General features: G+C 71.9%; 46 protein-coding genes and 4 pseudogenes (2 of these 50 cut by a window edge). 26 read left to right on the top strand and 24 right to left on the bottom strand.

Going from position 1 to position 57,671, the window contains the following annotated elements; all coding sequences use genetic code 11:
• Nucleotides 1–865, top strand: the 3' portion of a protein-coding gene (locus tag HW130_RS22910; protein ID WP_177151537.1) for a Gfo/Idh/MocA family protein. Its footprint begins 323 nt before the window's first position; only the last 865 of its 1,188 coding nucleotides appear in the window; its start codon lies off the left edge, out of view; its stop codon occupies nt 863–865.
• Nucleotides 866–892: 27 nt separating this feature from the next.
• Here HW130_RS22910 and HW130_RS22905 read toward each other — a convergent pair whose 3' ends face one another.
• Nucleotides 893–1,060 carry a hypothetical protein gene (locus HW130_RS22905; protein WP_218183866.1) on the bottom strand — a complete coding sequence of 56 codons (168 nt, stop codon included), beginning with the start codon at nt 1,058–1,060 and terminating at the stop codon, nt 893–895.
• Between the two features lie 43 nt (nt 1,061–1,103).
• Between HW130_RS22905 and HW130_RS36105 the strand changes: the two are divergent.
• Nucleotides 1,104–1,330 (top strand): annotated as a pseudogene (locus HW130_RS36105) (AraC family transcriptional regulator); the annotation flags it as partial.
• Nucleotides 1,331–1,545: 215 nt separating this feature from the next.
• Complete coding sequence (locus HW130_RS22900) at nt 1,546–3,291, top strand: S8 family serine peptidase (protein WP_177151536.1); 1,746 nt, start codon at nt 1,546–1,548, stop codon at nt 3,289–3,291.
• 58 nt (nt 3,292–3,349) lie between these two features.
• Here HW130_RS22900 and HW130_RS22895 read toward each other — a convergent pair whose 3' ends face one another.
• Complete coding sequence (locus tag HW130_RS22895) at nt 3,350–4,225, bottom strand: S1 family peptidase (RefSeq protein WP_177151535.1); 876 nt, start codon at nt 4,223–4,225, stop codon at nt 3,350–3,352.
• Between the two features lie 225 nt (nt 4,226–4,450).
• Between HW130_RS22895 and HW130_RS22890 the strand changes: the two genes are divergently transcribed.
• Nucleotides 4,451–5,374, top strand: a complete 924-nt coding sequence (locus HW130_RS22890; RefSeq protein WP_177151534.1) for an NADP-dependent oxidoreductase — start codon at nt 4,451–4,453, stop codon at nt 5,372–5,374.
• A gap of 89 nt (nt 5,375–5,463) precedes the next feature.
• Here the strand turns inward: HW130_RS22890 and HW130_RS22885 are convergent, their stop codons facing one another.
• The 3 genes from HW130_RS22885 to HW130_RS22875 all read right to left on the bottom strand — a co-directional run bounded on the left by HW130_RS22885 (nt 5,464) and on the right by HW130_RS22875 (nt 7,354).
• Nucleotides 5,464–5,667, bottom strand: coding sequence for a cold-shock protein (locus HW130_RS22885; RefSeq protein ID WP_177151533.1), 204 nt, complete (start codon nt 5,665–5,667; stop codon nt 5,464–5,466).
• A gap of 203 nt (nt 5,668–5,870) precedes the next feature.
• A complete protein-coding gene (locus HW130_RS22880) occupies nt 5,871–7,037 on the bottom strand; it encodes an NAD(P)/FAD-dependent oxidoreductase (RefSeq protein WP_177151532.1) in 1,167 nt (388 codons plus the stop codon).
• Entirely contained in the window at nt 7,034–7,354 is a 321-nt protein-coding gene (locus HW130_RS22875) for a bifunctional 3-phenylpropionate/cinnamic acid dioxygenase ferredoxin subunit (RefSeq protein ID WP_177151531.1), read from the bottom strand. Before HW130_RS22875 ends, HW130_RS22880 begins: the two co-directional genes overlap by 4 nt.
• 230 nt (nt 7,355–7,584) lie before the next feature.
• On the opposite strand from HW130_RS22875, the gene HW130_RS22870 reads away from it, so the two are divergent.
• The 9 genes from HW130_RS22870 (at nt 7,585) to HW130_RS22830 (ending at nt 19,688) form a co-directional block, all read left to right on the top strand.
• A complete protein-coding gene (locus HW130_RS22870) occupies nt 7,585–8,328 on the top strand; it encodes an IclR family transcriptional regulator (protein ID WP_309140538.1) in 744 nt (247 codons plus the stop codon).
• A gap of 205 nt (nt 8,329–8,533) precedes the next feature.
• Nucleotides 8,534–9,619, top strand: a complete 1,086-nt coding sequence (locus HW130_RS22865) for an S-(hydroxymethyl)mycothiol dehydrogenase (RefSeq protein ID WP_177151529.1) — start codon at nt 8,534–8,536, stop codon at nt 9,617–9,619.
• Nucleotides 9,616–10,242, top strand: a complete 627-nt coding sequence (locus HW130_RS22860; protein WP_177151528.1) for an MBL fold metallo-hydrolase — start codon at nt 9,616–9,618, stop codon at nt 10,240–10,242. The genes HW130_RS22865 and HW130_RS22860 overlap by 4 nt, the downstream gene beginning before the upstream one ends.
• Nucleotides 10,243–10,317: 75 nt before the next feature.
• Nucleotides 10,318–12,762, top strand: coding sequence for an FAD-dependent oxidoreductase (locus HW130_RS22855; RefSeq protein ID WP_177151527.1), 2,445 nt, complete (start codon nt 10,318–10,320; stop codon nt 12,760–12,762).
• Between the two features lie 13 nt (nt 12,763–12,775).
• Nucleotides 12,776–13,930 (top strand): N-methyl-L-tryptophan oxidase, encoded by a 1,155-nt coding sequence (solA, locus tag HW130_RS22850; protein WP_177151526.1) that lies wholly within the window; start codon nt 12,776–12,778, stop codon nt 13,928–13,930.
• Nucleotides 13,931–13,940: 10 nt separating this feature from the next.
• On the top strand, nt 13,941–15,089 hold the full coding sequence (locus HW130_RS22845; protein ID WP_177151525.1) for an aromatic ring-hydroxylating dioxygenase subunit alpha: 1,149 nt from the start codon (nt 13,941–13,943) through the stop codon (nt 15,087–15,089).
• The gene (locus HW130_RS22840) at nt 15,082–16,554 is read left to right on the top strand and encodes an aldehyde dehydrogenase family protein (RefSeq protein ID WP_177151524.1); all 1,473 of its coding nucleotides are present in this window, start codon (nt 15,082–15,084) and stop codon (nt 16,552–16,554) included. The genes HW130_RS22845 and HW130_RS22840 overlap by 8 nt, the downstream gene beginning before the upstream one ends.
• Before the next feature lie 30 nt (nt 16,555–16,584).
• Nucleotides 16,585–18,144, top strand: a complete 1,560-nt coding sequence (locus HW130_RS22835; protein WP_177151523.1) for an APC family permease — start codon at nt 16,585–16,587, stop codon at nt 18,142–18,144.
• Complete coding sequence (locus HW130_RS22830) at nt 18,141–19,688, top strand: GMC family oxidoreductase (protein WP_177151522.1); 1,548 nt, start codon at nt 18,141–18,143, stop codon at nt 19,686–19,688. The genes HW130_RS22835 and HW130_RS22830 overlap by 4 nt, the downstream gene beginning before the upstream one ends.
• 71 nt (nt 19,689–19,759) lie before the next feature.
• Here the strand turns inward: HW130_RS22830 and HW130_RS22825 are convergent, their stop codons facing one another.
• From HW130_RS22825 to HW130_RS36100, 6 genes and pseudogenes are all read right to left on the bottom strand, one after another.
• Nucleotides 19,760–20,668 (bottom strand): aldo/keto reductase family oxidoreductase, encoded by a 909-nt coding sequence (locus tag HW130_RS22825; protein WP_177151597.1) that lies wholly within the window; start codon nt 20,666–20,668, stop codon nt 19,760–19,762.
• Nucleotides 20,669–20,914: 246 nt separating this feature from the next.
• Nucleotides 20,915–22,597 (bottom strand): NAD(P)/FAD-dependent oxidoreductase, encoded by a 1,683-nt coding sequence (locus HW130_RS22820; protein ID WP_177151521.1) that lies wholly within the window; start codon nt 22,595–22,597, stop codon nt 20,915–20,917.
• A gap of 26 nt (nt 22,598–22,623) precedes the next feature.
• Nucleotides 22,624–24,147 (bottom strand): APC family permease, encoded by a 1,524-nt coding sequence (locus HW130_RS22815; RefSeq protein WP_177151520.1) that lies wholly within the window; start codon nt 24,145–24,147, stop codon nt 22,624–22,626.
• Between the two features lie 194 nt (nt 24,148–24,341).
• A complete protein-coding gene (locus HW130_RS22810) occupies nt 24,342–24,854 on the bottom strand; it encodes a GNAT family N-acetyltransferase (protein WP_309140528.1) in 513 nt (170 codons plus the stop codon).
• Nucleotides 24,855–25,073: 219 nt separating this feature from the next.
• Nucleotides 25,074–26,085 (bottom strand): annotated as a pseudogene (locus HW130_RS22805) (amidohydrolase family protein).
• Nucleotides 26,086–26,098: 13 nt separating this feature from the next.
• Nucleotides 26,099–26,254: pseudogene (locus tag HW130_RS36100) on the bottom strand (amino acid transporter); the annotation flags it as partial.
• A gap of 2 nt (nt 26,255–26,256) precedes the next feature.
• On the opposite strand from HW130_RS36100, the pseudogene HW130_RS22795 reads away from it, so the two are divergent.
• Nucleotides 26,257–26,556, top strand: a pseudogene (locus HW130_RS22795) (TetR/AcrR family transcriptional regulator C-terminal domain-containing protein); the annotation flags it as partial.
• Nucleotides 26,557–26,651: 95 nt separating this feature from the next.
• Nucleotides 26,652–26,807, top strand: coding sequence for a DUF6131 family protein (locus HW130_RS22790; RefSeq protein WP_177151518.1), 156 nt, complete (start codon nt 26,652–26,654; stop codon nt 26,805–26,807).
• Between the two features lie 120 nt (nt 26,808–26,927).
• On the opposite strand, the gene HW130_RS22785 is transcribed toward HW130_RS22790, so the two are convergent.
• Nucleotides 26,928–27,578 carry a TetR/AcrR family transcriptional regulator gene (locus HW130_RS22785; protein ID WP_177151517.1) on the bottom strand — a complete coding sequence of 217 codons (651 nt, stop codon included), beginning with the start codon at nt 27,576–27,578 and terminating at the stop codon, nt 26,928–26,930.
• Nucleotides 27,579–27,709: 131 nt separating this feature from the next.
• Here HW130_RS22785 and HW130_RS22780 point away from each other — a divergent pair, with 131 nt between their 5' ends.
• The 4 genes from HW130_RS22780 to HW130_RS22765 all read left to right on the top strand — a co-directional run bounded on the left by HW130_RS22780 (nt 27,710) and on the right by HW130_RS22765 (nt 32,511).
• Complete coding sequence (locus tag HW130_RS22780) at nt 27,710–28,588, top strand: metal-dependent hydrolase (RefSeq protein WP_177151516.1); 879 nt, start codon at nt 27,710–27,712, stop codon at nt 28,586–28,588.
• Between the two features lie 129 nt (nt 28,589–28,717).
• Nucleotides 28,718–29,812 carry a PDR/VanB family oxidoreductase gene (locus HW130_RS22775; protein ID WP_177151515.1) on the top strand — a complete coding sequence of 365 codons (1,095 nt, stop codon included), beginning with the start codon at nt 28,718–28,720 and terminating at the stop codon, nt 29,810–29,812.
• 99 nt (nt 29,813–29,911) lie between these two features.
• The gene (locus HW130_RS22770) at nt 29,912–30,739 is read left to right on the top strand and encodes a M24 family metallopeptidase (protein ID WP_256356260.1); all 828 of its coding nucleotides are present in this window, start codon (nt 29,912–29,914) and stop codon (nt 30,737–30,739) included.
• Nucleotides 30,739–32,511 (top strand): SDR family oxidoreductase, encoded by a 1,773-nt coding sequence (locus HW130_RS22765; protein WP_177151513.1) that lies wholly within the window; start codon nt 30,739–30,741, stop codon nt 32,509–32,511. The genes HW130_RS22770 and HW130_RS22765 overlap by 1 nt, the downstream gene beginning before the upstream one ends.
• Before the next feature lie 14 nt (nt 32,512–32,525).
• Here the strand turns inward: HW130_RS22765 and HW130_RS22760 are convergent, their stop codons facing one another.
• The 6 genes from HW130_RS22760 to HW130_RS22735 form a co-directional block, all read right to left on the bottom strand.
• Nucleotides 32,526–34,505 (bottom strand): glycoside hydrolase family 5 protein, encoded by a 1,980-nt coding sequence (locus tag HW130_RS22760; protein WP_375256572.1) that lies wholly within the window; start codon nt 34,503–34,505, stop codon nt 32,526–32,528.
• A 730-nt stretch (nt 34,506–35,235) separates the two neighbouring features.
• Nucleotides 35,236–36,249, bottom strand: coding sequence for an MASE1 domain-containing protein (locus HW130_RS22755; protein ID WP_177151594.1), 1,014 nt, complete (start codon nt 36,247–36,249; stop codon nt 35,236–35,238).
• 82 nt (nt 36,250–36,331) lie between these two features.
• Nucleotides 36,332–37,177, bottom strand: a complete 846-nt coding sequence (locus HW130_RS22750; RefSeq protein WP_177151512.1) for a PP2C family protein-serine/threonine phosphatase — start codon at nt 37,175–37,177, stop codon at nt 36,332–36,334.
• A 365-nt stretch (nt 37,178–37,542) separates the two neighbouring features.
• The gene (locus HW130_RS22745) at nt 37,543–38,061 is read right to left on the bottom strand and encodes a GNAT family N-acetyltransferase (protein ID WP_177151511.1); all 519 of its coding nucleotides are present in this window, start codon (nt 38,059–38,061) and stop codon (nt 37,543–37,545) included.
• Between the two features lie 104 nt (nt 38,062–38,165).
• A complete protein-coding gene (locus tag HW130_RS22740) occupies nt 38,166–38,813 on the bottom strand; it encodes an FMN-binding negative transcriptional regulator (RefSeq protein WP_177151510.1) in 648 nt (215 codons plus the stop codon).
• Nucleotides 38,814–38,851: 38 nt separating this feature from the next.
• Nucleotides 38,852–39,688 (bottom strand): EamA family transporter, encoded by an 837-nt coding sequence (locus HW130_RS22735; protein ID WP_177151509.1) that lies wholly within the window; start codon nt 39,686–39,688, stop codon nt 38,852–38,854.
• 122 nt (nt 39,689–39,810) lie between these two features.
• Between HW130_RS22735 and HW130_RS22730 the strand changes: the two genes are divergently transcribed.
• The 4 genes from HW130_RS22730 to HW130_RS22715 all read left to right on the top strand — a co-directional run bounded on the left by HW130_RS22730 (nt 39,811) and on the right by HW130_RS22715 (nt 44,313).
• Complete coding sequence (locus tag HW130_RS22730; RefSeq protein WP_177151508.1) at nt 39,811–40,395, top strand: helix-turn-helix domain-containing protein; 585 nt, start codon at nt 39,811–39,813, stop codon at nt 40,393–40,395.
• A gap of 630 nt (nt 40,396–41,025) precedes the next feature.
• The gene (locus HW130_RS22725; protein WP_177151507.1) at nt 41,026–42,456 is read left to right on the top strand and encodes an NAD(P)/FAD-dependent oxidoreductase; all 1,431 of its coding nucleotides are present in this window, start codon (nt 41,026–41,028) and stop codon (nt 42,454–42,456) included.
• 227 nt (nt 42,457–42,683) lie between these two features.
• Complete coding sequence (locus HW130_RS22720; protein ID WP_177151506.1) at nt 42,684–43,529, top strand: class I SAM-dependent methyltransferase; 846 nt, start codon at nt 42,684–42,686, stop codon at nt 43,527–43,529.
• Nucleotides 43,530–43,683: 154 nt separating this feature from the next.
• Nucleotides 43,684–44,313 carry a DNA polymerase ligase N-terminal domain-containing protein gene (locus tag HW130_RS22715; RefSeq protein ID WP_177151505.1) on the top strand — a complete coding sequence of 210 codons (630 nt, stop codon included), beginning with the start codon at nt 43,684–43,686 and terminating at the stop codon, nt 44,311–44,313.
• 82 nt (nt 44,314–44,395) lie between these two features.
• Here the strand turns inward: HW130_RS22715 and HW130_RS22710 are convergent, their stop codons facing one another.
• The gene (locus tag HW130_RS22710) at nt 44,396–44,572 is read right to left on the bottom strand and encodes a hypothetical protein (RefSeq protein WP_256356259.1); all 177 of its coding nucleotides are present in this window, start codon (nt 44,570–44,572) and stop codon (nt 44,396–44,398) included.
• A gap of 219 nt (nt 44,573–44,791) precedes the next feature.
• Nucleotides 44,792–46,153: an FAD-dependent oxidoreductase gene (locus HW130_RS22705; protein ID WP_177151503.1), complete on the bottom strand. Its 1,362-nt coding sequence runs from the start codon at nt 46,151–46,153 to the stop codon at nt 44,792–44,794.
• A 260-nt stretch (nt 46,154–46,413) separates the two neighbouring features.
• On the opposite strand from HW130_RS22705, the gene HW130_RS22700 reads away from it, so the two are divergent.
• Together HW130_RS22700 and HW130_RS22695 are read left to right on the top strand one after the other, a co-directional pair.
• Entirely contained in the window at nt 46,414–47,676 is a 1,263-nt protein-coding gene (locus tag HW130_RS22700; RefSeq protein ID WP_177151502.1) for a sodium:proton antiporter, read from the top strand.
• A 71-nt stretch (nt 47,677–47,747) separates the two neighbouring features.
• Nucleotides 47,748–48,896 carry a glutamate--cysteine ligase gene (locus HW130_RS22695; RefSeq protein ID WP_177151501.1) on the top strand — a complete coding sequence of 383 codons (1,149 nt, stop codon included), beginning with the start codon at nt 47,748–47,750 and terminating at the stop codon, nt 48,894–48,896.
• Here HW130_RS22695 and HW130_RS22690 read toward each other — a convergent pair.
• Nucleotides 48,883–49,662 carry a 2OG-Fe dioxygenase family protein gene (locus tag HW130_RS22690; protein WP_177151500.1) on the bottom strand — a complete coding sequence of 260 codons (780 nt, stop codon included), beginning with the start codon at nt 49,660–49,662 and terminating at the stop codon, nt 48,883–48,885. The genes HW130_RS22695 and HW130_RS22690 overlap by 14 nt on opposite strands.
• A 197-nt stretch (nt 49,663–49,859) precedes the next feature.
• Here HW130_RS22690 and HW130_RS22685 point away from each other — a divergent pair, with 197 nt between their 5' ends.
• The gene (locus tag HW130_RS22685; protein ID WP_177151499.1) at nt 49,860–51,134 is read left to right on the top strand and encodes an MFS transporter; all 1,275 of its coding nucleotides are present in this window, start codon (nt 49,860–49,862) and stop codon (nt 51,132–51,134) included.
• A gap of 179 nt (nt 51,135–51,313) precedes the next feature.
• On the opposite strand, the gene HW130_RS22680 is transcribed toward HW130_RS22685, so the two are convergent.
• The 3 genes from HW130_RS22680 to HW130_RS22670 all read right to left on the bottom strand — a co-directional run.
• Complete coding sequence (locus HW130_RS22680; RefSeq protein ID WP_256356258.1) at nt 51,314–52,579, bottom strand: PP2C family protein-serine/threonine phosphatase; 1,266 nt, start codon at nt 52,577–52,579, stop codon at nt 51,314–51,316.
• Between the two features lie 194 nt (nt 52,580–52,773).
• Nucleotides 52,774–53,022: a hypothetical protein gene (locus HW130_RS22675; protein WP_177151497.1), complete on the bottom strand. Its 249-nt coding sequence runs from the start codon at nt 53,020–53,022 to the stop codon at nt 52,774–52,776.
• Between the two features lie 18 nt (nt 53,023–53,040).
• On the bottom strand, nt 53,041–57,671 hold the 3' portion of the coding sequence (locus HW130_RS22670; protein ID WP_177151496.1) for a DNRLRE domain-containing protein. The gene runs 4,444 nt beyond the window's last position; 4,631 of the gene's 9,075 nt are visible here — the last part of the coding sequence; the start codon falls outside the window, past its right edge; it ends in the stop codon at nt 53,041–53,043.

Here is a 57,671-nt window from a genome sequence, read left to right as displayed (position 1 = left end):
CCTGCGCACCGCGTACGCGACGGGCACCCGCCTCTACGTCGGCCACAACATGCGCCACATGCCCGTGGTCCGGCTGATGCGGGACCTCATCTGCCGGGGCGCGATCGGTCGCGTGAAGACCGTCTGGATCCGCCACTTCGTGGGTTACGGCGGTGACTGGTACTTCAAGGACTGGCACGCTCAACGCCGTTTCACGACCGGCCTGCTGCTGCAGAAGGCAGCGCACGACATCGACGTGCTGCACTGGCTCGCCGGAGGCTGGGCGAGGGACGTCCAGGCCCTCGGCGACCTGATGGTCTACGGGGACAACCCCCACCGCCGCGCCCCGGGGGAACCCAAGGCGGACGACTGGTACACGAAGGACGGCCACTGGCCGCCGCACACCCAGCGCGCCCTCAACCCGGTCATCGACGTCGAGGACGTCTCGCTGCTCAACATGCGCCTGGACAACGGTGTGCTCGCCGCGTACCAGCAGTGCCACTTCACCCCCGACTACTGGCGCAACTACACCGTCATCGGGGACGCCGGCCGGCTGGAGAACTTCGGCGACGGCCCGGGCGGCTGCGTCAAGGTGTGGAACACGCGCCGCTCCGGCCACCGCCCCGAGGCGGACGAGACCCATGCCATCCCCGCCGCCGAGGACGACGCCGGGCACGGTGGCGCCGACCCGCTGCTCGTCGACGAGTTCGTCCGCTTCGTGCGCGAGGGCGGCCGGACCGACACCTCACCGGTCGCCGCCCGGATGGCCGTCGCCGCCGGCGTCCAGGCGACGGCCTCGCTCCGGGACGGCGGAACGCCGCGCCGGGTCGACGCCGTGGATCCTGAGCTGGCCGCCTACTTCGAGCGGGGCCAGACCCCGCGCTGAGCCCCGGGGCCTCTCGACGGATCCGCGTCAGACCCGGATCACGATCCTGCCCGTGTGCCGGTTCGCCTCCATGAGGCGGTGGCCGCGCCGCCGGTCGCCGGCGCGTCGCCGGGGGCGCGGAAAGCCGGGGCCGCCGACCGCGTCGAAGGCCGGCCGGGAGCCCCGTCCGCCGGTGATCCGGCGGACCTCCCCCACGGTCGTCCTCGTCCGTGGCGACGACGTGCGCCGCTCCCAGTTCGAGCCTGGCGCCCGCGCGGAGTTGTCCCGTGCCGCGTTCGCCCGCCGCTTCACCGCGCCGGTCGTTCGGCCGCCGCCGGCTCACCTGACGTGGTGGCGCATGACGACGGCGGGAGCGCTGCTGCGCGCGGACGACTCGCTTTGCGTACGGTCGCCCAACACACGTGACAGGGCTCGGAGTTCGCGTTCGCCAAAGCGTTCAAACTCGAGTACGGAATGGCTCCGGGGGCAGTACCGCACCCGAGCGTCGAGGCCGGTCACAGGTCAACAACGCGTAAACGCACACCTGTTCATCGAACGGAAGTCTTCCCTCCACAACAAGAGTCTGAGATCTTGCGTCCACCCCACACAACACTCGGCCCGGGGCAGGCGCCACCAGCGCCTCCGGGCCTTCGGAGGACGCATTGTTTTCCCACATATCCACCCGGCTGAGACTCTCGGCCATGGCCGCCGCTGGCACCGTCGCAACGGCCGTGGCGCTCGCGGGACCCCTCCAGCCGGCCCATGCCGCACCGGCGGCGCCCGAGGCGGCCCCGGCCCAGGCGGCCGCCTGGGCCGCGGGCACCCGCGCCTACCTGGTGATCACAGCGCCCGGTGACACCACGGCCGCGCGCAACGCGGTGACGGCCAACGGCGGCACGGTCTTCGCGTCCTACGACGCGATCGGCGTGATCGTGGCGCACTCGGCATCCGCCTCCTTCGCCCCGGCGATGCGCGCCGTGAGCGGCGTCGAGCAGGTCGGCGCGACGCGCACGTCGGACGTGCCGGCCGACGCGTACAACCCCAAGCTGCCCGCGAATCCGGCGCAGTCGCCGACGACGCTGACGGAGTCCAACCGCTGGGACATGACACAGATCAAGGCCGATCAGGCGTGGGCGGTGACCACCGGCTCGGCCTCGGTCAAGGTCGGTGTCCTCGACACCGGCGTGGACGACCAGCACCAGGACATCGCGCCCAACTTCAACGCGGCCGACTCGGTCTCCTGCGCCTACGGCAAGGCGGACACCCGGGCGGGTGCGTGGCGGGACATCGACACCCACGGCACGCACGTCGCGGGAACGATCGCGGCGGCCAGGAACGGCAAGGGCGTCATCGGCGTCGCGCCCGGCGTGAAGATCTCGTCGGTCCGCATCGCGGAGCAGCCGAGCGGCCTGTTCTTCGCGGAGAACACCATCTGCGGCTTCGTCTGGGCCGGTGACCACGGCTTCAAGGTCACCAACAACAGCTTCTACACCGACCCGTGGCAGTTCAACTGCCCGGACGACGCCGACCAGGCCGCCATCATCGAAGGTGTGCGGCGCGCGCAGGCGTACGCCGAGAGCAAGGGCTCCCTCCAGGTCGCCGCCGCGGGCAACTCGAACTACGACCTGGCGAACAAGACGACCGACAGCGAGAGCCCCAACGACTCGACTCCGGTCACCCGCACGATCACGAACGACTGCGTCGACATCCCGACCGAACTGCCGGGCGTCGTCACCGTCGCGGCCATGGGCAGGGGCAACGTCAAGGCGTCGTACTCCAACTTCGGCAACGGCGTCATCGACGTCGCCGCCCCCGGCGGCGACGGAGCCTACGGGGTCTACTCGACGCTGCCGGGCGGCAAGTACGGCAACAAGAACGGCACGTCGATGGCCTCCCCGCACGTCGCGGGCGTCGCCGCGCTGCTCGCGAGCGTCAACCCCGCCTACACGCCCGCGGACATCAGGGCCCGGCTGGACTCGCAGGCCACCGACACCGCCTGTCCGTCCGACAGCCGGTGCACGGGCACGACGGCCGACAACGGGTTCTTCGGCGAGGGTCAGGTCGACGCGCTGAAGGCCGTCGGCGGCAGCACGCCGCCGACCGGGACGTTCTTCGAGAACACGGCCGATGTCGCGATCGCCGACAACGCCACGGCCGAGAGTCCGATCACCGTCTCCGGTGTCACCGGCAACGCGCCCGCCACGCTCAAGGTCGGTGTGGACATCCAGCACACCTACCGCGGCGACCTCGTCGTCTCGCTCGTCGCACCGGACGGCACGGTGTACCTGCTGGAGGACTTCGCCAACAACGACGGCACGGACGACGTGGGCAAGACGTACAGCGTCAACGCCTCGAGCGAGGTCGCGAACGGTACGTGGAAGCTGCGGGTGCGTGACACCGCCGCACAGGACACGGGCAGGATCAACGCCTGGAACCTGACCTTCTAGGCAGTCCACGCGCACGGCGGCCGGGCCGGGTCGGCATCCCGGCCCGGCCGCCTGTCGTTCAGTAGACGCTCACGTTGTACTTGGCGAGCGCTTCGGGGACCGGCTGGTAGAAGGTGGTGCCACCGGTGCGGCAGTTGCCGCTGCCGCCCGAGGTGATGCCGAGTGCCTTGCCGCCGTCGTAGAGCGGGCCGCCGGAGTCGCCCGGCTCGGCGCAGACGTTGGTCTGGATCATGCCCCTGACCGTGCCGCCGCCGCTGTAGTGGACGGTGACGTCGAGCGCGGTGACGGTGCCGCTGTGCGTGCCGGTGGTGGATCCGGTGCGCTTGACGGGCTCGCCGACGTACGCGTCGGCCGCGGAGAAGCCGCCGGGGTGGCTGAGCGAGGCGTTGTCGTAGCGGACCAGGGCGTAGTCGTTGCCCGGGAAGCTGGATCCGACCGTCGGGCCGATGAGCGTGGTCTGCGAGGAGTTGGTGTACCAGTTCCTGGCCACGTCGCCGCAGTGCCCCGCCGTCAGGAAGTAGTAGGTGTTGCCGCTGACGACGTTGAATCCGAGCGAGCAGCGGTAGCCGCTGCCGTAGATGGCGTCGCCGGCCGAGCCGAGCGGTGTGAAGACGCCGCTGTCGCGCTCGATCCTGAGGGCACCCGCGTCGGCGCCCGCCGCCTTCTTCAGCTTGGCGATCCCGGCACGGGAGACGGTGCTGTCCGCGGTCACGACGACCCGGCCGGACGCCTCGTCGACGTGCCACGCGGTGCCGCCGACGCCGGCCTCCAGCACGGCGTCGCTCACCCGGGACAACTGGGTGGCGCTGTAGACCTCCGGGGACGCCGCGCCCGCGGTGGGCAGGCCGGCCGAGGTGACGGCCACGATGCCTGCGGCGACGGCGAGCAGGCGGACGCGTCTCGAAGTACCGGGGTTGGTGCGCTTGTTCCTCACTCGATCTCCTCCTGTGGAGTTCAGGGGCCCGATGGGTGGCGGACCCGTGAGGTGCAGCCAGGCGGGACACCGGCGGGGATTCCCCTGCCTGATGTGCCCCTGTCAATCACCGGTGTGAGTATGGGACAGCATCACCAGCGCGACAAGGGAACCCGCAGCAGGTCAGTCCTTGCGGGCACGTGTTATTGCGCTCGAGCGTATTTGCGCACAGCTAGATTGCAGGTCATGAAAGCTGTGACGATGAGCCGGTACGGCCAGGCCGACGACCTGGAACTCTCGGACCACCCCGATCCCAAGGTGGCCCCTGGCGAAGTGCTCGTACGGGTGAAGGCCGCCGGCGTGAACCCGGTCGACTGGAAGCTCGCGCAGGGCGGGCTCGACGCCCTCATGGAGGTGCGCTTCCCGCTGATCCCCGGCTGGGACGTGGCCGGAGTCGTCGAGCGCGTCGGCCTCGACGCGGACGAGTTCCAGGTCGGCGACGAGGTGTACGGATACGTCCGCAAGGACACCGCCCAGCTCGGCTCCTACGCCGAGTTCGTCTCCGCCCATGTGCGGATGCTCGCCCGCAAGCCCGCCTCCATGAGCTGGGAGGAGGCGGCGGGAACGCCACTGGCCGGGCTGACGGCCCATCAGGCGATCGAGCGCGTCGGCGTCCGCGCGGGCGACACGGTCCTCGTCCACGCCGCCGCCGGCGGCGTGGGGTCGATCGGCACGCAGATCGCCGTGGCGCTCGGCGCCCGGGTGATCGGCACGGCGAGCGAGCACAACCACGCCTTCCTCCGTGAGCTGGGCGCCGAACCCGTCGCCTACGGGCCGGGGCTCGAGGACCGGATCAGGGCACTGGCCCCGCAAGGCGTCGACGCGGCCCTGGACTTCGTGGGCGGCGACGCGGTCGACGTCTCGCTCGCGCTCGTCGACCGGCCGGACCGGGTGGCGTCCGTCGCCGACCCGCAGGCGCCCGCGAAGGGCGCCCGGTACGTATGGGTCCGGCCCGACACCGCGGGACTGACCTCGCTCGCCGCTCTGGCCGACGCGGGCAGACTCACGGTGCACGTCGACCGGGTGCTCCCGCTCGCCGAGGCGGCCGAGGCATGGCGCATCAGCCAGAGCGGCCACACCCGCGGAAAGCTCGTCCTGCGGGTGGACTGACGCTGCCGGCACCGCCGCGTCCCGCCCCGAACGCGCGCCGGACCGCCACCGAGAAGGCGGCGGTCCGGCACACATGCCGTCGAGGCGGATCAGTTGCGGACGATGTTCTCCGCCTGCGGGCCCTTCTGCCCCTGCGTGACGTCGAAGGTCACGGCTTCGCCCTCATGGAGTTCCCGGTAGCCGGTTCCCGAGATGTTCGAGTAGTGGGCGAAGACATCGGGGCCTCCGCCGTCCTGTGAGATGAAGCCGAAGCCCTTTTCCGCGTTGAACCACTTCACCGTACCGCTGGCCATACCCGTCCTTCTGTCCATCTGAGGAACAGCCCGCATAACGAGCGGCTCCGGGCGCCGTGCCTCAGCGCCCGGCACCGTTCTACCCCGTCACCCCCGCGGGTATCCGCAGGCGCGCGTGTGGTGTCTCGCGGACGGGTGTCTGCGTGCCCTTTCGGGTCGTAGGCGGTCGGCGCCTCGAAGGAGGTCGGGCGGCTCGAAGGCGGTCAGGCGGCCGGTGCGGGCTGGGCCGCGCGGGCGAGGTCCCGGCGGGCGCGCAGGAAGGGCCGGGACCGGTCGACGGCGAGCACCGACGTCGTACGGCCGTCGCGCTCGTACAGGGCCAGGAAGCTCCCCTCGTCAATGGAGCCGTCGACGACACGGACCGCGTCCCCGTCACGCCGCCGTCCCGCGAACTGGATGCGTGCCCCGTACTGGTCCGACCAGAAGTAAGGCAGCGGGCGCACGTGCTCCACGGTGCGTCCGGCCAGCAGGTTGCGCACGGCGACGGCGGGCTGCTCCGTCGCGCTGGTCCAGTGCTCCGTGCGCACCGCGCCCACCCGGGCGACGTCTCCCACGGCCACGACCTGAGGCAGCGCCGTCGCGCAGCCGTCGTCGCAGAGCACGCCGTCGCTCACCAGCAGGGCGGAACCCGCGAGCCAGCGCGTATTGGGGACGGCCCCGATGCCGACGACGACCACGTCCGCCGGGAGCACGCGGCCGTCGGCCAGTTCGACAGCGCTGACGGCGTTGCCGCCGTGCAGGCGGGCCACCCCCGACCCCGTGATCAGTTCAGTGCCGCCGCGCCGGTGCAGGGTTGCGCACACGCCGGCCATGTCGGGCCCGAGCTGGGGCACGAGCGGGAGCGGAGCGGCCTCCACCACGGTCACCTCGTGTCCCAGCGAGGCGCACGAGGAGGCGGTCTCGGCGCCGATGAAACCGCCGCCGATCACGACGACGCGCCGTGACGTGCCGCTCAGCGCCTCCCTCAGGGCGTACGCGTCGTCGAGGGTGCGCAGGGTGTGCACGCCGGCGAGGCCGTCGGCGCCGGGCAGCGGGCGGGCTGAGGCACCGGTGGCGATCACGACGCCGTCGGTGGCGACGGTGCGCCCGTCCTCCAGTAGTAGGGTGCGGCCACGTGCGTCGAGCCCACGGGCGCGCGTGGCGAGCAGCCACTCGGCGGCGAGCTCCGTCTCCTCCTCGGCGTCGGCGAGGGCGAGGCGGCCCTCGTCCGCCGAGCCGGTGAGGAAGTCCTTGGACAGCGGCGGGCGGTCGTACGGGCGGTGGCGTTCTTCGCCCACGATCACCAGCCGCCCGTCGAACCCCTGGGCGCGCAGCTCGCGGGCTGCGTACAGCCCGGCGAGCGAGGCGCCGACGACGGTGACGGTTCTCATGCTGCGGTGTCCTCCTGTACGGCCGGACGGACGTGGACGAAACCGTCGGTCACGACCACCTGGTGGGTGCGGACGGGACGGCGTGCCGGCAGACAGGTCGGCTGCCCGGTACGGAGATCGAATGAGGCGGCGTGGAGCGGGCATTCGACCAGACAGCCTTCGAGCCATCCCTCGGACAGGGACGCGTCCTGGTGGCTGCATGTGTCGTCGATGGCGTACAGCTCGCCATCGGCGTTGAACACCGCGATGGGCGGCGTGGTGTCGATGCGGACGGATTCGCCCGCAGGGAGGTCTTCAAGGCGGCAGACGGGAATCACGGGCCCCCCTCGGTCCAGGACTCTTCGGTAACATAGGTTTCGCATGGCGCATGAGGGAGCGCTATGCGCAACAGAATCCGGTCGGGATGCCCGCCGCGTCAAGGGCTTCCGGAAGATGCGCGCCCAATGGACCGCAAGATGGTGAGAGTTGAGCTATGACCCGCGACCAGACAGTGGCTGACCACATCGACGAAACACAGGAGCGGACACCCAAGGGCGGAGCCGGAGCGATCCAGTCGGTCGACCGCGCCGTGAGCGTGCTGGAGATCCTGGCGCGGCACGGCGAGGCCGGCGTCACCGACATCGCCGACGAGCTGGACGTGCACAAGTCGACGGCGTTCCGGCTGCTCGGCGTGCTGGAGAACCGCGGCCTCGTCTCACAGGCCCAGGACCGCGGCAAGTACTACCTGGGAGCCGGCGTACTGCGTCTCGCGGGGGCCGCCGCAGTGCGTCTGGACATCTCGCAGGAGGGCGCGCCGGTCTGCCGGGAACTCGCCGACGAGCTGGGCGAGACGGCCAACATCGCGGTACTGGACGACGACGCCGCGGTCAACATCATGCAGGCGCGCGGCCCGTCCTCCGTCACCGCGCAGAACTGGCTCGGCAGGCGCACCCCCCTGCACGCCACGTCCAGCGGCAAGGTGCTCCTGGCACACCTTCCGGTCACCTTGCGGGAGGGCTTGCTGGCCCGGTCGCTGCCGCGGTTCACCGAGCACACGGTGACCAGTACGGGCATGCTGCGCAGCGAGCTGGAGGCGGTCGTCTCGCAGGGGTTCGCGCTGGCCGCCGAGGAGCTCGAGCTCGGCCTGCACGCCGCCGCCGCGCCGGTACGGGCGCACGACGGCAAGGTCATCGGCGCGATCAGCGTGTCGGGTCCGTCCTACCGGCTGGAGCGGGAGCGGCTGCCGGAGGTCGCGGCGCGCACGGTCGAGGCGGCGAACGAGCTGTCCCGGCGCATGGGTTACGGCTTCTGACACGGGGCCGGAACGCCACTCACCGTTCGACGCGGGGCCAGGGGAACCTGGCCCCGCGTCGTCGTGTGTCCGGAGCGTTTCCGTTGCCTCGCCGGGTTTTGCCTCTCGTTAACTCACGACTCTTGACGGCGACTTCCCCGCCTCCCCACGATGTTCCTCATAGTGCAACCCATCGTGTATTGCGCAACAGCAGAGGAGTCTCGTCGTGCCACATGAGGTCCGTGCCGTCGTCGCCGCCAAGAAGGGCGCACCCGTCGAGGTGCAGACGATCGTCGTGCCCGATCCCGGCCCTGGTGAGGTACTTGTCTCCGTACAGGCGTGCGGGGTGTGCCACACGGATCTGCACTACCGGGAGGGAGCTATCAACGACGACTTCCCGTTCCTGCTCGGCCATGAGGCGGCCGGCACCGTCGAGTCCGTCGGCGACGGCGTCACGGACCTGGCCCCCGGCGACTACGTCGTCATCGCCTGGCGCGCCCCCTGCGGCGCCTGCCGGTCCTGCCGCCGGGGCCGCCCCTGGTACTGCTTCGACTCGCGCAACGCGACCCGGCCGATGACCCTGCTGGACGGCACGCCGCTGTCGCCCGCGCTCGGCATCGGCGCGTTCGCCGAGAAGACGCTCGTCGCCGCGGGCCAGGCGGTGAAGATCGACCCGGCCGCCCGGCCGGAAGCTGCGGGGCTCATCGGATGCGGCGTGATGGCCGGATACGGTGCCGCGGTGAACACCGGCAAGGTCGGCAACGGGGACACGGTCGCCGTCATCGGCTGCGGCGGCGTCGGCAACGCGGCCATCGCGGGCGCCTGCCTGAACGGGGCCCGCAAGGTCATCGCCGTCGACATCGACGACAGGAAACTGAACCAGGCCGAGAAGTTCGGGGCCACGCACACGGTCAACTCCCGTGGCACGGACCCTGTCGAGGCCGTGCGCGCGCTCACCGACGGATTCGGGGTGGACATCGCCATCGACGCGGTCGGCCGCCCGGAGACGTACAAGCAGGCCTTCTACATGCGCGACCACGCCGGTGTACTCGTCCAGGTGGGAGTCCCCGACCCCGAGATGCGGATCGACCTCCCGCTGATCGACCTGTTCTCGCGCGGCGGCGCCCTGAAGTCCTCCTGGTACGGCGACTGCCTGCCGAGCCGCGACTTCCCGATCCTCATCGACCAGTACCTCTACGGCCTCCTGGACCTCAACTCCTTCGTGACCGAGACGATCTCCCTGGACCAGGTAGAGGCCGCCTTCGCGAAGATGCACCGCGGCGAGGTACTGCGCTCGGTGGTGGTCCTGTGACGGACAGCGGGGTCCGCGCCGAACGGGTCGTCACCTCGGGCACGTTCAGCCTCGACGGCGAGACGTTCGACGTCGACAACAACGTGTGGCTCATCGGCGACGACGCGGAGGTGCTGGTCGTCGACGCCGCCCACGACGCCGCCGCGATCACCGCCGCCGTCGCCGGCCGCCGGGTCACCGCGGTCGTGTGCACCCACGGCCACGACGACCACATCGGCGCCGCCGCCGAACTCGGCGACGCCACAGGCGCGCCCGTACTGCTGCACCCCGCCGACCGCGAGCTGTGGGACCACGTCCACCCGCGGCGCAAGCCGGACGGCGACCTCACCGACGGGCAGCGACTCGAGGTCGCCGGCACCGAGGTACGGATCCTGCACACTCCCGGGCACACCTGGGGCAGCTGCAGTCTCCACGCACCCTTCCTGGACGCCGTGTTCACCGGCGACACCCTCTTCCACGGCGGCCCCGGCGCGACCGGCCGCTCCTGCTCGGACCGTCCGACGATCGTGGCGTCGATCCGACAGCGGCTGCTGACCCTGCCCGGAGGCACGGTCGTGCACACCGGGCACGGCCAGGACACGACGATCGCCGCGGAGCGGGCCCACGTGCCCGCCGCCGAGTAGCACCGGGCCGTCCGCCGCACCGGCGCGACCCCAGGCCCGCTCCACCCGTCATCCCCACCCGACTCAAGGAGGGGCATGTCCCACACGCCCGCATCCAGTCCCCGTGTCGTGGTCATCGGCGCCGGCATCGTCGGCTGCTCGCTCGCGGACGAACTGACCGCCCGAGGCTGGACAGACGTCACGGTCCTCGAACAGGGGCCGCTGCCCGCCCCGGGCGGTTCCACCTCGCACGCCCCGGGCCTCGTCTTCCGGACCAGCCCGTCCAAGACGCTCAGCGAATTCGCCGCGTACACCGTGGAGAAGTTCGGCGCCCTCGAAGTCGACGGCCTGCCCTGCTTCAACCCCGTCGGCGGTCTGGAGCTCGCCACCACCGAAGAACGCTGGGCCGACCTGCACCGCAGGGCCGGGTACGCCGCCTCGTGGGGCATCCGGGGGGAACTGATCTCCCCCGCGCGCTGCAAGGAGCTGTGGCCGCTGCTCGACGAGAGCAAGGTACTCGGCGGCTTCTTCACCCCCGGGGACGGGCTCGCCCGAGCCGTCCTCGCCTGCCGCGCCCAGATGGCACGCGCCGAGGAGCGCGGCGCCCGCTTCCTGGAGCGGCACACCGTCACCGACATCGAGCAGACCGGCGGCCGCGTCACCGCCGTCGTCACCGACCGCGGCGTCTTCCCCGCCGACCACGTCGTCTCGGCGGCGGGGTTCTGGGGCCCGGTCATCGGCCGGATGGCGGGCGTCGAGGTCCCGCTGCTCCCGCTCGCGCACCAGTACGCGAAGACCCGTCCGCTGCCGGAACTCGCCGGCGTGAACGACCCCCGCACGGAGGCGTCCCGCCCGATCCTGCGGTTCCAGGACCGTGACCTGTACTTCCGCGAGCACACCGACCGGATCGGCATCGGCAGCTACGCGCACAGGCCGCTGCCCGTCGACCCGTTCACGGTCCCGGCCTACGACGACGCACCGGTCATGCCGTCCTCCTACCCCTTCACCGAGGAGGACTTCGCGCCGAGCTGGGAGGACTGCCGGTGGCTGCTCCCGGCGCTCGCCGGCAGTGAGGTGGACGAAGGCTTCAACGGCGTCTTCTCCTTCACCCCCGACGGCATGCCGGTGCTCGGCGAGTCCCGTGCGCTGCGCGGCTTCTGGCTCGCCGAGGCGGTCTGGGTCACGCACTCGGCGGGTGTCGCCAAGGCCGTCGCCGAGTGGATGGTCGACGGGCGTCCGCAGACGGACGTCCACGAGTGCGACCTGACCCGGTTCGAGGACGCCCAGCGCTCCCCCGCCTACGTCGCCGACCGCGGCGCCCAGCAGTTCGTCGAGGTCTACGACGTGCTGCACCCGCTCCAGCCCATGGACCGGCCGCGCCCGCTGCGGGTCAGCCCCTTCCACGCCCGGCAGCAGGAACTCGGGGCGTACTTCCTGGAGGGCGGCGGCTGGGAGCGCCCGCACTGGTACGAGGCGAACGCAGCGCTCGCCGAAGGAATCGAGCTGCCGGAGAGGGACGCCTGGTCGGCCCGCTACTGGTCGCCGATCGCCGCCGCCGAGGCGAGGGCGACGCGCGAGAAGGTCGCCCTGTACGACATGACGCCGCTGCGCAGGCTGGAGGTCACCGGCCCCGGCGCCCTCGCCTTCCTCCAGCGCATGACCAGCAACAACCTGGCCAAGAAGCCCGGCGCGGTGACCTACACCCTCCTCCTCGACGAGAGGGGCGGCATCCGCTCCGACCTGACCGTGGCGCGGCTCGCCGACGACCGGTTCCAGATCGGCGCCAACTCGCGGGCCGACGAGGACTGGCTGCTGCGGCACGCTCCGGACGACGTGCAGATCCGCGACATCACCTCCGGCACCTGCTGCATCGGCGTCTGGGGGCCGCTCGCCCGTGACCTCGTGCAGCCGCTCACCCCGGACGACTTCTCCCACAAGGGGTTCGGCTACTTCCGGGCCAGGCAGACCCACCTCGGCCACGTGCCGGTCACGGCGATGCGGCTGAGCTACGTCGGTGAGCTCGGCTGGGAGCTGTACACCAGCGCCGATCTGGGACTGCGGCTCTGGGACACCCTGTGGGAGGCCGGGCAGGAGATCGGCGTGATCGCCGCGGGCCGGTCGGCCTTCAACAGCCTGCGGCTGGAGAAGGGTTACCGCTCCTGGGGCCACGACATGACGGCAGAGCACACCCCGTACGAGGCGGGCGTCGGCTTCGCCGTCCGGATGGACAAGGGCGACTTCACGGGCCGCGACGCGCTGGAGAAGGCGGGCGAGCCGCGGCGCAGGCTGACGGCGCTGCTGCTCGACGACCCTGCGGCCGTCGTCCTCGGCCAGGAGCCGGTGTACCTCGACGGGGCGCCGGCCGGGTACGTCACCAGCGCGTCCTACGGCTACACGCTGGGCCGCTGCGTCGCGTACGCCTGGCTGCCGCCGCTGCCCTCGGGCACGTCCGTGCACGTGGAGTACTTCGGCGAGAAGGTCTCCGCGACCGTCGCCGACGAGCCCCTGTTCGACCCCGGCATGACCCGTATCCGCCGCTAGGAAGGTCAAGAGGATGTCACCCACCTATGACGTCGTCGTCGTCGGCCTGGGCGGAATGGGCAGCGCCGCCGCCCACCACCTGTCCGCGCGCGGGGCGCGCGTGCTGGGGCTGGAGAAGTTCGGCCCGGTGCACAACCGCGGTTCCAGCCACGGCGGTTCGCGCATCACCCGCCAATGCTACTTCGAGGACCCCGCCTACGTGCCGCTGCTGCTGCGCTCGTACGAGCTCTACGAGGCCCTGGAGCGCGCCACCGGCCGCGAGATCGCGACGCTGTGCGGCGGTGTGATGGTCGGCCGCCCCGACTCGCGCACCGTCTCCGGCTCCCTGCTGTCGGCACGCCAGTGGGACCTGCCGCACGAGATGCTGGACGCCAAGGAGATCCGCCGCCGCTTCCCCACCCTCACCCCCGCGGACGACGAGGTGGCGCTGTACGAGGCGCGGGCCGGACTGGTCCGTCCCGAGAACACGGTCGCCGCCCACCTCCAGCTCGCCACGCAGGCCGGAGCGGACCTGCACTTCGAGGAACCGATGCTGCGCTGGGAGCCGTACCGCGACGGCGTGCGCGTCCACACCGCGGAGAACACCTACACCGCCGGGCAGTTGGTGATCTGCCCGGGGGCGTGGGCGCCGCAGCTGCTCACCGACCTGGGCGTGCCGTTCAGCATCGAGCGGCAGGTCATGTACTGGTTCCAGCCGGAAGGCGGCACGGAGCCGTTCCTCCCCGAGAACCACCCCGTCTACATCTGGGAGGACGCGAACGACGTCCAGTTCTACGGCTTCCCGTCGATCGACGGACCGGACCTGGGCGCGAAGGCCGCCTTCTTCCGCAGGGGCGCCGTCTGCACTCCGGAGACCATCGACCGCACCGTGCGCGACGACGAGGTCGCGGCCATGGCGGACCAGCTGTCCCGGTGCATCCCGTCGCTGCCCGGCCGTTTCCTGAAGGCCGCCACCTGCATGTACTCCAACACGCCCGACGAGCACTTCGTGATCGCACGCCATCCCGAGCACCCGGATGCGGTCACCGTGGCCTGCGGGTTCTCAGGGCACGGCTTCAAGTTCGTCCCCGTCGTCGGCGAGATCGTCGCCGACCTGTCGCTGAACGGCACCACCGAGCACCCCATCGAGCTTTTCGACCCTCGCCGGCTGTCCGCCGCGTCCGCCTGAGGAGCACGCCGTGACGACGACCCCCGTCTCCCCCGAGTCCTCTCTCTCCCCGAGCCTGGTCGCCACACTGCCCGGTCACTTCTACACCGATCCGGAGATCTTCCGGCAGGAGCAGGAGCGGCTGTTCGAATCGATGTGGTTCTGCGCCGTGCGCAGCGCCGACCTAGACAAGCCCGGCGCCTTCCGCACCGTCCAGGTGGGCCGCGAGAGCGTCATCGTCAGCCGCAACCGCAAGGGTGAGCTGCGCGCCTTCCTCAACATCTGCCGCCACCGCGGCGCCCGGCTCTGCACGCAGGACTCCGGCGAGGTCAAGCGCTCCCTCCAGTGCCCGTACCACGCCTGGACCTACGACCTCGACGGCAAGCTGATCGCCGCGCCGAACCTGGTGAAGATGCCCGACGTCGACCGCACCGCATACGGCCTGGTGACCGTGGCGCTGCGGGAATGGCTGGGCTATGCCTGGGTGTGCCTGGCCGACGAGCCGCCGTCCTTCGAGGAGACCGTCATCGGCGCGGCCGTGGAGCGCCTCGGCGACGCCGCGTCCATCGAGCGCTACCGGACCGAGGACCTGGCGCTCGGCCGGCGCATCACCTACGACGTGAAGGCCAACTGGAAGCTGATCGTCGAGAACTTCATGGAGTGCTACCACTGCGCGACGATCCACCCCGAACTCACCGAGGTGCTCCCGGAGTTCGCGGACGGCTACGCGGCGCAGTACTACGTCGGCCACGGCGCCGTGTTCGGTGACGAGGTCAAGGGCTTCACCGTCGACGGCAGCGAGGGCTTCGCCAAGCTGCCCGAGGTGGCGGACGACCAGGACCGCCGCTACTACGCGATCACCGTCAAGCCCACCGTCTTCATCAACCTCGTGCCCGACCACGTGATCCTGCACCGGATGTTCCCGCTCGCCGAGGACCGCACGGTCGTCGAGTGCGACTGGCTGTACGCGCCCGAGGTGGTGGAGTCCGGGGCGGACGTGTCGAAGTCCGTGGAACTGTTCCACCGGGTCAACGCCCAGGACTTCGAGGCGTGCGAGCGCACCCAGCCGGCGATGGCGTCCCGCGCCTACCGGGACGGCGGTGTCCTGGTGCCCACCGAGCACCACATCGGCATCTTCCACTCCTGGCTGACCGAGCACGTCGGAGGCATCGGTGCCTGATCTGTTCATCGGCGGCGCGTGGACCACCGCCCGCGACAAGCACACCCGGGAGATCCGCTGTCCCGCCGACGGCTCCCTCGTCGGCGAGGTCGACGAGGCGGGCGGCAAGGACACGGTGGACGCGATCGCCGCGGCCCGCCGGGCGTTCGACGAGGGTCCGTGGCCGCACACGCCGGCGGCCGAGCGCGGTGATCTGCTGCTGCGGGTGGCCGACCTGCTGGTCCGCGACAAGGACGCGCTGGCCCGCGCCGAGTCACTCGACACCGGCAAGCGCCTGGTGGAGAGCGCGTACGACATCGACGACATCGTCGCGTGCTTCCGGTACTTCGGGCGGCTCGCCGCCACCGAGACGGGCCGGGTGATCGACACGGGCACGGCCGGGGCCGACAGCCGGATCGTGTACGAGCCGGTCGGTGTGTGCGGGCTGATCACGCCGTGGAACTACCCGCTGCTCCAGACGGCGTGGAAGGTCGCCCCCGCGCTCGCCGCCGGGAACACCTTCGTCCTCAAGCCGAGCGAGCTCACCCCGCACACCGCGATCCATCTGGTGCGGCTCCTCGCGGAGGCGGGCCTGCCGGACGGCGTCGCCAACCTGGTGCTGGGCGCGGGACCGGAGGCGGGCGCGCCGCTCGCCGACCACCCCGATGTGGACCTGCTGTCCTTCACCGGCGGCGTGCAGACGGGCCGCCGGCTGATGGCGGCCGCGGCGGGAACGGTGAAGAAGGTCGCGCTCGAACTGGGCGGCAAGAACCCCAACGTCGTGTTCGCGGACGCCGACTTCGAGACGGCCGTGGACATGGCCCTGACCGCGGTGTTCCTGCACTCGGGGCAGGTGTGTTCGGCAGGCGCGCGACTGCTGGTGGAGGACTCGCTGCACGACCGGTTCGTCGACGAGGTCGTGCGCAGGGCGCAGCTGATCCGGCTCGGCGGTCCCTTCGACGAAGAGGCGCGGACGGGTCCGCTGATCTCGGCGGCCCATCGCGCGAAGGTCGAGGCGTATGTCGCGGCGGGTCTCGCGGAGGGCGCGGTGCTGCGCTGCGGGGGTGCCCGGCCCGAGGGCCCCGCGTACGACGGCGGTTTCTACTATCTGCCGACCGTTCTCGACGCGTGCCACGCCGGCATGTCGGTCGTGCGGGAGGAGTCCTTCGGACCGGTCCTGACGGTGGAGCGGTTCCGCGACGGGGACGAGGACGAGGCCGTGCGGCTCGCCAACGACACCGTCTACGGCCTCGCGGGCGCCGTGTGGACGGGCGACGAGGGCAGGGCGCAGCGGATCGCGTCCCGGCTGCGGCTCGGCACCGTGTGGATCAACGACTACCACCCCTATGTGCCGCAGGCCGAGTGGGGCGGGTTCAAGCAGTCCGGCACGGGACGTGAGCTGGGTCCTGCCGGCCTCGCCGAGTACTGCGAGGCGAAGCACATCTGGCGCAACACCTCCCCCGAGCCGCAGGGCTGGTTCGACTGACACTGTCCTCCACTCGTCCAGGAGTTGCTCATGACCTCGGCCCCACCCGGCCCCATCGCGGCCGGTGACGACGCGGAACTCGCCGAATTCGGCTACCGCCCCGAACTCAAGCGCACCCTCGGCAACTTCCACACCTTCGCCGCGGGCATCTCGTACATCTCGATCCTCACCGGCACCTTCCAGCTGTTCTACTTCGGCTACGCCACCGGCGGCGCCGCGTACTGGTGGTCGTGGCCGATGGTCTTCGCCGGGCAGTTCATGGTGGCACTGTGCTTCGCCGAGCTGGCCGCCCGCTACCCGGTCGCCGGGTGCATCTACAACTGGTCGAAGAAGGTGGGCAATCCGCACGTCGGCTGGCTCGCCGGCTGGATGATGCTCCTCGCCTCCGTCGTCTCCATCGCGGCCGTCGCCCTGGCCTACCAGCTGACGCTGCCGCAGATCTCGTCGTTCTTCCAGTTCGTCGGGGACGGCACGGGGAAGTACGACGTGGCGACGAACGCGGTCCTGCTGGCGGCCGGGCTGATCCTGTTCACCACGGTCGTCAACGCCTTCGGCGTGAAGCTGATGGCGAGGATCAACACCGCCGGCGTCTTCATCGAACTGATCGCCACCGTCGTGCTGATCGTGCTGCTCGCCGTGAACGTCGTGCGCGGTCCGCAGGTCGTCACGGACACGGCGGGCACCGGATCCGGCCAGTCCTTCGGCTATCTCGGCGCGTTCCTGGTCGCCTCGCTCGCCTCCGCCTACGTCATGTACGGCTTCGACACGGCCGCCTCGCTCGGCGAGGAGTCGCTGGACCCGTCGCGCAACGCGCCGCGCGCCATCATCCGGGCCATCGTCGCCTCCTTCGTGCTCGGCGGACTCATCCTGCTGCTGGCGCTGATGAGCGTGTCGAGTCTGCGTGGCGAGAGGCTGTCCACGGACGGGCTGCAGTACGTCGTGCTGGACGTGCTCGGTCCGACGGCCGGCAAGGCGATGCTGTGGTGCGTGCTGATCGCGGTGACGGTGTGCGCGCTCGCGGTGCACACGGCCGCGGTCCGGCTCGCGTTCGCCATGGCCCGCGACAACAATCTGCCGGCCTCGTCGCGGCTGGCGAAGGTCAGTCCCCGGTTCGGCACGCCGGTCCTTCCGACCGTCGTCATCGGGGTGCTGGCGCTGGCGATCCTCGTGGTCAACATCCGCCAGCCGCAGATCTTCACGGTGGTCACCAGCATCGGCATCATCATGATCTACCTGGCGTACCTGCTGGTCACCGGACCGATGCTGGTGGCGCGGCTGCGCGGCAGGTGGCAGCCGGCCGAGGGCAGGTTCTCGCTGGGCCGGTGGGGACTGCCCGTCAACATCCTCGCCGTCCTGTGGGGCGGCGCCATGACCCTCAACCTCATCTGGCCGCGGTCCGCCGTCTACAACGCCGCAGCCCCCTACCACTGGTACCTGCGCTGGGGCGCGGTCCTGTTCGTCGGCGCGATCGCGGCGGGCGGCTTCGCCTACTACTGGTTCGTCCAGCGGCACCGTACGGGCGTACTCGCCGAACACGCGGCCGTCGCGTCCCCGGAGCCCGCCCGACCGAAGGAGGTCACCGCCTCATGACCGAAGAGTTCGACTACGTCGTCGTCGGCGGCGGAACCGCGGGGAACGTCGTCGCCGCGCGGCTCAGCGAGGACCCGTCCGTCACGGTGTGCGTCCTGGAGGCGGGGCCGAGCGACGTCGGGGACGACAACGTCCTGAGGCTGGAACGCTGGATGGGCCTGCTGGAGTCGGGCTACGACTGGGACTACCCGGTCGAGCCGCAGGCGAGCGGCAACAGCTTCATGCGGCACGCCCGCGCCAAGGTGCTCGGCGGCTGCTCGTCGCACAACTCGTGCATCGCGTTCTGGGCGCCGGCGGAGGACCTGGACGACTGGGCCGCGGCCGGGTGTACGGGCTGGAGCGCGGCGGACCTGTTCCCGCTGTACCGCCGGCTCGAGAACAACGACGCGCCGGGCGACCACCACGGCCGCACCGGCCCGGTGAAGCTGCGCACGCTCAAGGGCGGCGATCCGTGCGGGGCGGCGGTGCTGGAGGCGTGCGCGCAGGAGGGCATACCGACGACGGCGTTCAACACCGGGACGACGGTGGTGCGGGGCGCCAACTGGTTCCAGATCAACTCGGACGAGAACAACATCCGCCAGTCGTCATCGGTCGCCTATCTCCACCCGGTGATGGGCAAGCGGCCGAACCTGGAGATACGCACCGGGGTACGCGCCAAGAAGCTGGTGTTCGACGGCCGCCGCTGTACCGGCGCCGAGTACCTGGACCCCGATCTGATCCGCACCCGCACGGTCCGCGCCCGCCGTGAGGTGGTCGTCTCCTGCGGCTCGATCGACACCCCGAAGCTGCTGATGCTCTCCGGGATCGGCCCGGCGGCGCATCTGCGGGACTTGGGCGTGGACGTGCTCGTCGACTCGGCCGGGGTCGGCGAGAACCTCCAGGACCACCCCGAGGGCGTGATCATGTGGGAGGCGAAGCAGCCGATGACCACGACGTCCAGCCAGTGGTGGGAGGCGGGCGTCTTCTACGACACCGAGCCGGGCCTGGACCGGCCCGACCTGATGTTCCACTACGGCTCGGTTCCCTTCGACATGAACACCGCCCGCCACGGCTATCCGACGTCCGAGAACGCCTTCTGCCTCACGCCCAACGTGACGCGCGCGAAGTCGCGCGGCACGGTGCGGCTGCGGACGCGCGACTACCGCGACAAGCCGATGGTCGACCCGCGGTACTTCACCCACGAACACGACGTACGGGTGATGACCTACGGCCTGAAGCTCGCGCGCCGCATCGCCGCGCAGCCCGCGCTCGCCCGCTGGGCCGGGGCGGAACTCGCGCCGGGGCCCGATGTCCGCACGGACGACGAACTGCTCGACTACATCCACAAGACGCACAACACCGTGTACCACCCCGCCTGCACGGTGAAGATGGGCGCGGACGACGATCCGACGGCTCCCCTCGACGCCCGGCTGCGCGTGAAAAGCGTGGAGGGGCTGCGGGTGGCGGACGGGTCGGTCATGCCGGACCTCGTCACGGTCAATCCGTGCATCACCACGATGATGATCGGCGAGAAGTGCGCCGACCTGCTCCGCGAGGACCGCTGAACTGTCCGCGACACGCGGGCGGGACCGTCCCGGGACGCCCGGCGCGGCCCCGCCCGCGCAGCGTTGTCCGGTCAGGGCAGCGGCTCGCCGCGCGCGGTGAGCCAGAGCTCGTACCACTCCTCGTGGCTCAGCTCCGGGTCCTGCTGCACGGCGTCGCGGCAGGCACGGATCCGTTCGGGGCGCGCGCTGCCGACGACCGGTGCGATCCGCGCGGGGTGACGCCGCAGCCACCACAGCAGGATGGTCTCCGGCGTCGTGCCCTTCGCCTTCGCCATGGCGGCGACCAACTGCGCGGTCGCCTCCTCTTCGGCCGTCTCCTGCAGGCCCGTGTAGCGCCCCTGTGCGAGGGCGCCCCACGCCTGAAGCCGCACCCCGTTGTCCCGGCAGAACTCGACGGTCCCGAACGGGAAGCCGTTGGCCGCGGCCGCCGGGGTGTTCACCAGGACTCCGGCTTCGAGCCAGTCGCGCCGGTGGAGGCTCATCTCCAACTGGTTGGCGACCAGCGGGACGTCGAGCCTGGCCTGTAGCTGCGCGATCTGGGCCGCCCCCATGTTCGACACGCCGAAACGGCGCACCAGACCCTGCCGGTGCAGTGCGGTCAGCGCCTCGGCGAGGTCGTCGGGGTCCGCCAGCGGGTCCGGACGGTGCAGCAGCAGGACGTCGATGACGTCGGTCCGCAGCCGGGTCAGGCTCTCCTCGACCCGGCGGCGGACCGTCCGGCCCCGCAGGTCGTAGATGCCGGGCCGGTCACCGTCCGCGAGCCGGATGCCGCACTTGGTCTGCACGACGATACGCTCGCGCAGCCCGGGCGTCCTCGCCAGCACCTCGCCGAAGACCGCCTCGGCCTTGCCGTGCCGGTAGATGTCGGCGTGGTCGAAGGTGGTGATGCCGCACTCCAGCGCCGCCTCGACCACCGCCTCGGCCTGGGCGATCTCCTGCGCGCCATAGGGCTCGGTGTCCCAGCTCCCGCCGAGCCCCATGCACCCGTAGAGCACCGTTTCCTGGTGTGCGTCGTCCAGTGTCGTCACGCCCGTCACCCTACGACGGCCTGCCTTCGGTCAGCCGCCGCATTCCACCCGGCCGCCGACCACGACAGTCTCCGCGACGGTGCCGGGGATGTCCTTCGGGGCCGAGCGCAGGATGTCGCGGGAGAGGAACGGACCTGACGGCCGCGGCCGGTGCCTGTCCGGCGGACCCCGGCCGCAGCCCGGGCCCGCCGGACCCTGCTAGCTCAGCGCGTCGACGACCTCCAGCGCGGCGCGCTCACCCTCCGTCGCGCCGCCTTCCATGAACCCCTGGAAGTCGTAGCTGCAGTGCTCGCCGCCGATGTGGACGTTGCCCTGCGCGGTCCCCTCGTAGCCCGCGTACCGGTGCAGGTAGCCGATCGGCCAGCAGGAGTAGGCGCCGAGGGAGTACGGGTTGCGGTGCCATGCGGAGAGCTGGGCACGGCCCGTGTAGGCCCGGGAGGTGCCGGGGAAGAAGGCGTCGATGCCCGCGAGCCGGCGGGCGACCAGGTCGCGCACGTACGGGTCGGACTCGGTGGAGAAGGGCCCGGCGGGCGTGAGTTCCCGAGCGAGGCTTCCACCGCCGTACTGGATGAGGATGCCGCCCGTGCCCGGCTGGATCTTGGTGGTGTCCCAGGTCTGCTGGACGTCCGTGTCGGTGAAGCAGTCGCCCGCCGACACACCGGGCCACGCGCCGGTGCCGCGCCAGGGCCGGGTGCCGAACTGCATGTTGAGCTTGGTGCAGTGCCCCATCCGCGCGTCCCGCAGCAGGTTCTGCATCAGCGGATCGAACCCGGCCCGGCTGAGGTCGAGTTGCTGCAGGACGGGCAGCGGGACGCACAGTACGGTGTGGTCCGCGGTGACGGTCCGCAGGCTGCCCGCCTCGTCGAAGGTGAGGGTCTGCGTGCCGTCCGCGTTGGCGCGTACGGCGGTCAGCGACCAGCCCGGGCGCAGGGTTCCGGGGGCGAGCGCGTCCGCGATGGCGTGAGGGAGCCGGTCGTTGCCGCCGGTGATGTGGTAGCGCTCGTTGGACAGACCCCAGACGTTGAAGTGGCCCGGATTGGTCTGGTAGCCCATCAGCAGGACCAGGGCCAGGGAGGACTGCTCGGTGGTGTCGGCGCCGTACTCCAGGTTGTAGGCGACGTCGATGAACCGGCCCAGCGGCGAGGAGTGACCGCCCGGGACGCGCGACTCGATCCATTCGTATATCGACATGGTGTCGAGTGCGGTGCCGGCGGGTGTGGTCCGGTTCCACATGACCTCGCCCGCCTCGGACAGGTCGTGACGCAGCGACTGGTAGACCGCCTTGAAGTCCTCGTCGGCCTGGTGGCGCGGGTAGTAGGCGCCGTGGAACCAGAGCACTTCCTCCGCGCCGGTGGGCCCGCCGCCGAGGAAGTCCTCCACAGGCAGGTCGAAGCGGCGGCAGAGCCCCAGCATCTTCTTGTGGCCGGTGTCGATCAGCTCTCCGCCGATCTCGGAGGTCTGCCCGTACGCCCAGTGGTCGCGCTGAGTCCACATCCGGCCGCCGACGCGGGAGGGGTTCGCCTCGTAGAGCACCGGGGCGAGGCCCGCGTCCTGGAGGGTGAGGGCCGCGGTGAGCCCGGAGATCCCGGCGCCGACGACCGCGATCCGCGCACCGCTGCCGGCCAGGGACCGCGGTGTCGCCGCGGCGGCGGGCACGGGCCGGGAGACGGCTGCCGCAGTGGTGGCCACGCCGGCCGCGGCGGCGTACTTGAGCAGGGACCTGCGGCCGACCGGCTCGGACCTCTCCCGGCCTCCGGCCGGAGGGAGACCCGTCTCGCTTCGCTCGCCGCGCAGTTCGGCGACGGGTATCCGCAGGCGTCGGGCGGCTGCGTGGTCGGCGGCGAGTCGCTTCAGGAGGTGCATCGGGGTGGTGCGTGCCATGGGGCGCTCCTGGGAGGAAGAGGGGGTCAGCTCTGGGTGACGGCGGCGGTGCCGGGCGCGGGCCGCTCGTCGTCCTCGGTGCGTTCGGTCGCGTCCTCCAGGACGATCCGGCCGATGATCTCGTACCGGTCGGGCCGCTTGGCCTTCAGGTAGAGGCCGAGTCCGAGCCCGCCGAGGAAGACGGCGCCGACGATCCAGGGGATCGCCGCGAAGAAGACCGAGTCGGCGGCGAGGCCTGCCGCGGTCTCCATGTTCAGCACCAGCAGGACGACGACGGCGATCATGCCCACGCCGCCGAGCAGCGGTGCGGTGAGGGTCCTGAACCAGTGACGGTCCTCGGGGTGGTTCCGGCGGAAGTAGCCGACGACGGCGAAAGAGCACAGCGTCTGGACGATGAGGATCGCCATCGTGCCGAGGATGGCGAGCAGGGTGTAGAGGTGGATGTACGGGTCCTGCCCGGTGAGCCAGAAGGCGCCGACGAGCACGACGGCGATGGCGCTCTGGACATAGGAGGCGATGTACGGGGAGCCGTGCGAGCGGTGCGTTCTGCCGAGGGCCGGATGCAGGAAGCCCTCGCGCCCGATCGCGTACAGGTAGCGCGAGGCGCACTGGTGGAAGGCCATGCCGCAGGCGAACGAGCCGGTGAGCAGCAGCCATTGGAAGGCGTCGACGGCCCAGGCGCCGATGAAGGCGGTGGTGGGGTCGAAGAAGAGGTCGAGCGGGCTGGTGGAGGAGGAGACCTCGACGGCGCCGCTCAGGCCGTTTCCGGCGATCGTCATCCACGAGACGTAGATGTAGAAGAGCCCGACGCCGATGACGGACACGAGGGTCGCCCGGGGAATGACGCGCTTGGGATCGCGGGACTCCTCGCCGTACATGGCGGTCGACTCGAAGCCGACCCATGACCAGAAGGCGAAGAAGAGGCCGAGACCGGCCGAGGCGCCGGTCAAGGCGTTCTTCGGGTTGACCGGTTCGAGCGGGATGCCGTCCGGGCCGCCGCCGGCGAGGAGGACGGCGGTGGCGACGGCGAAGAGGACCGCGATCTCGGCGACGAGCATCACGCCGAGCGCCTTGGCGGTGAGGTTGATGTCGAAGTACGCGAGGGCGGCGGTCACCGCGAGCATCGCCGCCGCGTAGACGATCCACGGCAGGTTCACACCGAGTTGGTCGGCGACGGTCGTCCGTGCGAAGTAGGCGAAGACGCCGACGATCGAGGCCTCGAAGACGATGTACGCGAGGACGGCGAGCATGCCCGAGGCCATGCCCGTGATCCGGCCCAGGCCGTGGGAGATGTAGCCGTAGAAGGCGCCGGCCGCGGTGATCCGTCTCGCCATGGCGACATAGCCGACGGAGAAGACGGTCAGGACGAGTGTCGCGAAGAGATAACCGGCGGGCGCGCCGGTGCCGTTGCCGAATCCGACGGCGATGGGGAGGTTGCCGGTCATCGCCGTGATGGGTGCGGCCGTGGCGACCGCCATGAAGACCACGCCGACGAGACCGACCGAGTTCGCCTTGAGCCGTTGCACCTCAGGGGTGCCGTTGTCTGCCATGGCGTGAGAGCTTCCTCCGGAGTGACCCACGCCACAATCGACAGGTGGTCGAACAATTGCCCGGCGCGGCAGACGAGTTGTCGTCCCGATCAGGGGCCGGGAGGGCGTTCCGTCGTGGGCGTGCACAGGCGGCGCGTCGCCGCGGCACCGGGGCCCGGCGGCGGGCAGCACCCGCCGCCGGCCCCCGGGCGGTGTCACCGCGGGGTCGGGTCCGCTGCCGTCATGCGGAAGCGGGCCGTGTCCGCGTCGCTGCTCCAGCGCCGCAGCCCGGCCTTCTCCAGCACACGGACCGAGGCCGCGTTCGAGAGCTCCACCTGGGCGTGCACGGTGTGGACTCCCGGCGCCGTCAGGGCGAACTGCGCGAGGGCGCGGGTGGCTTCGGAGGCATAGCCCCGGCCGCGCCGGGACGGCACGATGCCGTACCCGATCTCGACGGCCCCGTCGGTGGGCGGCCACAACAGGCCGATGGAGCCGACCACCAGCCCGGTGTCCCGCTCGACGACCAGCCGGTGTCCGTACGCGTGCAGGGCGTCGGGGCTGCCGGTGACGAAGCCCGCGATGACGCGGTCGCCGTCGGCGGGGAAGTCCTCCGCCCAGTGGGCGCGGTGAGTGCCACCGAGGACGGCGGCGAGTTCACCCGCGGACCAGATCCGCAGGACGAGGCGGTCGGTGGTCAGATCCGTACCGGCCGATGAGAAAGAAGACACGCGACTCTCCTGGTCGTGTTGACGACCGGGCCGCTCACACTGCGCGCGCGGCCCGGACAAGGGCATGCTGAGGGCGGGCCTCGCAGGCCATATTCATCAACCTCCCTCGTCGCAGGGGCAGTCGCGGCTCTCGCACGCCGGGGAATCGTAACAGCGGGCATCACCGCGCCGACGGGAATCCCTTGCGGGCCCGGCGGATACACCGGGCCCGCCGCCGGGCTACGCCGCCGACCGGTGGGTGATGCGGCCTCCGTTCATGGTCAGCAGGACCGGCGCCTCGGCGACCTCGTTCGCCGGGGCGTCCACGGGATCGAGGCCGAAGGCGGTGAGATCCGCCCGGCGGCCGGGAGTGATCCGGCCGGACACGTCCTGTTCACCGCCGGCCACGGCCGCGTGGGTGGTGCAGCCCTCCAGGGCCATCAGGCCGGTCAGTCCGGCACGGGAGGACGCCGCACCCTTCGGGGCGGCATGCACCAGGGAGCGAGGCGCAGGCGCAGCGGCAGGTCGCCCTCCTCCTCGACGGCGGTGAGGAGTTCGGGGACGTCGCCGTCGCCGAGGTCCATGACATGGGCGCCGGTCAGCCCGGTCGCCGCCATCGCGGACAGCAGTTCGACGAGCCGGGACCGGCGCTCGGCGACCGACGGCTTGGGCACGAGTCCCCTGACCAGGTCCATGGCGGCGTGCTCGATCAGGTGCCCGGTGGGACGGCCCGTGCTGTCGCACACCACGGTGGCCCGCTGCTCGAAGGACCGGGGCCGTCGATGCCCGCGGCCCGCAGTGCGGCGCCACTGACGAGGGCGGAGTGGCCGTCGTAGAGCCGGATGAAGGCGGGCGCGCCGCCGAGGACGTCCTCGATCAGGTCGCGGTCGACGGGCTTGCCGCCGAAGACGTTGTGGTCGAGACCGTATGCGGTGATCCATCCGTCGTTGGGGACCGCCGCCCGCAGGGCGGTGCGCAGTCGGCCGAGGTCGCGTACGGAGGAGAGGTCGGTGCCGGTGGCCATCTCCAGTCCCCACACGGGGTGGCTGTGGCTGTCGGTGAGGCCGGGGACGACGGTGGCACCGGGCAGGTCGATGCTCACGGTGTCCGGTCCGCGCCACGGGTGTACGTCGTGCTCGTCCCCGACGGCGGCGATCGTGCCGTCCTTGACGGCCACGGCGGTGGCGTGCGGACGGCCGGGGTCGAGGGTGCGGACGCCTGCTGCGGTGAGGACGATGTCTGCGGTGGGCACGGGCTGTTGTTCCCTACTCGTTCGGTTCGGTGGCGAATCCGGCGTACACCTCGGGCCGGCTGCGACGCAGCCACAGGGCCAGCGCGACGCCGAGGAGGAAGACGGCGGGGACGAGCGCGACGAGGACGGTGTTGACCACCGGCGAGGCGCCGGTGAAGAGGGCGACCTTGGCAGTACGAGCGGGCCGTCGGCCTGCTGCTCGGCGCGGGATTCCCGCGCGACGAGGTGATGAACGTGATCATCGCCCTGGAGAACCTGGTGCTGGGCTCGGCCCTCGACATGGCGGCGCCGCAGGCGATGTGGGAGCTCGCCGACGAGGCGGCCACACCACAGCTCGCGAGCGCGCTGACCGCGCTGTCGCCCCGGCGCGCGGACGCCGCGTTCGAACTCGCCCTCCAGGCATGCGTCGCACACTTCCGTACTCTCCTGCCGGCCCCGGCCCCGGCGTCCGGCCCCGCACCGCAGCCGTAGGGCCGTGCGGCGACCCGGTCCCGGGTCGCCCGTTTGCTCCCGCGGAGAGTGGAAAGCCGTACAGCATAGGGCCGCTCCGACAACGGAGGGAAAAAATGATCATCCTCGGGCTGATACTTCTGATCGTCGGCGCTGTGGCGAATATCGGCATTCTGTGGACCATCGGCATCATTCTGGTCGCGGTCGGAGCGATCCTCTGGCTGCTCGGCGCGGTCGGTCACGCAGTCGGCGGCCGTCGCCACTACTGGTGACCGTCCCGGTCGCAACGCCGCCCCGCAGGCAGCACCACCTGGTACGCAGCACCGTCCCGAACAGCCCACCGCCTCGTCGGCCGCCGGCCGGCGGGGCGGTGGTGCGCGAGGAAGGGTCCGTCACGGGGACGGCCGCACACCGATCCCGGCGAGGATGCGCCCCCACCGGGCGTCGTCGTCGACCGCCGTCCCGACCAGGGCGTAGAAGCTGCGTTCGCACAGCTCGATGAGGGCCGTCCGGTCCGTCGACGGCTCCTCCAGCCACGCCAGGACGACCTCCTCCATGTACGCGAGCCACCCCGCCACGGCGAACGCGACGGCGGGTGTGTCCGGCGTGCCCGCGGCCCTCAGGGCGTCCGAGAGCCATCCCGCGAGCGTGGAACGGGCCGAGCGGTGCAGCGTACGCATCCCGCTGCCCGTGTTCAGCCTGGTGACGGCCTGGTAGACGGTCGGGTGCCGGGACACGTAGTCGACGAAGGTCTCCATGCCGGAGCGCAGTTGCTCGGCGGGGCTCAGGGCCGGATCGGGCCGGACGTGCGTCAGTAGTTCCTCGGCAGCGGCCTGCAGGATCGCCTGCCGGAAGGTGCGCTGCGACCCGAAGTAGTGGAAGAGCAGCCCCGGCGAGACGCCGGCCTCGGTGGCGACGGCCTCGACGGAGATCTCGTCGATGGTGCGGACCTCGAGCACGCGGCGGGCCGCGGCCAGGATCTGGGTCCGCCGGTCGGTCGGAGGCATCCGGGACGCGCGGGCGGAAGAGCTGTGCCGAGTCATGCGCCCATTCTATTGACAAGAAGTCAATAACTCCTACTGTTGAGTAACCCTCAATAAGGGGGCGGCCGGGGCGCCGCCCCTTTCCCGGGTCCTGCCCATCCCCTCTCCACGCGTCGGAGGAGTGTGCCCGTATGAGCACCACGGAAGAGCATGACGATCTTGTCCTGCAGCCACGGGACGTCAGCTTCGACTGGGCGAGCCTGCCGCTGCACTGGATCCCCGGCCGGCCGATGGCCACCCACGTGATCAACGTCCTCCACCTGCTCCTGCCGGAGGGGGAGCGCTGGTTCGTGCGTACCTTCCAGGAGGCGCTGCCCCTGATCACCGACGAGAAGCTGCGCGAGGAGGTCCTCGGCTTCGTGGGACAGGAGGCGGTCCACGCCGAAGCTCACCAGGGCGTCCTCGACCACTTCCTGGCCCGGGGCCTCGACCCCCGTCCCTACGTCGAGCAGGTCGAGTTCGTCTTCGGCCGGGTCCTCGGCACGCGACCGGGCCTCTCCGAGGCGCGGCGGCGGGAGCAGGTGATCGAGCGCGTCGCGATCATCGCGGCCGTCGAGCACTTCACCGCCTTCCTCGGCGACTGGGTGCTCAACGCGGAGGAGCTGGATCGGGCCGGTGCCGACCCGACGATGCTCGATCTGCTCCGCTGGCACGGCGCCGAGGAGGTCGAGCACCGCAGCGTGGCCTACGACCTGCTGCGCCATCTGGACCCCGGATACCTGCGGCGCATCCGCACCATGGCCGTCGGCGGCCCGGTGCTCCTCCACCTGTGGATCCGCGGGGCCCGGTTCCTGATGGCCGCCGATCCGACGCTCCGGCCGGGCGCGCGGCCCACATGGCGCGCGTACGGGGAGGCCGCCCGGCGCGGGCTGCTGCCACGGCTCGGCAGGCTGACGCGCTCCGCCTCCCGCTACCTCAGCCCCCGCTACCACCCCTCACAGGAGGGTTCGACCCGGCAGGCGGTCGCCTACCTCGGCTCCTCTGCGGCTGCCCGCGCCGCCGCGCACTGAACGGACGCGCGCCCGCACCTGCTTGCGCCGCACGCGGCGGGCAACCGATCCACTGCCCGCCGCGTGCGCACCCGCCCGAGCCCACGCCGTACGCACCCGCTCCGCCGTACGCCAGACAAGGACCATCCGATGAGCCGCCACCGCGTCCCCGCGCCACCCGACCTGTACGGAAGAGGCCGCAGCGACCGCCTCATGCGTTTCCTCGCCGCGTTCTCCGACGTCTACCTCCCCGTCGTCAGCATGGCCGACCGCTACGGACGGCGTCCGCCCCGGCCCGCCGCCACCTCCCTCGAACTCGTCGTCGCCGCCCGCGAGACCGAGGCCGATGACGTCGTCTCGCTGCGGCTGACCGCACCTGACCGCTCCCCGCTGCCCCGCTGGCAGGCCGGTGCCCACATCGACCTGTGCCTGCCGTCCGGCCGCGTACGGCAGTACTCCCTGTGCGGCACGGCGGACGACCGGTACGCGTACCGGATCGCGGTCCGCCGCATCGCCGGCGGAGGCGGCGGATCCGTAGAGGTGCACGACGCCTTGCCGGTGGGCTCGCGGGTCATCGTCAAGGGGCCGCGCAACGCGTTCCCCTTCGCCGCCGAGCCGGCCGTGCTGTTCCTCGCGGGAGGCATCGGCATCACGCCGGTCCTGCCGATGGCCCGCGAGGCAGTCCGGCTCGGCCTCGACTGGCGTCTGATCCACACCGGCCGCTCACGCGCCTCCTTGCCGTTCGCCGCGGAACTCGGCGAACTCGCGGCGCTCGGCGGCGACCGGGTGGAGATCCTGCCCGACGACGAGCACGGCGTGCCCGACGGCGCGCACCTCCTCGGCCGCGCGCCCACCGGAGCCGCCGTCTACTGCTGCGGCCCGGGTCCCCTGCTGGACTCCGTACGCGGCGCCTTCGACAGCAGCGGCGCGTCCGCCCTGCACTTCGAACGGTTCACCGCCGCTCCGGTCCTCGACGGCCGGCCGTTCGAGCTGAGGCTGCGGCGCGGCGGTGAGGTACTGCCCGTGCCCGCCGACCGGTCCGTGCTCGACGTGCTGCTGGAACGGGACCCGGCGACCCCGTACTCCTGCCGCCAGGGGTTCTGCGGCGTGTGCACCCAGCGGGTCACCGCCGGCACCGCCGACCACCGTGACGGCAGACTCACCGAGCGGGAGCGGGCCGACGGCCGGATCCGCGTCTGCGTCTCCCGGGCGCCCGAGGGCTCCCGCCTCGAACTGGACATGTAGCCCCCTGCCCTCCTGGGACGCGCAGGCCCCTCTCCCCCGACACACGAAGGCGAGACCATGAGCACCCCCGCGACACACCGCACAACACGCTCCTCCCGCATGCCCTCGTTCCCGTTCGACGACCACGACCTCGACCGTTTCCGCGAACTCCAGCAGCTCGCCTACGGCTGTGCGCAGCGGGTCGGCGACTGGCTGGAACCGGGCGTCACCGAACGCCAGGCCGCCGCGCGACTGCGCCGCGAACTGGTCGCCGAGGGCGTCCAGGACTTCTTCCACGTGCCCTTCGCCTGGTTCGGCGACCGCACCGCGTTCCGGCACTTCCGCACACCGCTGCAGTTCTTCGCCAGCGGCCGCCGCCTCGAAGAGGGCATGTCCTACGTCCTGGACTGCGCTCCCGTCGTCGACGGCTACACGGCCGACATCGGCTACGCCGGCAGGATCGGTGACAATCCGGTCTGGGACCGGATGGCCCAGGACCTGCGCGAGTACCGCGAACTGATCGTGCGGGAGGTGCGACTGCGCAAGCCGCTCGACGAGGTGTACGCGGCCGTGGACGCACTGATCGCCAAGCACGGTTACGACAACCGCCACAAGGTCTACCCCGGCCGGGTCATCGGCCACCAGGTCACCCGGACGAAGGTCCTCGGGCCCGCGGGGGTCACCGTGTTCGGCTTCGGCGTGCGCACCCTGCAGACCCTGGGCCGCGAACTCATCGGCGAGCGACTGCACGGCCGGTCCCCGCTGTGGGCCGACGGCCGCTCCTCGCGCCACGCCCCGACGCCGGGGCTGTGGGCCGTCGAACCGCACATCGGATTCCGGGACGTGGGGCTGAAGTTCGAGGAACTGCTCGTGGTCACCGAGGACGACGCCTACTGGCTCGACGACGACCTGCCCCACGTCCGCCGCTGGCAGCAGGCCGCAGCCTGATGGCCGCCGCAGACGCGCTCGGCGCCCCGGGTGAGCCGCGCCGCCGCACGGTGCGCTCCGGCGGCGTCCCGCTCGCCGTGTACGAACAGGGCGACCCCACCCGCCCCACCGTGCTGCTGGTGCACGGCTACCCCGACACCCACCGCGTGTGGGACGACGTCGCCGCCGCGCTCGCCGCCGAACACCACGTCGTGCGCTACGACGTGCGCGGCGCCGGTGACTCGGGCCGCCCCGCCCGCCGGCGCGACTACCGCCTGGAACTGCTCGCAGGCGACCTGTTCGCCGTGGCCGGGGCCGTCAGCCCGGACCGCCCGGTCCACGTGGTCGCTCACGACTGGGGCTCCATCCAGTCCTGGGAGGCCGTCGCCCACCCCGACGCGGCCGGCCGCATCGCCTCGTACACCTCGATCTCCGGTCCGTGCCTCGACCACGTCGGACACTGGATCCGCCACCGCCTGGCGAGGCCCACGCCACGGCATGTCGCCCAGCTCCTGGGGCAGTTGGCGCACTCCTGGTACATCGCCGCGTTCCACCTGCCCGTTCTCGCGCCCGCCGCCTGGCGGCGCGGGCTGGCCGACCGCTGGGGAACGGTCCTGCGCCTCGCCGAGGCCGTGACCCCGCGGCCCGGCCACCCACAGCCCACCCTCGCCGGTGACGCGGTACGCGGCATCAACCTGTACCGCGCCAACATGCTGCCCCGGCTGCTGCGCCCGAGGGCACGGCCGACCACCGTTCCGGTGCAGCTCATCGGCCTCACCCGGGACCACTACGTCAGTCCGGCACTCGCCGAGGGCCTCGAACGCTGGGTCCCGCACCTGTGGCGGCGCACCGTGCCCGCCACCCACTGGTCCGCACTGCTGGAGAAGGGAACCACCGTGGCCCGTATGGTCGAGGAGTTCGTCGCCCGTCCCGAGGGGCGGACCGCACCCGCGGCCGGCCGGTCACCGAAGGACCGCAAGCCGTTCGCCGGCCGGCTGGCCGTCGTCACCGGCGCCGGCAGCGGCATCGGCCGGGCCACCGCCCTGGCCTTCGCCGAGCAGGGCGCCGACGTCGCGCTGTGCGACCTCGACCCGGAGGCCGCCGAGCGCACCGCCGAACTGGCCCGCCTGCTCGGAGCCTCGGCCCGCGCCTGGCGGGTCGACGTCTCGGACGGCACGGCGGTCGACACGTTCGCCGCCGACGTCACCGCGGAGTTCCGCGTGCCGGACATCGTCGTGAACAACGCGGGGATCGGCCACTCCGGCACCTTCCTGGAGACGACGGAGCAGGAGTGGCGGCGCGTCCTGGACGTCAACTTGTGGGGTGTCATCCACGGCTGCCGCGCCTTCGGCAGCCTCATGGCCGAACGCGGTGAGGGCGGGCACATCGTCAACCTCGCGTCGGCCGCCGCCTATCTGCCGTCCAAATTGCTGGCCGCCTACGCCACCAGCAAGGCCGCCGTCTTCATGCTCTCCGACTGCCTGCGTGCCGAGATGGCCGGTTTCGGCGTGGGCGTGTCCGCGATCTGTCCCGGCATCGTCAACACCAACATCACGAGGACGACGACCTTCTCCGGTCTCGACGCCGCGCAGGAGGCCGCACGGCAGAAGCGGGTCTCCGGCATGTACGCCAGGCGGAACTTCCCGCCGGAGAAGGTGGCCGACGAGATCCTGCGCGCGGTCACCGGCGACCGTGCGGTCGTGCCCGTCACCTTCGAGGCCAAGGCGGCCCGCCTGATCGGCCGGCTCTCCCCCGGCCTGCTGCGCACCGCTGCCCGCTTCGACATCGGCTGAGGCGGGGACCCGTGTCAGCGCAAGGGCCGGCAGAGCAGGGCGTCCGGCCTGCCCGGGGCCCCTGCGCGGCGGGTGGAGGCGATGCCCGCGGCGTACTCGCCGTCGGTGCACTGGCCCTTGTAGTGGCCGTGGGCGAAGTCGCCGCCCGGGGCCGCCGGCGGCCGGTTGTCGTGGCGGTCGAACCAGACCGTCCGGTCCGCCGTGCCCAGCGGCGTCCGGGCCGGGACGCACAGGGCGGCGGAGACGGCGGCGCCGCGGACGCTGTACCCGATCAGGAAGTGGCCGGGCGCGCACTGGAGTTTGGTGTAGCCGCTCGCCCAGTCACGGCCGGGGGTCACATGCCGCTCGTCGCGCACCACCTCGTGGACGCGGTCCGACGCCCAGAGGTCGCGGGCCGCGGTGTCGGTGCACAGGCCCCGGTTTCCGGTGTGGCTCAGCCCGGCGAGACGCTGCCCGTCGGGACAGGCCGCCTTGCGCGCGCCGGCGTCCCAGTCCCCCGCGGCCCGCATCCGCGCGGACTGGACGAAGTCGCCGTGGTCGGGGCTGAGCATCGACCACCGGTCCATGGCGGGGACCTGGCCGGTCCTGCCGTCGGCTGCCGTCAGACGGGACCACGCGCCCGCCCGCCAGTCGTCGCCGTCGTACACCCCGATCCGCCGGCCGGCGCCGTCCCAGTGGAGCAGCGCCCAGCCGTTGCCCTTCCTGTCCTCGTGCCAGCCGACCAGCGGCCAGTACGCGAAGTCGGCGTCGGTACTGATCAGCTGGTCGACGAAGTTCTCGAACCAGGCACGCTGCTTCTCGCCGTGCTCGTTTCTCCCGCCGATCCCGAACTCGCTGATCCACACGGGTGCGGTGAAGTGCTGGTCCTTCCGGGCCGTGACGTAGAAGGCCTGCTGGTGCAGGACCTCCTCGAGAGCGGCGGGCGCGAGGTCCCGGTAGCGGGGGTCGGAGGTCTCGCCCGTCCCGGTCGCGCCGGTGTGGTGGGGGCCGGTGTAGTCGTAGAAGTGAGCGGAGTACACGAGTTTGCCCGACGTGACCAGGGTGTGCGACAGCCGCTGCACGGGCTCCAGGGTGGGCCGCCCGTGCGGGAGGCCGTCGACGGGGACGCCGGTCCAGTTGATGCCCTCGACGATCACGAGGAGGTCCGGATCCGCCTCCTGGAGGATGCGGTCGCCGAGCCTCTGGGAGGCCGCGAACCAGTCGTGCCCGTCGCCGAGACCCCAGTTGGGGTCGTCCCACAGTGAGCGGCGCACCTCGTTGTAGAGGTCGGCGCCGACGACGCGCGGGTTGTGCCGGTAGCGCTTCGCCATGAAGAGCCAGTCGTCCTCCCAGGCACGGTCGCTCTGGCTCGCGTTCCACCGCTCGTTCCCGTCCAGGCCGCAGCACCAGCGGGTGGTGTTGGTGTGGTTGTTGAGGATCACCGCGAGCCCGGCTCCGGTGAGAGCGGCGACGGCGGCGTCGTAGACCTCCAGGGGTGTCCTGCCGCGCAGTCGGGGGTTGGCCGCCACGGCGGCGTCGGTCACGGGGTGCGTGGCGTGCACCATCTCGTTGGAGAAGGGCAGGCGGACACTGTTGAGCCCGAGTTCACGGAAGCCGGCGACGATCTCGGCCAGGGGCGCGCGGTCCAGGCCGAGCGGCACACGCCCGGACATCTCGCCCGCGTGGTGGTTCGCGGGGTCGTCGGGGCTGCCGGAACCGGTCCAGGTGCCGGAGGCGCCGTGCCAGTTGCCGGACTTGAGTTTGAACCGGTTGCCGTGGGCGTCGACGATGTACCGGCCGCGAGTGCTGAGCGGGGGCGTCCAGGCGGTGGCGGAGGCGGCGGCAGAGGCGGTGGCAGAGGCGGGCGCCGGGCTGGGTCCGCCCACGGGCGCGGTGGTCCCCGCCACGCTCGCTCCCCCGCCGGGCGGCGACGCCGTCGCCGCGCTCGGCGGGCCGGCCGGGAACAGGGCCAGCACGAGCACGGCCACGGCAGGCCGGAAGAAGGTTCTGTTCACGGCTCTCCGTTCCGGCGTGCGCCGGGACCGCGCCCCGGTTTTGACATGGCACCGCCATAATGACGGCCCGGCGCACTGGTGAACAGAGGTGTGGAGCAGGGCCTGGACGACGCCCCGTCGGCCCGGACGCGGGTGTACGCGGCGCGTTGTTCACGAGACCCCCTTCTGGATGCCGAACGGCTTCGTCTCCCGCCCCTAGGGCCTCTCGTTTGGATCATGCCGGGCTCGCGGGCCCTGGCACGCACGCTCGCCGCGTTGTCGTCGGTCGCCATGGCTCCGCCATTGTCTCCCTCCTCCGCCTTGCGATCGCACGCACCAGACCCTCCCCCTACGCCCTGCGGGCGTGGGGGGACCCCCACTCACTGATCCGGCCTGATCCAAACGAAAGACCCTAGCCCTTCAGCACGGGACGGAAAGACCCCCGTACACGGGAGTTCGATCCGGTCGCCGTACCGGGCGAGCTGAGCCCAGGGGCGGTAGATGCCCGCGGAGCCGTGGGTGCGCACGCGGGTGACGGTCTCGAGGTCGAGGACGTCGACGAGGACCTCCTGTCCGGTGGCGGCCTGTTGGCGCACGCTCCCCTCGGGGTCGACGATCGCGCTGCCGCCGACGCCGGAGGGGTCGGCGGCGGGGCCCGGAGGGCCCAGGGGCCGAACCCGGCGGAAGCGGGAGGCACTTGCCGACGACGGCCGACGGTCCGCACCCGACGGACGCGGGCGCGGGCGCGGCGCTATTCGTCCGCAGCCCTCGGCTCCGCGACGCCCTTCCGTCCGTCGACCAGCGGCCACAGGTGCGCCGTCTCGCCGGGGGCGAGCTGGTCCACTACCTCCGCGAGGACCCAGCACGCCTGTTCGATCCTGCGCCGGATGCCGATCTGCTCGGCGACGATGGCGGCGAGCAGCAGGGCCGTGAGCGCGGCGCAGCCGTTGAGCGCCTGGAGGATCACCATGACCTCCAGCAGCGTGCGGCCCGCGAACGGCCCGACCCCTGCCGTCGCGGCTGCGATCGCCAGCACCGAGATCAGCACGGCACACGGGGCCGATCCGGGCAGCTGGAAGCGCAGCGCCGCCCAGATCAGCACCGGGAAGGCCAGGAAAAGCAGGCTCAGTTCGATGCGTGTGACGAGCACGGCCACGGCTGCCGACGTCAGGCACAGTGCCGTTGCCTCGGTCCACCAGTACGGCCGCGTGTCGCGGGGCAGCCGGGCGCGGCGCAGCACCAGCAGGAGCGGCGTGATCACCAGGACGCCCATCGCGTCACCGGCCCACCACGCCGACCACACCGGCCAGAACTCGCCGAGCGGCAGCGACCCGCTCCACACCACCGTCATCACGCCGAAGGTCGCGCTGATCAGCATGCCGCCCGCCCCGAGGAACACCAGCGCGAGCCCGTCCCGCAACCGGTCCAGCTCCGTGCGGAAGTCGACGCGCCGGAGCATCAGGTAGGCAACGACCGGCCCGAGGGTGTTCCCCGCCAGCACGCCGCTCGTGGCGAAACTCAGGGTGTCGATCGTGGCGATGGTGGCGAGCACCCCCACGGCGATGCCCGGCCACACCCCGACGCCCATCCAGAGCAGACAGCTCAGGGCGATCCCGGTGGGCGGCCACAGCGGTGTCACGACCGCGCCCTCGACCACCACCTGCTGGAGGAGGCCGATCTGTCCGCCGACCCAGTAGGCGGCGGCGACGGCGAGCATCCGCAGCAGCGCTGCGGCCGGGCGTCGGAGGTGTTCGCTACGGGGCACGTCTGTCATCAGACAACGTTCCCGGCTCCGCGTGCTGCCCTGACACGCCCCGCCCGCACGGGCATCCCCGGCCGTCCGGAGGTCACGGGCGTGGCGGGCGGGTCTCCTCGGGATCGTGGACAAGCACCAGGACGGCGGCGTCGTCGGTGTGGTCCGTCTGCGCCGCGACCCCCATCACCTGCGACGCCAGCTCGGACGCCTCGACACCGGTCGTGACCGCGGAGCGGACCAGGCGGGCCACGGCGTCGAGGCCCGCCTCGATCGGATACGACGGCCCCTCCACGACGCCGTCGGTGAGCAGGACGAAGGCACCCCCGCTGGACAGCCGGCGCCGCGCCACGGGATACGCCTCGCCGGGCAGGATGCCCAGCGGCACACCCGCCTCGTCCTCCACGACCCCGCCCTGCCCTCCCGCCGTCGCCCATATGGCGGGCACGTGGCCGGCCCGGGCGCTCTCCAGCTCGCCGGTGACGGGGTCGAAGCGGAGGAAGCTGCAGGTCGCGAAGAGGCCGTGGTCCATGGAGAGCAGCAGTTCGTTGGCCCGGCCCAGGACCTCCCCGGGGTCGGTGGTGGCGGTGGCCACCGCGCGCAGCCCCATGCGGACCTGTCCCATGAAGGCGGCGGCCTCCACGTCGTGGCCCTGGACGTCGCCGATCGAGAAGCCGAGCGAGCCGTCGGGCAGGACGAAGCCGTCGTACCAGTCGCCGCCGATGTCGAGGCCGTTGCGCGCCGGCGCGTACTCGGCCGCGACCTGCAGTCCGGGGAGGTCGGGAAGCCCGGTGGGCAGCATGGAACGCTGGAGGGCCTCGGCGAGTTCGACGCGGGCGCGCTGGCGCTCGGCGCCCTGCCGCACCCGGTCGGTCAGCCGCCCCAGGGTCGTCAGGAGATCGTCGGCCGTCGCCGATCGCGAAGGGCGACGCCGGGTCATGGACCTCTCCGAGGAACGTCCGAAGGCCGACTGGCCCGGCCACTCCCTCACGCGGTGGCCCAGGCTCAGCTGGGCTCGTGCAGCCCGCACTCATTATATTTCCGGCGAACGCGCCGCCGCGCGGCGCGGCCGGCGGGGAGGAGCGGTCGGCGGCGAGGAGCGGTCGGCGGCGGTGGCTAGACGGTGTCCGACACGAGTTCCATCAGGTCGGACAGGCGGCGCCGCCACAGATGCGTCCGGCGGCAGTAGAGCCGCAGGCGGCCCCGTCTTCCGGCATGCCGGAAGGGCCGGCCGCACCATCGGCACGGGCGGAGCGCGCGTGCATCGGCGCCGAAGTCGGACATCCGTTCCCCCATGGCGCGAGGCTAGCGGGCCCGGACTGCGGTCCGGTCGGCCGGGAGGCCGCTCGGTGTGCCGGTGAGGTCCAGCTCGCCGACGACCTGGTCCCCGCTCATCTCACCGGTCAGCCGGAAACCGAGCCTCAGGTAGAAGTCCTCCGGCCCGTTCTCCCCCTGCTTCCAGGTCACGGTCACCCGTGTGCCGCCCCGTCCGCGGATCTCCTCGCACACGGACCGCACGGCGAAGCGGCCGTATCCACGACCCTGTTCTCCCGCGGCGACGGCAAGCCGCCACAGCCCTGAACGCGGCCGGTCGTCCGGGTCGCCGGGGCTGAACCGTACGTCGAAGAAGGCCATCACGAAGCCGACTGGCCGGTCCCCGTCGACGATCAGCCGCGGCCAGGCGACGTCGGGCTGCGCGTACGCCTCGGCGAGGGAGCGCGCGACGGGGGCCACGAAGTCCCGCTGGTCGGGTCGGACAGCGAGGTCGCACGCGGCGAGCACGTTGTCGGCGGTGATCTTCTCCAGGCGGAGCGACGCTGTCATGCCGCGCACCCTATCGGCGGCGCCCGGCGGTCCTCGAACGCATTTTCAGGCGCGGTCCCGGCCATCCTGCGGCGCCGGGGTGTTACTGGACCGCGGGTGGTGCTTCAGGGTTTCCAGGAGCCGATGCGGTCCAGGCGGCGGCGCTGCTGGAGCGCGGTGGGGACATCGAGGCCCTGGCCGCGTTCGGCGAGGTGGTCGGCGACGGCGGTGCGGTGCTCGACGGGCTTGTGGTCGTCGTACTTGAACTTGCCCCGCACGTCGGTGACTTCCAGGCGCAGCCCGCGGATGCCGGGCAGCATCCGGCCGTACGGGGGCTGGTCGACTGCGACCGGGGCGTGGTCGCCGTCGGGCTGGAAATGGGCGAGCTGACGGCGCAGCAGCTCGGCCTTGGCCTCGGGGTCGTCGACGATGTGGGCGCGGCAGGTGAACTGGACGGCCGTGTAGTAGCTGGTGGGGACGCCCTCGGTGGGCGGGGTGCCGGCCTTGGCGCGCCAGGGGCCGGGGATGAAGGCGTAGTCGCCGAAGACGGTGAACAGGACGTTCGGGTCGTTCTCGATCGCCTTCCAGACCGGGTTGGGACGGGCGAGGTGGATCAGGAGGTGGTTGCCGTCGTCGGTGAAGTGGGTGGGGACGGCGACGGGCGCATGGCCGGGCAGGCCGTTGACGCTCAGGAGGCCGAAGTCGTGGCCCTCGGCGATCCAGGTCTGCCATTCGGCCTCGTCCAGGCCGGCGTCCCAGGGCTGGATGAACATGCTGGTCTCCTTGTGAGGCGGTGGTGCGGTGGGAGGGGTCAGGTGAGAGCGAGAAGGCCGACGGCGACCGCTGCGGCGCCCAGACCGACGAGCTGTCCGCGGTGGATGCGTTCGGCGAGCACACTGCGGGCGAGCAGGACGGTGCCGGCCGGATAGAGGGCGGTGATCACGGCGACGACGGCAAGGTCCCCACTGCGGGCAGCGAGCAGGAACAGCAGGTTCGCCAGCGAATCCAGCACACCCGCCGCGGCCGACATCGCGTACGCGGGCCGCTCGGGACCGAGCCTGCGGTACATCAGCCCGGCGGCGGTCAGGGTGACGGCCGAAGCGACCGCGCGACCCACGATCAGCGGGGCCACCCCGCTGTCGGACGGTGCCTGGTGCAGGAAGATCAGCTGAAGGGCGATGGCGGCGCCCGCGCCGAAGGCCAGGAGCAGCGCGGTGCGCGAGGGACGGGCCGACCCGGCGCCGTGTCCGGCGCTCACCAGGACGACCGAGACCAGCGCGAGCGGCAGCCCCACCAGGCCGACCGCACCCAGGTGTTCGCCCTGCAAGAGGCCCACGCCGACCGGCAGCATGGCGGAGACCAGCGCGGTGACGGGCGAGAGCACGTTCATCGGGCCGATCGCCAGGGTCCGGTAGAGCAGGGCGAAGGCGGCTGCCGACGCGACACCGGACGCCGCGCCCCAGACGAGAGCGCCGGTGCTGAACGAGGCGCCGAGGAACGGCCACAGCAGCAGCTCGATCGCGAGCGAGGCCGGGGCGGCGATCACGACGGTGCGCAGCACGTGCGCCTTTCTGGCGCCGAGGCCGCCGAGGAAGTCGGCGCACCCGTAGGCGAGCGAGCTGCCCAGGGCCAGCAGCAGAGCGATCACGGTACGTACATCCCTTACTATGCCAACGGAACGACTGAACCGTACTGCGAAACGACCGGCATCTGTCAACCAAACGACCGGACGGTGCAGCGAAGTGGCCTACTTGCGAGGAGGACGATCGGATGGCCGAGGCGGAGGAAGCCCTGCGGACACTCGCACACAACGTCAGGACGGCCCGTAACCGCGCCGGCCTGTCCCTGGACGAACTCGGCCGGCGCGCGAAGGTCAGCAAGGGCGCCCTGGTCGGCCTGGAGAAGGCCCAGGGCAACCCCAACTTCGCCACCCTGGTCCGGCTCGCCGACACCCTCGGCGTCTCCGTCTCCGCCCTGATGGAAGGCCCGTCAGAAGGCCGCGTCCGCATCGTGACCGCCGACGCCACGACGCCCCTGTGGACCGGCGGCAAGGGCAGCGAGGCACGGCTCATGCTGACGACCTCGGGCCCGGCCCCGGTCGAGGTCTGGCGCTGGAAACTCGAACCCGGTGAGGAGTACCCCAGCCACCCGCACCAGCCCGGAGTCGTCGAAACCGTCTCCGTCACCTCCGGCCGGATGACCCTGGTGGTCGACGGCATCGAGCACCCTGTCGAAGCCGGACAGACCGCAGCCTTCGACGGCGACGCGCCCCACACCTACCGCGGCTCAGGCGACGAGACGTGCCACCTGATCATGACCGTGCACTTGCCGCCCGGCCCCGCAGGCACTGCCTGAAGGGCAGACCGGCCCCCTGAGTGATCAGCGCGCAAGCAGGTCCTCGTGCATGAGCGTCTCGAGCGGCGTACGGCGCAGGGCCGCGGACGGCCCACGTCGGAACAGGCGGTCGTCGGGCACGCTCGGGCCGGGGGCCCGGTGCCGGGATGAGTAGGAGAGGCACCCTTCCTGAGTACCTCGTCCGATCACCGCCGCTCGCGCCGCTGGTCGAATGGTGTCCATGACTTCTGACGCGTCCCCCCGACCCCGTCTGCGGCACGTCACCGCGACCGGGACCGCCCTGGCCGGTGTGCTGCTGCCCCTGGTGGCCGGAATGCTGCTCGCCAGGTCGGTCGGCTCGGACCCCATGACACCGGTCAACACCCTCATCACGCACGGCGGGCAGCGCGTCGGCGCCGTGCCGGGCCAGTGGCGCGGGTGCCGCCGGTACGCGCTGCATCGCCGGACGGGGCGCGTCACGGGGCCGAGGGCGCTGCGGGCGCGGAGCAGGGGACAACTCGCGGATCGTGTGCGGAACTTCGGGCACCGTTCCCCGGAAGGGTCGTCATCGAGCCGCCTCGGTGATCTTCGTGCCGCGGGCCCCGATACTGGTCGGACGAGTCGGGCTCGCTGACCACGAGAGGCAGCTACATGGTGGACACCACGCAGGGGCAGGGCAGTTGGCGGCAGGCTGCGGGAGGGCGGCACGCCGTCGTCGTCGGGGGCAGCCTCGCGGGGCTGCTCGCGGCGCATGTCCTCGCCGAGCACGCCGACAGGGTGACGATCGTCGAGCGGGACCGTTTCCCCGACGGACCGGACGCCCGCCCCGGCGTTCCGCAGGGTCGGCACGCCCATGTGCTCCTCGAAGGCGGACAGCTCGCGCTCGATGCGCTGCTGCCAGGGTTCACGCCCGAGTTGAGGGCGTCGGGCGCACCTCGGATCGGCATGCCGTCGGACATGGTGCAGTGGCAGAGCGGCCGTTGGTTCCGGCGCACGCACGCGACCACGTACATCTACACCGGCTCGCGCGGCCAGATCGAGCACCTGGTCCGGGCGCGCGTGCTGGCCAATCCGGTGATCAGGACGGTCACGTCGACCGAGGCCGTCGGCCTGCTCGGTGACGCCTCGCGCGTACGGGGCGTGCTGCTGCGCGAGCGGGGTGAGGGCGCGAAGGACGGCGGACAGGAGCCGCGCACGCTGGCTGCGGACGTGGTCGTGGACGCCTCGGGCCGTGGATCGCGCGCCTCGCAGTGGCTGTCGGCGATCGGCGCCGAGCCGCCCGAGGAGGAGACCATCGACACGGGCCTCGCGTACGCCTCCCGCATCTACCGCAACAAGAGCGACAATCTCGGATCCGATTCTCTCGGTTACTACGTCTACCCGAGTCCCGCGCAGGTCTGCAGCGGCGGGGTGCTGCCCCTGGAGGACGGGCGCTACCTGGTCATCCTCTCGGGGCTGCGCGGCGACGAACCGCCCACGGACGAGGAGGGGTTCACCGCCTACGCGGCCCGCTTCCCGCATCCCTTCATCCACGACTGGCTGCGGGAAGCCGAGCCGGACACGCCGCCGTTCGGCTTCCGCCAGACGTCGAATCTGCGCCGCCGCTACGACCGGCCGGGCCGACGACCGGCCGGTTTCCTCGCGACGGGCGACGCGCTGTGCACGTTCAACCCGATCTACGGGCAGGGCATGGCCGTCGCGGCGATGAGCGCGGTGGCGCTGCGCGACGCGCTCGCCGATCCGCGGCGGACGCCGACGACCGCGCGCGTGCAGCAGGCGCTGTTCGAGGCGTCGCGGCAGGCGTGGGACATCTCGGCGGGCGCGGACAAGAAGATGCCGGGGGCTGTGGGGAACGCCGTCACCGTCCGGGCCGTGGACCGGCCTGCCGGCTGGTACCTGAGCCGTGTCCAGCAGCGGTATCCGGGCGACCCCGTCGTGGGGCCCGCCTTCCGCTCCGTCCTGACGCTCACGTCGCCGCTGACCGCGCTCTTCGCTCCCAAGGTGGCCCGGGCGGTGCTCCTCGGCCCCGTGGCGCGGACGCCGGGCATGCCTCCCATGACCCGCGAGGCCGCGTCCGGCTGAGCCGCGCGGGCAGGCCGCGGGTGCGAGCCGTTCGGCGGGCCGCGCTTGGGGCGGGACGGCGGCCGGGCGGCGGAGCCCGGGGCGTCGGCGGATGATGGGAAGCAGGAGACCAGGTCCCTCCGGCAGACCGGGGCGCGCCGTCGCCCTGGGAAGGGCCCGCCGGAGGTGGCCGCGCCGGACCCGGCCGTCCCGAGCGGACGCGCAGAAGGCTTGCGAGGAGATCCGTCATGAGCGACGCGAGCGGGGCGGCCTCAGCCGACCGCGCCCTGAAGACCAAGCACAGGAAGATGTGGGCGCTGGGTGACTATCCGGCCGTGGCGTCCGAGCTCATCCCGGACCTGGGGCCCCTTCTGGTGCGGGCCTGCGGGGTGAGCGGCGGGCAGCGCGTGCTCGACGTCGCGGCCGGTGCGGGCAATGCCGCGATCCCCGCGGCGCTCGCCGGCGCCGATGTCGTGGCGTGCGACCTCACCCCGGAGCTGCTGGAAGCCGGGCGGCAGGCGGCGGAGAAGCAGGGCGCGGAGCTGGAGTGGCGCGAGGCGGACGCCGAGGCGCTGCCGTTCGGGGACGGCGAGTTCGACGTCGTGATGTCCTGTGTCGGGGTCATGTTCGCCCCACATCACCAGGCCGCCGCGGACGAGCTGCTGCGGGTGTGCCGGCCGGGCGGCACGATCGGCCTGGTCAACTGGACGCCCGAGGGTTTCGTCGGGCGCATGTTCGCGACGATGAAACCGTATGCGCCACCGCCTCCGCCCGGTGCCCGGCCTCCGCCGCTGTGGGGCCAGGAGCAGCACGTCAGGGCGCTGTTCGCCGACCGGGTGACCGATGTCGACGCCCGCCTGCAGACGGTACGGGTGGACCGGTTCGAGTCGCCGGAGGCCTTCCGCGACTACTTCAAGGCGAACTACGGCCCCACCATCGCCACGTACCGCAACATCGCCGAGGACCCCGATCGCGTCGCCGCGCTCGACCGGGAACTCGCGTCTTTGGCGCGCCGTGCGAGCGACACGGACGAGACCGCGCCGACGGCCATGGACTGGGAGTACCTGCTGATGACCGCGCGCAAGCTCGGCTGAGGCGCCCGGGCCCGGGGAAGCCGGTGCGCCGGTGATACCGCGACACCGGTCCGCGCCGCCCCGCCCGGCGGCGCCGGACCTGGCGGACGCTTACGCGGGCTGGCGCCGGGTACCCCGGGGTCGGGAGCCGTGGCCGGACACGAAGGAGGTCCCCATGCCCTCGACAGACGCGCTGGCGGAGTACCACCGCAAACGCGACTTCCGCAGAACGGCTGAGCCCAAGGGGAGCACCGGGCCCGGCGGACGGCCCGAGCCCTCGTTCGTGGTGCAGATCCACGACGCCACCGCCATGCACTTCGACTTCCGGCTCGAAGTGGACGGGGTTCTCAGGAGCTGGGCCGTGCCGAAGGGCCCGTCCGCCGACCCGCACGACAAGCGCCTGGCGATGCCGACCGAGGACCATCCGCTCGACTACGCGGACTTCGAGGGGGTGATCGCGGAGGGCGAGTACGGCGGTGGCACCGTGATCATCTGGGACGAGGGCACGTATCACGGCCTCGCCACCGACCGGCGCGGGCGCGAGATCCCGTTCGCGGACGCCCTGCGCGACGGTCACGCCTCGTTCTGCCTGCACGGCGGCAAGCTCCGCGGCGGGTACGCGCTGACCCGGACCCGGCCCGGCGGGGACGGGCAGCACGAGACCTGGCTGCTGGTGAAGAAGAACGACCGGCACGCGTCCTCGCACCATGGGGCGCAGCCGCGACGGGCGAGGTCCGCCCGCACCGGCCGCACCCTCAAGGGGGTGGCGGCCGACGCCGCGGCGGACGGACCGTCGGAGCGCTGAGGCGGGCGCGGCGAACACACGGCGCCCGGTCTCCTCGTGAGGAGACCGGGCGTCCGACGTGTACGGGGTGTCCTGGGCGTTCTCAGACCTGGTCGGCCGTGCCGTCCAGGGCCGCCCGGGCGTCGCTGTCGGCGTCGCTGATGAGGGCGTCGGCGCTGCTGAGAGCGTCGGGGGCGGTCAGCGCCCCGTCCAGGGCGTCCGCCTGGGCGGCGGGCGGCGGGCTGACGGCGGCGATCACGGCGCCGGTGGCGAGAGACATGACGGCAAGGATGCTGCGCTTCTTCATGCCCCTTTCAACTGCCGGGACCCACCGGAGGACACGGCCGATCCCGGCTCGCTCGGCCGAGATCTGCCATCGGGCCGGCGGGCCGCAGCCGGCCCGGCGCGCCCGGGGCACCGACGGAAGGGACCGGTCGCACCGCTCGGCCCGGTCGCGCCGGTAAGGACAGGCAGCGGTATCCGGCGGCCACGGAGGGGATCAGGTGCGGGCGCGCAGCGAGGCCGTGTGCTCGCGAATCTGTTCCGGCGTCAGGTAGGCGTCGCTGTACTCGAACTCCCGCAGCGTTCCGGCCTTCTGCGCCTGGAAGCCGGTGCGCACGAAGTCGTCGCCCGCGACGGCGTTGAGCATCCAGTTGGTCATGACACGGATCCTGGCGACGTTGGTCCGCAACGCGGACCAGTGGTAGCCGCGCGCCACGGCCTGTGCGGGCAGGCCGCGCAGTTCGATGCCGAGGGGCTTGGACACGGCGTCCTTGCCGCCCAGGTCGACCACCAGCCCCAGGTCCTTGTGCGCGTACGGCTGCAACTGCCGCCCGCGCAGCGAGGCGATGACATTGCCCGCGACCTTGCGTCCCTGGCGCAGGGCGTGCTGGGCGGTGGGCGGGCATACGGCTCCGTCACCCTTGGCCAGGTCCGGCACCGCCGCGGCGTCGCCGAGGGCGAACACGCCGTCGGCGCCCGGGACGGTCATCTCGGGGGTCACGACCAGACGGCCGCGGACCGTCTCCGCGTCCAGCGTGCCGACCAGTGGGCTCGCCGCGACGCCGGCCGTCCAGATGAGCGTGCGGCTCGGCAGGACGCGGCCGTCGGTGAGGGTCACCTTCTCGGGCCCGGCCTCGGCGACCGACACTCCGAGCGACACCTCGATCCCGCGTTTGCGCAGGATGTCCAGGGCGACGAGGCCGAGGCGGTCGCCGAGTTCGGGCATCAGTTTGGGCGCGATGTCGACGAGGTGCCACTTGATCTGCCGGGGGTCGAGGCGCGGGTACCGCCTCACGGCGTGGTGGGTGAGGCGCTGCAGGCACGCGGCCGTCTCGGTGCCGGCGTATCCGCCGCCGACCACCACGAACTGGAGCCGGGACGTCCGTTCCGCCTCGTCCTGGCTCGCGTCGGCCAGGTCGAGCTGCGCGATGACGTGGTCGCGGATGTAGGCGGCCTCGGCCAGCGTCTTCATGCCGCGCGCGTGCTCGAGGAGGCCGGGGATGTCGAAGGTCCGGGTGATGCTGCCGGGGGCCAGGACGAGCCGGTCGTACCTCTGGACCACCGTTTCGCCCGTGATCTTCCGCAGGACGCACACCTTCGCCGCGGTGTCGACGCCGATCGCTCCGCCGGGGATGATCCGGGTCCGGTGCCTGCGGCTGCGCCGCAGGGAGAGGGCGACCGACTGGGGGGTGAGCACGCCGGCCGCCACCTGGGGCAGCAGGGGCAGGTAGAGCTGGTACGAGAACGGTGTGGCCAGCAGGATCTCCGCCTCGGCGGCGGACAGTTCACGTTCCAGTCGGCGTACGCACTCCACTCCTGCGAATCCGGCGCCCACCACGAGAATCGTCGGTCGTGCCACGGTGTCCGTCCCTTCCGAGTCGGCGGGTCTCCCGCCTTCGGGGCCTGTCCTGCCGCCCAGGCGGTTTGCGCAGTCGCGGGACGAGCCGGCAGCACGGCGTTCTCCCGCCCCGACGCACCCGCCGCCCGCCAAGCCCGGTTACCCGGAGGCCCGGCCTCCATGCACGGGACCGGCCCCGCGTCCGCCGGACGCGTGCGAGGGCGTGTGCGGGGTACGCGCCTGACCTGCCGGGTCGACAGCGGTGAGTGAGGATGGCCGGGATGATGCTCTCGGACGCCGTCTACGCGGCCTTGGGAATCGGCGCGCTGGCCGCCGCCGTGGTGCCGCGGATCGTGTTCAGGCGACCGCTGTCGATGCCCATGGTGTTCCTGGCCGCCGGGGTGCTCGTGGCGGTGCTGCCCTTCCCGCTGCCGACCGTGGACCCGGTGCGCGACCGGCTGTGGGTCGAGCACGTGACCGAGGTGTGCGTGATCGTGTCCCTGATGGGTGCGGGCCTCGCGATCAACCGGCCGGTCCGGCTGCGGGCGTGGGCGGGAACATGGCGTCTGCTGGGGATCACCCTGCCGCTCACCGTGGCGGCGACGGCGGCGACCGCGGCGTGGCTGCTGGGCTGGCCGCCGGCCGCTGCCCTGCTGCTGGCGGCCGTGCTGGCGCCCACCGACCCTGTACTGGCCGCGGAGGTACGGGTCGGGGAGCCGACGGACGCCGAGCAGGACGAGGACGAGGTGCGCTTCACCCTGACCAGCGAGGCGGGACTCAACGACGGGCTGGCGTTCCCCTTCGTCCTCGCCGCTCTGGCCCTCGCCGCGACGGCGGGCTCCGGCTGGTCGGCAAACTGGCTGGGCGGCTGGCTGCTGACGGACGTCCTGGGCCGGGGAGCCGTGGGACTGGCGACCGGTCTGGTGACCGGCCGCCTCCTCGGCCGGATGTTCTTCCGCGCCAAGGCGTCGGCGCTGCGGCTGTCGGAACACATGGAGGGCTTCGTCGCCCTGGGCGCCACGTTCGTGTCCTACGGCATCGCCGAGCTGCTGCAGGGCTACGGGTTCTTCGCCGTGTTCGTCACCGCCTGCACGATCCGTGCGGCCGAGCGCAGCCACGGCTACCACAAGGTCCTCCACGAGTTCACCGAGCAGATCGAGCGGCTGCTGACCGCGGTTCTGCTGTTCCTGCTGGGCGGTTTCCTCGCCACCGGCGGGCTCGCGGCCCTCACCTGGCAAGGGGCGCTCCTGTCGGGTCTGCTCCTCCTGGTCGTCCGCCCCGTCACGGGCTGGGTCGCCCAGATCGGGCACCCGGCCGGCCCCCGGGAGCGGCTGGTCACGTCGCTGTTCGGCATCCGGGGCATCGGCTCGCTGTTCTACCTCGCGTACGCCCTCGGCCACGACGGCTTCGCGGGCCGCGCCGAGCAGTTGTGGGCGGTGGTGGCGTTCACCGTCCTGACGTCCGTGATGGTCCACGGCGCCGCGGCCACCCCGGTCATCACCCGCCTGGACCGCCTGCGCCGCAGGTCCGGGGAACCGCCGTGACCGCCGGCCGCAGGCGCTCGCGGACATCGAGCCGGTTCGCGGGGGTACCCGGCCGTGCGGAGGTGGTGGTCATGCCCGAGCCGGTGTCCGGCGACGGCCGGATGCCGACCGTCGGGGTCGAGGAGGAGTTCTTCGTCGTACGGGCGGACAGCAGGGCGCTGGAACCGGCCGGGTCCCGCGTCGTGGCACGTGCCCGGCCAACGGCCGGTGACCTGGTGGCGGGCGAGTTCCACGAGAGCCAGATCGAGGTGCGCACCCCGCCGTGCGCCGACGCCGGGGCGGTGCACCGGGCGCTGGAGTCCGTACGGGCGGCGGCGGCCGTTGCCGCCCGCGCCGAGGGTCTGGGGCTGTGCGCGAGCGGCACGCCCGTCATCGGCGGTCCCGGGGCCCGGGTGGTGGGCGACCACCCGCGCTACCGGGCCGGAGTGCGGCAGTTCGGCGTCATGCTCGACGACTTCACCGTCTGCTCCGCCCATGTGCACGTCCACGTGCCGGAGCGGGAGACCGCGGTCCTGGCGGGCAACCATGTGCGGCCCTGGCTGCCGCTGCTGGTGGCCATGAGCGCCAACTCGCCGTTCTTCCACGGCCGCGACACGGGCTACGCGAGCTGGCGCACCGTCGTGCGGCTCGGCTTCCCCGCGCTGGGCGCGCCGCCGTACGCCGACTCGCTGGCGCGCTACGAGCGGCTGACGGCAGCCCTGGAGGCGTCCGAGGCGATGCTCGACGCGAACAACCCGTTCTGGGACCTGCGGCCCAACCCCCGCGTGCCGACGCTGGAGGTCCGCGTCATGGACGTTCCGGCCGACGCGGCGGACACCGCGGCTCTCGCCGCACTCGTACGGGCGCTCGTGGTGCGTTCGGTGACTCTCGTCCGGCAGGGCGATCCGGGCCCGCGCACCTGCGGTGAGCTGCTGCGCGCCTCGTACTGGCGGGCGGCGCGGGACGGCTGGGAGGGTGCGGGCCTGGACGGGACCACCGAGGAGGTGGTGCCGTTCGAGGCCCAGGCGGCCCGTCTGGTGGGGCAGGTGCGGGAGGTGCTGGAGGAGTGCGGGGATCTGCAGCGGGTGACGGCGTTCGTCGGGCGGCTGGCCGCGCGCGGGTGCGGGGCGCGCAGGCAGCGTGCCCTGTGGGAACGGCGCTCCCGGCTGACGGATGTCGTGGACGGCCTCCTCGCCGGGTCCGGGTCCGAGGCCGATGCCGATGCCGTCAGGCGGCGGTGAAGGTGGTGACCAGGACGTCGCGGTGCGCCGGGCGCGCGGGGTCGACCGGACGGACGGCGGACACTCCGTGGAGTGTGGCGCGGTCGTCGTTGAGCAGGAGGCTTCCGGGGTCGCGCAGCGTCGTCGACAGCAGCTGACGTCCCTCCGGTGTGAAGACGGTGCTCTCCCCGCCCGAGACGTTGTTCCGTGCCACGAGCAGCGAGGACACCAGGGTGACGCCGTCGCGGTGGCGTCCCTCGGGGGTCGGTTCCCCCGCGCCGTCGGCCGTCGCGACCACGCGGAACGGATGGACCTTGACGCTCCACTCCCCGGCCCCGTCCAGCGCCCGCGCCATGCGCCCCAGCAGGCCGAGAAGGGACCGCAGGACGGGGTCGTCGGCGAACGCGCGGGTCAGGGGCTCGAAGTGGCGGTCGACCGCGTCGTAGAGCGGGTTCGTGTGGTCCGGCTGCACGAACACCTCGTGCGGGAGCATCCGCACGCAGCCGGTGGCGGAATCCCACGCGAAGTGGCCGTAGCGGCGCAGCCTGCGCGTACCGCGCTGTGCCGCGTACGGGTCCTCCGCCAGGTCCTCCCAGTGGGCGGCGAACGCGGCCCACTCGGGCCGGCGGGGCCCGTCGGCGCCGAGCGACGCGAGCACCGTTTCCGGGGGCATGAAGCACACGCCGGTCGACGCCAGCGCGGCACGCGCGTCGTCGACCGCGGGGGTGCTGCCGCCGGTGCGGTCGGTGTCCACCGCGGGGCCTCGGGTGTCGAGGTGGGGTTCCATGGGTCCGACCGCCTTCCTGAGCGCGCTGGGCTTCCCGTCCCCGGGTCCCCCGGGTTCCCCCGTCCCCGTGCTCCAACCAGCCGCCGTGCACGCGGCTCCGGTGGCCGGGGGTTCGCGCGGCTTCCGCGCAAGCGCTTGCCCCGGGACCGCGAAAACCCCTGGTGGTCCAGACCTCTCGGCTGATACATGTCACATCCGTGACGGAAAAGATTCCGGCGGGCCGGCAGGTTCCCGCCTCTCCAGCAACGGCCGGCGCCCACGGTCGGGCAGCGGCGACCGAACCGCCCAGCCTGTGGAACCGCAACTTCCGGCTCTTCTTCGTGGCGCGTTCCGTCGCCGTCTTCGGTGACGGGATGGTGCCCGTGGCGCTCGCCGCGGGCCTGCTCGGCGCGGGTCGTCCCGCGTCCTCCGTCGGGTATGCGCTGGGCTCGTGGATGGGGCCGTTCGCGCTTCTGGTGCTCTTCGGCGGGGTGCTGGCGGACCGGTTCACGGCCCGCCGCATGATGATCATCGCCGATGTGCTCCGGCTCGCCGGCGCCTCGACGCTCGCCGTGCTGTTCGCCGCGGGCAGTCCGCCCCTGTGGTCGGTGTACGCGCTCAGCGCGGTCAGCGGCGTCGGCGCTGCCCTCTTCCAGCCGGGGGTGGCGAGCACGGTCCCGCGGATATCGACGGACGTCCAGCGTGCGAACGCCGTCCTGCGGGTCATTGAGGCGCTGATGACGATGGCCGGGCCCGCGTTCGCCGGGCTGGTCGTCGCGCTGGCGGGCGCGGGGGCCGTCTTCGGGGCGAACGCGGCGACGTTCGGTGTCAGCGCCGTGTGCCTGGCGCTGATGCGGCTGGTTCCTCTGCCGGACGACCAGGTTCGGCGCGGGTCGATGATGGCGGAACTGGCGGACGGATGGCGCGAGTTCAGGGCTCGCAGCTGGCTGTGGCAGGTGATCGCGGTCTGGACGGTGTACGGGCTGACCGTCCTCGGGCCGATGCTGCCGCTCACGGCGGCGCTGGTGACGGACCGGCACGGCTCGGCCTCGTACGGGCTGCTGATGGCGGTGAACGGGGCGGGCAGCGCGGTCGGCGGTCTGCTGGCGCTGCGGTCGCGTCCCGCGCGTCCGCTCGCGGCGGGTGCGGTGGCCCTGGTCGGAGTCCCGGTGAACCTCGCCCTGCTGGCCTCCGACGTGTCCGTGGTCGCGCTGGGCGTCGGCCAGTTCGTGGTCGGAACGGCCTTCGCGTACTGGCTCGTCATGTGGTCGACGTCGGTGCAGACGCATGTGCCCCAGCAGGCGCTGAACCGTCTGCACGCCTATGACGTGGCCGGTTCGCTGCTGATGCTGGCGGCGGGCAGGGCACTCGCCGGTCCCGCCTCCGAAGTCCTCGGCACCCGGCAGGTTTTGCTGGGCGGCGTGGTGCTCGGGGCGCTGGTGGTGGGCGTGCTGCTGGCGATCCCGTCGGTACGGCGACTGCCGAGGGCGTAGAGGCCGTGCGTCCTCGCGCCGGGGTCGGGCAGCATGACGAGGCCGGGATCGTCGGCCACGGCCGTCTCCCACTCCGCCGCCGTGATCTCCGGGCCGCTCTCCTCGGACCAGGGCTCGCGCCGGGTGATGTGGAGGCCGTATCCCATACTCCGCACGCCGGCGGGTGGCGCGGGCGCGGCTCAGGTCGTGTCCGGCGGCGGTGGCGTCACGGACTCCTGGGCCTCGGGGCGGGGGCGGCGGCGGATGCGGGCGGCGAGGACCGCGACGTCGTCCTCGGCGTGCTGGGCGTCGCAGCGGTCGACGACCGTGTCGAGCAGTTCCTCGACACCGGCGCCGGGCCGCAGCCACCGTCCGGAGAGCCGCGCCAGCGAGACGTCGATGTCCTCTCCCCTGCGCTCGACGAGGCCGTCGGTGAACAGCAGCAGGGTCTGCGACGGAGCCATGGTGCGCGTGATGAGTTCGTATCCGCCCAGCCCCGTGCCGAGCGGCGGGCCGACCGGGACGGGCACGACCTCGGCTGCGTTGTCGGCGCCGAACAGGACGGGCGGCAGATGGCCTGCGCTGGCGAACGCGGCCACCCGCCGAGCCGGATCGACGCGAACGAGCAGGCAGGTGGCCGGGCGGCGGCCGGCGTTCGTGGCCACGGTCTCGTCGAGCTGGCGCAGCACCCGGTGCGGTGGCAGGTCCGCGGAGGCGATGTAGCGCAGGGCGGAGCGGTAGGCGTTCATGTCGACGGCCGCGTCGAGACCGTGGCCCATCACGTCCCCGACGACGAGCAGGGTGCGCCCGTAGTGGAGGCGCACGGTCTCGAACCAGTCGCCGCCCACCAGGGTGCTGTTTCCGGACGGCAGGTAGCGGGTGGCGACCTCCAGGTTGGGGTGCGGTCTGCCGGGTTCGGAGAGCAGCGCGCGCTGGAGGTTGAGCGCGGTGCTGCGGACGGAGGCGTGGGCGCGCGCGTGGCCGATGAGGACGGCGGCGAGACGGGCCGCGTAGTGGAGTGTCGCGGTCTCGTCGTCGGTGAAGCCCTCGCCCGGCCGGGCGGCGAGAAGCACGCCGTAGGCGCGGCCGTGGGCGAGGAGCGGTACGTGCAGGTGGGTGACGGGCCGGCCGCCCGTGAGGGTGGTGACCGTGCGGATGGCGTGGCCCTCGTCCAGTGCTGCCACCGACTGCGCGGCGGCGTCGGCCCCGGCGTCCAGGAGGTCGTGGCGGCCGCGTGCGCAGGTGCGGGTCGGCGGGCCGTGCGCGTGCGGCCGGTCCGTGGCGACGTCCTCGGGAAGGAGGTCCACGGCCGCGGCCTCGCACAGGGACGGGCACAGGAACTGGGCGAGCTCCGCGCACACGGTCTGCTCGTCGAGCGTGGTGCCGATGACGTCGAGGGCCCGCTCGATCGCCGCCAGCCGTGCCCGCACCCGTCCCTGCCCCTGCCCTTCGTGCCGTGCCGACAAAGGCCACCTCCGTGCAAGCGCCGCTCGTACGCACGCCATCACATCAGCGACAGGGCCGCGGGCCGGGCAGCGACGCAGTCGAAAGGCGCGATGTCCGCCGCACGGCCCGAGCGGCCGGCGGATGGTGGCGGCACCCACAGCAGTGCGCCCGGCCGGGGTACCCCGGCCGGGCGCACGTGTCCGACGGACATCCGTCAGGTGGTGCCGGGCTCTTCGGTCATCCCGATGCCGAAGGGAACCGAGCGGATGAACGCCGCGGTGTGCGGATCGTCCGCCGCCGCCGCCATCCTCTCCAGGAGCGCCAGGAACTCGGCTCGGTCGTCACCCGTCAGCTGGAGCAGTTCGTAGCCCATGTTCTCCAGGCCGCGCACCGCCGTGTCGGGGTCGATCTCGTCCGGTCCGCAATGCTCCATCAGCATCATCGCGGTGATGATCGCGTTCACAAGAGGTTCCGGATTCACCTAGGGAGCCATTCGGACGGTGATGGTGGTGATGCCAGCGTAGGTCATGAACCGGTTCGCGGCCGCCACCGCGTCGGCGGTGGGCAACTCCCATACGGCCTGCAGGCCGTTGTAGACGGCGGTGGCCGCCTGGCGGCGGGCCTGGTCCACCGCCTTCTCGGTGAATCGGGGATTCAGCTTCCGGTCGATGATCTCGTTGCCGTTGACACCGTCGAACTTCGCCGTCACCGGCATGCCGTCGGCTCCCGGCATCTCCAGCTGCGGTGCCATGCCGCGTCCCGTCGCCGGGTTGGAGCGGCCACCGGCCACGCCGGACTGGTAGTTGTAGGCGTTCGGCGGCATGCCGGGCCTCGGGGGCGTCGCGCGCAGATCGCCGCCCTCGTCGACCCAGTTGGCCACGTCCTCGGCGTCGGGTCCGCAGTTGTGGACCAGGACGGACGTGCCACCGGCCACCACGTAGTACGTGTGGACGCCCTCGACGGTGAGGTTGTGGACGCGTTCCGTGCGGTGGGAGGTGTCGACCGCGGTGATCTGCACCCAGGTACCGGACGCGGTCTGCAGCCACATTCCGGACTCGAGGTCGGCCGCCTCGTCCCAGGTGCCGTAGTCCGGCAGCCAGAACAGGTGCGACGCGGTCGACGTGATCTTGCCCGACTTGGCGGCGCCCTGCTCGCCGTCGGGGTCGACGGTGAGGGTGACGAGGTCCTTTCCACTCCTGTGGTCACGGGTGTCGGTGACCGTACGGGGCCGGGTGTCCCCGGTCTCGGGGTCGGTGGCCACCACCTGGTCGCCGACGTTCAGCGCCTCGATGTCCTTGAGACTGCCGTCCGCGAGGACGACCTTGGTGCCGGGCACGAAGCTGTTCGGGCAGGTGGCCGGTTCCGGCTCGTCCTTGGGCTTCGCCGGTGCCTCGGGTTCGTCGGCCTTGGGCTTCGGCGGCGTCGCGGCGTCGGCCACGTCGTCGACCTTGTCCTCGGTCTTGCGGACGTCGTTGGCGGTGTCGAGCGCTTCGGCGCCCTTGGCGGCGTACTTGCCCGCCTTGACCGCGCTGGCGCCGTAGCCCACCAGCGGGATCGCCGAGCTCAGGGACAGCGCGGCGTCGACGTAGTTGCCCTCGGCCGCGTACCAGATGCCGTTGGCGACGTCCGCGACTTCACCCACGACCGGGATCAGGCCGACCACGTCGAGTGCGGCGTGCCCGATGTCGGAGAGCGAGAGCCCGAAGAGGTGTCCGTCGAGTTCGACGAAGCTGATCGGGTTGCCGCCGGCGAAGGCGTACCTGTTGCCGGTGAACGGGTCGGTGGCCAGGGCCATGTCGGCCAGGGCGCCGCCGTACGAGTCGCGGGTCAGGAAGCGGTTCAGCCCCGGATCGTAGTTGCGGAAGCCCATGTCGTACGTGCCCGACGCCTTGTCCCAGCGGGAGGAGTTGAAGCGGAAGGCGTTGTACGCGTCCTTGTCGGGGTCGGCGGTGTCCGGCTTGTCCGCTCCGGTCATCTGCGACGTGTCGTCCGAACCGTACGCGGTGTAGCCGTACGTGGCGCGGGTGTTGCCGTCCTCCTTCGTGATGGCCTCGACGTCCCCGCGGGGGCTCGTGACGTAGTGGGAGTACTCCTTCGTGCCGCCGTCCTTGTGCTTGATCTGGGTGGCACGCTGGCCGCCCGCCAGGTACTGGTAGTCCGTGTCGGGCTTGCCGTTCAGCTCCTCGCGCAGGACCTGGTTGTCCATGCCGAGGTAGGTGAACGCCGTGGTCTTCGACTCCGCGCCGGAGGTCGTCTGGGAGACGGTCCGGTCGAACGGGTCGAAGACGTACGCGGTCGTCACCGCGGCGGCGCCGGTGCCGGCACGGGTCTTCACCGTGCGGTCGAAGCCGTCGTAGTAGTTCTTCTGTGTGGTCTCGCCGCCGGTGCTGACCGTGTCGAGCCGGCCCAGCGGGTCGTAGTTGTAGGTGGAGGTCACCCCGCCGGCGGACGAGGACAGCAGCCGGTTGCGGTCGTAGCGGTGGGTCGTGGTGAGGTCGCTGACCGTCTGCTCGACGACGTTGCTGTTGCGGTCGTAGGTGTACTTCTCGGTGCCGGGGCTGTCACCGGCCTTGGTGACCTGGGCGATGCGGTCCTGGGGGTCGTAGTCGAAGGTGTAGGTGTTGTTGATGTACGCCGCGTTGTCGTCGGCGTTCATCAGCTTGAGGACGTCCTTGGAGCGGTGCCCGTTGGGCGAGTACTCGAGGTCGTGCTGGGCGACGACCGTGCCGCCGGACTTCTTCTCGACGGACTGCTTGACCGAACCGTCGAGGTAGTAGGTCAGGTCGAGCGTGTTGCCGTTGGGCTTGGTCTGCTTCAGCAGCTGCCCGCGGGCGGTGTAGGTCATCGTGGTGATCTGCTGATTGCCGGCGGTCGGCGAATCGGCGTTGGTGACCTTGGAGACCAGGCCCCTGGTGTCGTAGTCGATCTTCGACCACGTCAGGTCGTGGGTCGAGGTGAGCGGGTTGCCGTTCTCGTCGTAGGTGAGGGCGGTGGTGTTCTTCACCGTGCCGGTGGCCAGCTCCTCGACCTTGGCGATCCGGTTGAGACCGTCGTACGCGATCTTGTAGGTGTCGATCTTCGCGCCCGGCGAGTTGTCCTTCACCTCCACCATGAATCCGTTGGCGTCGTAGGCGTAGGTGAAGTCCTTCTTCTCGTTGTCGCTCTCGCCCGCGTTGGACCGGACGAGCTTCACACTGTCGGCGAGGACCGTGCCGTTCGCCTGGTCGGACAGGCTGACCTTCTGCGGGCCGTCCTCGACGAAGGAGTAGCTGCCCAGTGAGATCCAGGTGCCGGTGTCACGGGTCTGGTCGACGGTCCTGGTGGTGCTGCCGCCGTTGTGGTCGACCGTGAACCTGGCGTCGCTCGCGGCGCCGGTCACCTTGGGGTGCCGTACGAAGACCTCGTAGGTGCCGTTCTGCGGGATGTTGAGCTGCCAGTTGAACCGGTCGGCGCCGGTGCCGGCCGGGTGGGAGTAGGTGTCGTACCCGTACTGCTGCTCCGCCTGGGTGCGGCTCCAGTTGCCCTGGGTCGCCGTGTTGTTGAAGTCGGAGCTGTCGACGAGCACGACGTGCCTGCCGACGGGGACGCCGTCGTCGGACCGCGCCTTCTGGTTGCCCGACGGGTAGTAGTCCCAGGTCATGGTGCGCTGCTGGGAACCGCCCGCGGAGGTGAGGGTGTTCCTGGTCTGCTGGCCGAGCTCGTTGTAGTCGTAGGACGTGGTGATGTCCCACGGGTCCTTCGCCGTCCTGGTCCAGCCGTTGTCGTAGTAGCTGTACTCGGTGACGTTGCGGACCGTCTGGCCGTCCGACGGCGGTGCCGACACGGAGCTGAGGTTGCCGACGGTGTCGTAGAAGTAGAACGTCGAGTCGGGGGTGTTGTACCGGGCGTCGTCCTTGTCGAAGGGCGAGCGCTCCTCCTTCACCCGGTTCAGCTCGTCGTAGACGGTCTCGGAGGTGTGGTCCGTCGCGTCGTCGGTGGTGGCGACACCGCGCGGGGTGATCGTCTTGGTCCGGTTGCCGACCTGGTCGTACTCGTACCTGGTTGTGCGGTACGAGACGGTCCCCGATCCGTCCTTGCTGACCGGCAGCCTGGACTCGACCAGGGCGCCGCGCTCGTCGTACACGGCGAGCGTCTCGTTGCCCTCGGCGTCGGTCTGGCCGACGGTGAGGCCGTCCTTGTCGTAGCGGGCCGTGGTGAACTTCCCGATGGCGTCGGTCGTCTTCACCACGCGGTGGTTCAGGTCGTACGCGAACAGGCTGGTGTAGTCGCTCGTGTCCGCGGTCGCGTTCTTCCGCGGGTCGACCAGCTTGGTCAGGTTGCCGACCTTGTCGTACTCCGACGTGACCGTGCCGCCCGCCGCGTCGGTGACCCGGACCGGCTGGTAGATCGCGTCGTACGCGGTCGTGGTGGTGTAGTCGCCCGCGGTCGCGGTCGCGTTGCCCTTCGGGTCGGTGACCGTGATGACGTTGCCGACCTTGTCGTAGGTCGTGGTGGTTCTGCGGACCGGATCCGTGGCCAGGTCGCCCGGCGCCGTCGCCTCGGTCAGCTGGTCCGCCGCGTCGAAGACGGACGTGGTGGCCGTGCCGTTCGGCCCGGTCGCCCGGGTGATGTTGTCGTTGGCGTCGTAGACGGGCGCCGGAGTCGTGATGAACACGCCGGCGGCCTGGTCCTTGGGCTCCTTCTTCTCGAGCGGCCTGCCGAAGGTGTCGTAGCTCTGGGTGACCTGCGCGCCCTTGGCGTTGATCACCTTGAGCACGTTGCCGCGCGCGTCGTACGCGAACGTCGACGGGTTGGTCAGCGGGTCGGTGATCGTCGACGGGTAGCCGGTGGGACCGAAACCGCTGTAGACGGTGGCGTGCCCGTTGGCGTCGGTCGACCTGGTCACCTGTCCGTACGCGTCGTACTGGGACGTGGAGGTGTAGTCGCCGGCCGTGGGCGTGGCGACGCCCTTGGGGTCGGTCGTCGACGTCAGGTTGCCGAGCGCGTCGTACCCGAACTGCCAGGTGCGGCCCTCGGGTGACTTCTTCTGGAACAGGTCGGCGATGTGACCGTCGAGGCCGGTCGCGTAGACGAAGGTGCGGCCGGCGGTGCCGTTCTTGTTGGCCTCGGCGT

This window comes from Streptomyces sp. PKU-EA00015, assembly GCF_013387495.1.
In the GTDB taxonomy this organism is placed as follows: Bacteria; Actinomycetota; Actinomycetes; order Streptomycetales; family Streptomycetaceae; genus Streptomyces.
The sequence above is the reverse complement of the archived record's forward strand: the minus strand, read 5'-3'. Positions and strand labels throughout refer to the sequence as shown.

Excerpts from the sequence above, each read along its gene's own strand:
- HW130_RS22790 (WP_177151518.1), top strand. The coding sequence starts at position 26,652 with ATGATCATCCTCGGGCTGATACTTCTGATCGTCGGCGCTGTGGCGAAT.
- HW130_RS22750 (WP_177151512.1), bottom strand. The coding sequence starts at position 37,177 with ATGACCCGGCGTCGCCCTTCGCGATCGGCGACGGCCGACGATCTCCTG.
- HW130_RS22780 (WP_177151516.1), top strand. The coding sequence starts at position 27,710 with ATGAGCACCACGGAAGAGCATGACGATCTTGTCCTGCAGCCACGGGAC.
- HW130_RS22720 (WP_177151506.1), top strand. The coding sequence starts at position 42,684 with ATGAGCGACGCGAGCGGGGCGGCCTCAGCCGACCGCGCCCTGAAGACC.
- HW130_RS22785 (WP_177151517.1), bottom strand. The coding sequence starts at position 27,578 with ATGACTCGGCACAGCTCTTCCGCCCGCGCGTCCCGGATGCCTCCGACC.
- HW130_RS22820 (WP_177151521.1), bottom strand. The coding sequence starts at position 22,597 with ATGGCACGCACCACCCCGATGCACCTCCTGAAGCGACTCGCCGCCGAC.
- HW130_RS22695 (WP_177151501.1), top strand. The coding sequence starts at position 47,748 with ATGCCCGAGCCGGTGTCCGGCGACGGCCGGATGCCGACCGTCGGGGTC.
- HW130_RS22745 (WP_177151511.1), bottom strand. The coding sequence starts at position 38,061 with ATGACAGCGTCGCTCCGCCTGGAGAAGATCACCGCCGACAACGTGCTC.
- HW130_RS22900 (WP_177151536.1), top strand. The coding sequence starts at position 1,546 with ATGGCCGCCGCTGGCACCGTCGCAACGGCCGTGGCGCTCGCGGGACCC.
- HW130_RS22730 (WP_177151508.1), top strand. The coding sequence starts at position 39,811 with ATGGCCGAGGCGGAGGAAGCCCTGCGGACACTCGCACACAACGTCAGG.
- HW130_RS22770 (WP_256356260.1), top strand. The coding sequence starts at position 29,912 with ATGCCCTCGTTCCCGTTCGACGACCACGACCTCGACCGTTTCCGCGAA.
- HW130_RS22725 (WP_177151507.1), top strand. The coding sequence starts at position 41,026 with ATGGTGGACACCACGCAGGGGCAGGGCAGTTGGCGGCAGGCTGCGGGA.
- HW130_RS22775 (WP_177151515.1), top strand. The coding sequence starts at position 28,718 with ATGAGCCGCCACCGCGTCCCCGCGCCACCCGACCTGTACGGAAGAGGC.
- HW130_RS22710 (WP_256356259.1), bottom strand. The coding sequence starts at position 44,572 with ATGTCTCTCGCCACCGGCGCCGTGATCGCCGCCGTCAGCCCGCCGCCC.
- HW130_RS22880 (WP_177151532.1), bottom strand. The coding sequence starts at position 7,037 with ATGAGAACCGTCACCGTCGTCGGCGCCTCGCTCGCCGGGCTGTACGCA.
- HW130_RS22885 (WP_177151533.1), bottom strand. The coding sequence starts at position 5,667 with ATGGCCAGCGGTACGGTGAAGTGGTTCAACGCGGAAAAGGGCTTCGGC.
- HW130_RS22835 (WP_177151523.1), top strand. The coding sequence starts at position 16,585 with ATGACCTCGGCCCCACCCGGCCCCATCGCGGCCGGTGACGACGCGGAA.
- HW130_RS22890 (WP_177151534.1), top strand. The coding sequence starts at position 4,451 with ATGAAAGCTGTGACGATGAGCCGGTACGGCCAGGCCGACGACCTGGAA.
- HW130_RS22855 (WP_177151527.1), top strand. The coding sequence starts at position 10,318 with ATGTCCCACACGCCCGCATCCAGTCCCCGTGTCGTGGTCATCGGCGCC.
- solA (WP_177151526.1), top strand. The coding sequence starts at position 12,776 with ATGTCACCCACCTATGACGTCGTCGTCGTCGGCCTGGGCGGAATGGGC.
- HW130_RS22700 (WP_177151502.1), top strand. The coding sequence starts at position 46,414 with ATGATGCTCTCGGACGCCGTCTACGCGGCCTTGGGAATCGGCGCGCTG.
- HW130_RS22815 (WP_177151520.1), bottom strand. The coding sequence starts at position 24,147 with ATGGCAGACAACGGCACCCCTGAGGTGCAACGGCTCAAGGCGAACTCG.
- HW130_RS22740 (WP_177151510.1), bottom strand. The coding sequence starts at position 38,813 with ATGTTCATCCAGCCCTGGGACGCCGGCCTGGACGAGGCCGAATGGCAG.
- HW130_RS22765 (WP_177151513.1), top strand. The coding sequence starts at position 30,739 with ATGGCCGCCGCAGACGCGCTCGGCGCCCCGGGTGAGCCGCGCCGCCGC.
- HW130_RS22690 (WP_177151500.1), bottom strand. The coding sequence starts at position 49,662 with ATGGAACCCCACCTCGACACCCGAGGCCCCGCGGTGGACACCGACCGC.
- HW130_RS22830 (WP_177151522.1), top strand. The coding sequence starts at position 18,141 with ATGACCGAAGAGTTCGACTACGTCGTCGTCGGCGGCGGAACCGCGGGG.
- HW130_RS22825 (WP_177151597.1), bottom strand. The coding sequence starts at position 20,668 with ATGGGGCTCGGCGGGAGCTGGGACACCGAGCCCTATGGCGCGCAGGAG.
- HW130_RS22715 (WP_177151505.1), top strand. The coding sequence starts at position 43,684 with ATGCCCTCGACAGACGCGCTGGCGGAGTACCACCGCAAACGCGACTTC.